At 72.4% G+C, this 46,933-nt stretch carries 36 protein-coding genes and 1 riboswitch; of the genes, 16 read left to right on the top strand and 20 right to left on the bottom strand.

Annotated elements, in window-relative coordinates; all coding sequences use genetic code 11:
* Positions 1–98: 98 nt before the first annotated feature.
* From ACWEBX_RS21755 to ACWEBX_RS21745, 3 genes are all read right to left on the bottom strand, one after another.
* Positions 99–977, bottom strand: a complete 879-nt coding sequence (locus tag ACWEBX_RS21755) for an XRE family transcriptional regulator (RefSeq protein WP_451886477.1) — start codon at positions 975–977, stop codon at positions 99–101.
* Between the two features lie 335 nt (positions 978–1,312).
* A complete protein-coding gene (locus ACWEBX_RS21750) occupies positions 1,313–1,900 on the bottom strand; it encodes a DUF3017 domain-containing protein (protein WP_451886480.1) in 588 nt (195 codons plus the stop codon).
* Positions 1,901–2,000: 100 nt separating this feature from the next.
* A complete protein-coding gene (locus tag ACWEBX_RS21745; protein ID WP_451886476.1) occupies positions 2,001–2,855 on the bottom strand; it encodes a bifunctional methylenetetrahydrofolate dehydrogenase/methenyltetrahydrofolate cyclohydrolase in 855 nt (284 codons plus the stop codon).
* Positions 2,856–3,170: 315 nt separating this feature from the next.
* Here ACWEBX_RS21745 and ACWEBX_RS21740 point away from each other — a divergent pair, with 315 nt between their 5' ends.
* A complete protein-coding gene (locus tag ACWEBX_RS21740) occupies positions 3,171–3,806 on the top strand; it encodes a hypothetical protein (protein WP_451886475.1) in 636 nt (211 codons plus the stop codon).
* A 106-nt stretch (positions 3,807–3,912) separates the two neighbouring features.
* On the opposite strand, the gene purH is transcribed toward ACWEBX_RS21740, so the two are convergent.
* Together purH and purN are read right to left on the bottom strand one after the other, a co-directional pair.
* A complete protein-coding gene (gene purH, locus ACWEBX_RS21735; protein ID WP_451886474.1) occupies positions 3,913–5,502 on the bottom strand; it encodes a bifunctional phosphoribosylaminoimidazolecarboxamide formyltransferase/IMP cyclohydrolase in 1,590 nt (529 codons plus the stop codon).
* On the bottom strand, positions 5,499–6,119 hold the full coding sequence (gene purN / locus ACWEBX_RS21730) for a phosphoribosylglycinamide formyltransferase (protein ID WP_451886473.1): 621 nt from the start codon (positions 6,117–6,119) through the stop codon (positions 5,499–5,501). The genes purH and purN overlap by 4 nt, the downstream gene beginning before the upstream one ends.
* A 471-nt stretch (positions 6,120–6,590) precedes the next feature.
* On the opposite strand from purN, the gene ACWEBX_RS21725 reads away from it, so the two are divergent.
* On the top strand, positions 6,591–7,460 hold the full coding sequence (locus ACWEBX_RS21725) for a hypothetical protein (RefSeq protein WP_451886472.1): 870 nt from the start codon (positions 6,591–6,593) through the stop codon (positions 7,458–7,460).
* Positions 7,461–7,523: 63 nt separating this feature from the next.
* On the opposite strand, the gene ACWEBX_RS21720 is transcribed toward ACWEBX_RS21725, so the two are convergent.
* Positions 7,524–9,434 (bottom strand): cell division protein PerM, encoded by a 1,911-nt coding sequence (locus ACWEBX_RS21720; RefSeq protein WP_451886471.1) that lies wholly within the window; start codon positions 9,432–9,434, stop codon positions 7,524–7,526.
* A gap of 108 nt (positions 9,435–9,542) precedes the next feature.
* Here ACWEBX_RS21720 and ACWEBX_RS21715 point away from each other — a divergent pair, with 108 nt between their 5' ends.
* On the top strand, positions 9,543–10,757 hold the full coding sequence (locus tag ACWEBX_RS21715; RefSeq protein ID WP_451886479.1) for a helix-turn-helix domain-containing protein: 1,215 nt from the start codon (positions 9,543–9,545) through the stop codon (positions 10,755–10,757).
* Positions 10,758–10,890: 133 nt separating this feature from the next.
* On the opposite strand, the gene sucD is transcribed toward ACWEBX_RS21715, so the two are convergent.
* From sucD to ACWEBX_RS21690, 5 genes are all read right to left on the bottom strand, one after another.
* Positions 10,891–11,775, bottom strand: a complete 885-nt coding sequence (sucD, locus tag ACWEBX_RS21710) for a succinate--CoA ligase subunit alpha (protein ID WP_329301294.1) — start codon at positions 11,773–11,775, stop codon at positions 10,891–10,893.
* A gap of 21 nt (positions 11,776–11,796) precedes the next feature.
* The gene (gene sucC / locus ACWEBX_RS21705; RefSeq protein WP_451886470.1) at positions 11,797–12,975 is read right to left on the bottom strand and encodes an ADP-forming succinate--CoA ligase subunit beta; all 1,179 of its coding nucleotides are present in this window, start codon (positions 12,973–12,975) and stop codon (positions 11,797–11,799) included.
* Between the two features lie 407 nt (positions 12,976–13,382).
* Positions 13,383–14,546: a VWA domain-containing protein gene (locus tag ACWEBX_RS21700; RefSeq protein WP_451886469.1), complete on the bottom strand. Its 1,164-nt coding sequence runs from the start codon at positions 14,544–14,546 to the stop codon at positions 13,383–13,385.
* Positions 14,543–17,134 (bottom strand): DUF5682 family protein, encoded by a 2,592-nt coding sequence (locus ACWEBX_RS21695; protein WP_451886478.1) that lies wholly within the window; start codon positions 17,132–17,134, stop codon positions 14,543–14,545. The genes ACWEBX_RS21700 and ACWEBX_RS21695 overlap by 4 nt, the downstream gene beginning before the upstream one ends.
* A gap of 65 nt (positions 17,135–17,199) precedes the next feature.
* The gene (locus ACWEBX_RS21690) at positions 17,200–18,345 is read right to left on the bottom strand and encodes an ATP-binding protein (RefSeq protein ID WP_451886468.1); all 1,146 of its coding nucleotides are present in this window, start codon (positions 18,343–18,345) and stop codon (positions 17,200–17,202) included.
* A 133-nt stretch (positions 18,346–18,478) separates the two neighbouring features.
* On the opposite strand from ACWEBX_RS21690, the gene ACWEBX_RS21685 reads away from it, so the two are divergent.
* On the top strand, positions 18,479–19,834 hold the full coding sequence (locus ACWEBX_RS21685) for an SWIM zinc finger family protein (RefSeq protein ID WP_451886467.1): 1,356 nt from the start codon (positions 18,479–18,481) through the stop codon (positions 19,832–19,834).
* Positions 19,835–19,856: 22 nt separating this feature from the next.
* On the top strand, positions 19,857–21,473 hold the full coding sequence (locus ACWEBX_RS21680; protein ID WP_451886466.1) for a DUF5691 domain-containing protein: 1,617 nt from the start codon (positions 19,857–19,859) through the stop codon (positions 21,471–21,473).
* A 322-nt stretch (positions 21,474–21,795) separates the two neighbouring features.
* Here ACWEBX_RS21680 and ACWEBX_RS21675 read toward each other — a convergent pair whose 3' ends face one another.
* Positions 21,796–22,212, bottom strand: a complete 417-nt coding sequence (locus ACWEBX_RS21675) for a cobalamin B12-binding domain-containing protein (RefSeq protein ID WP_037626795.1) — start codon at positions 22,210–22,212, stop codon at positions 21,796–21,798.
* 806 nt (positions 22,213–23,018) lie between these two features.
* On the opposite strand from ACWEBX_RS21675, the gene ACWEBX_RS21670 reads away from it, so the two are divergent.
* Together ACWEBX_RS21670 and ACWEBX_RS21665 are read left to right on the top strand one after the other, a co-directional pair.
* Positions 23,019–23,888: an esterase/lipase family protein gene (locus ACWEBX_RS21670; protein WP_451886465.1), complete on the top strand. Its 870-nt coding sequence runs from the start codon at positions 23,019–23,021 to the stop codon at positions 23,886–23,888.
* A gap of 234 nt (positions 23,889–24,122) precedes the next feature.
* Positions 24,123–25,907, top strand: coding sequence for a M23 family metallopeptidase (locus ACWEBX_RS21665; protein ID WP_451886464.1), 1,785 nt, complete (start codon positions 24,123–24,125; stop codon positions 25,905–25,907).
* A 119-nt stretch (positions 25,908–26,026) separates the two neighbouring features.
* Here the strand turns inward: ACWEBX_RS21665 and pcrA are convergent, their stop codons facing one another.
* Positions 26,027–28,513, bottom strand: a complete 2,487-nt coding sequence (gene pcrA, locus ACWEBX_RS21660; protein ID WP_451886463.1) for a DNA helicase PcrA — start codon at positions 28,511–28,513, stop codon at positions 26,027–26,029.
* Between the two features lie 346 nt (positions 28,514–28,859).
* Positions 28,860–29,028, top strand: a riboswitch (cyclic di-AMP (ydaO/yuaA leader).
* 8 nt (positions 29,029–29,036) lie between these two features.
* Between pcrA and ACWEBX_RS21655 the strand changes: the two genes are divergently transcribed.
* Together ACWEBX_RS21655 and ACWEBX_RS21650 are read left to right on the top strand one after the other, a co-directional pair.
* Positions 29,037–30,206, top strand: coding sequence for an NlpC/P60 family protein (locus tag ACWEBX_RS21655; protein WP_451886462.1), 1,170 nt, complete (start codon positions 29,037–29,039; stop codon positions 30,204–30,206).
* 134 nt (positions 30,207–30,340) lie between these two features.
* Positions 30,341–31,321 carry a tellurite resistance/C4-dicarboxylate transporter family protein gene (locus ACWEBX_RS21650; RefSeq protein WP_451886461.1) on the top strand — a complete coding sequence of 327 codons (981 nt, stop codon included), beginning with the start codon at positions 30,341–30,343 and terminating at the stop codon, positions 31,319–31,321.
* Between the two features lie 42 nt (positions 31,322–31,363).
* Here the strand turns inward: ACWEBX_RS21650 and ACWEBX_RS21645 are convergent, their stop codons facing one another.
* Complete coding sequence (locus ACWEBX_RS21645) at positions 31,364–31,717, bottom strand: hypothetical protein (RefSeq protein ID WP_451886460.1); 354 nt, start codon at positions 31,715–31,717, stop codon at positions 31,364–31,366.
* Positions 31,718–32,155: 438 nt separating this feature from the next.
* Between ACWEBX_RS21645 and ACWEBX_RS21640 the strand changes: the two genes are divergently transcribed.
* Positions 32,156–33,247: an NlpC/P60 family protein gene (locus tag ACWEBX_RS21640; protein WP_451886459.1), complete on the top strand. Its 1,092-nt coding sequence runs from the start codon at positions 32,156–32,158 to the stop codon at positions 33,245–33,247.
* A 9-nt stretch (positions 33,248–33,256) separates the two neighbouring features.
* Here the strand turns inward: ACWEBX_RS21640 and ACWEBX_RS21635 are convergent, their stop codons facing one another.
* Positions 33,257–34,009: a LuxR C-terminal-related transcriptional regulator gene (locus ACWEBX_RS21635; protein WP_451886458.1), complete on the bottom strand. Its 753-nt coding sequence runs from the start codon at positions 34,007–34,009 to the stop codon at positions 33,257–33,259.
* Positions 34,006–35,295 (bottom strand): ATP-binding protein, encoded by a 1,290-nt coding sequence (locus ACWEBX_RS21630; protein ID WP_451886457.1) that lies wholly within the window; start codon positions 35,293–35,295, stop codon positions 34,006–34,008. The genes ACWEBX_RS21635 and ACWEBX_RS21630 overlap by 4 nt, the downstream gene beginning before the upstream one ends.
* Positions 35,296–35,472: 177 nt before the next feature.
* On the opposite strand from ACWEBX_RS21630, the gene ACWEBX_RS21625 reads away from it, so the two are divergent.
* Together ACWEBX_RS21625 and ACWEBX_RS21620 are read left to right on the top strand one after the other, a co-directional pair.
* Complete coding sequence (locus ACWEBX_RS21625) at positions 35,473–36,855, top strand: PspC domain-containing protein (protein WP_451886456.1); 1,383 nt, start codon at positions 35,473–35,475, stop codon at positions 36,853–36,855.
* Entirely contained in the window at positions 36,842–37,054 is a 213-nt protein-coding gene (locus tag ACWEBX_RS21620) for a hypothetical protein (RefSeq protein ID WP_386988129.1), read from the top strand. The genes ACWEBX_RS21625 and ACWEBX_RS21620 overlap by 14 nt, the downstream gene beginning before the upstream one ends.
* A gap of 55 nt (positions 37,055–37,109) precedes the next feature.
* On the opposite strand, the gene ACWEBX_RS21615 is transcribed toward ACWEBX_RS21620, so the two are convergent.
* A complete protein-coding gene (locus ACWEBX_RS21615; protein ID WP_355766697.1) occupies positions 37,110–37,634 on the bottom strand; it encodes a DoxX family protein in 525 nt (174 codons plus the stop codon).
* Positions 37,635–38,249: 615 nt separating this feature from the next.
* Here ACWEBX_RS21615 and ACWEBX_RS21610 point away from each other — a divergent pair.
* Both ACWEBX_RS21610 and ACWEBX_RS21605 read left to right on the top strand, forming a co-directional pair.
* Positions 38,250–38,807: a DUF485 domain-containing protein gene (locus ACWEBX_RS21610; protein WP_451886455.1), complete on the top strand. Its 558-nt coding sequence runs from the start codon at positions 38,250–38,252 to the stop codon at positions 38,805–38,807.
* Positions 38,804–40,438, top strand: a complete 1,635-nt coding sequence (locus ACWEBX_RS21605) for a sodium/solute symporter (protein WP_451886454.1) — start codon at positions 38,804–38,806, stop codon at positions 40,436–40,438. The genes ACWEBX_RS21610 and ACWEBX_RS21605 overlap by 4 nt, the downstream gene beginning before the upstream one ends.
* 149 nt (positions 40,439–40,587) lie before the next feature.
* Here ACWEBX_RS21605 and ACWEBX_RS21600 read toward each other — a convergent pair whose 3' ends face one another.
* The 3 genes from ACWEBX_RS21600 to ACWEBX_RS21590 all read right to left on the bottom strand — a co-directional run bounded on the left by ACWEBX_RS21600 (position 40,588) and on the right by ACWEBX_RS21590 (position 45,345).
* Positions 40,588–41,475: a cellulose-binding protein gene (locus ACWEBX_RS21600; protein WP_451886453.1), complete on the bottom strand. Its 888-nt coding sequence runs from the start codon at positions 41,473–41,475 to the stop codon at positions 40,588–40,590.
* A 284-nt stretch (positions 41,476–41,759) separates the two neighbouring features.
* Positions 41,760–44,351 carry an SUKH-4 family immunity protein gene (locus ACWEBX_RS21595; protein WP_451886452.1) on the bottom strand — a complete coding sequence of 864 codons (2,592 nt, stop codon included), beginning with the start codon at positions 44,349–44,351 and terminating at the stop codon, positions 41,760–41,762.
* Positions 44,352–44,358: 7 nt separating this feature from the next.
* The gene (locus tag ACWEBX_RS21590) at positions 44,359–45,345 is read right to left on the bottom strand and encodes an SMI1/KNR4 family protein (protein ID WP_451886451.1); all 987 of its coding nucleotides are present in this window, start codon (positions 45,343–45,345) and stop codon (positions 44,359–44,361) included.
* 229 nt (positions 45,346–45,574) lie between these two features.
* Here ACWEBX_RS21590 and ACWEBX_RS21585 point away from each other — a divergent pair, with 229 nt between their 5' ends.
* Both ACWEBX_RS21585 and ACWEBX_RS21580 read left to right on the top strand, forming a co-directional pair.
* Positions 45,575–46,078, top strand: coding sequence for a YwqJ-related putative deaminase (locus ACWEBX_RS21585; protein ID WP_384795242.1), 504 nt, complete (start codon positions 45,575–45,577; stop codon positions 46,076–46,078).
* A gap of 78 nt (positions 46,079–46,156) precedes the next feature.
* Positions 46,157–46,687 carry an SUKH-3 domain-containing protein gene (locus ACWEBX_RS21580; protein ID WP_451886450.1) on the top strand — a complete coding sequence of 177 codons (531 nt, stop codon included), beginning with the start codon at positions 46,157–46,159 and terminating at the stop codon, positions 46,685–46,687.
* Positions 46,688–46,933: the final 246 nt, after the last annotated feature.

The following is a 46,933-nucleotide window of genomic DNA, read 5'->3' as shown; positions in this document are numbered from 1 at the left end:
CGTGCCGGTACATCGATGCCCGTCGCCACCGACGCCCACCCCTCACCCAACGGCGACGGGCTGATGCACCGGCACGGCCCCGACCCACCCACCGGCCGCTAGCCGGTACACCCCGCCTGCCCCGACCTCAGCGTCACGCAAGCCCTCACATCACCGGCGTCCTTCACGGCGACCATCGGCGTGTACGTGTCCACGTCCGTGCCCACCACAGCGGTCTGCTTCGCGGAGGCCGAGGCCCCGGCCCCCGCCGACACCTCGACCCGGTCCCCCACCCCTGCCGACGTGACCCGAGCCCAAGCCGCCCCGCACGTCTCGCTGTACCGCACCTCCACCAGCGCGCCCCCCACCGTCACACTGGTCGCCGTCGTGGCGAACCGCCCGCCGCAGCCCATGCTCTCGGGGTCCTTCCCGGCACAGGAGGCCCCACTGCAGGAGACCCCAGGCGGCAGATCGAGCCGGGGACTCGCGGAGACCACCGGCGTCCTCGGCGTACCGGCCACGTCCTGCTCGCCCCCGCCCCGGGTGAGCTGGACAGCGCCCGCGACAACGACCAGGACGCCCACGACACCGGCGAGAAGCAGCACCGGCCTCCGCTTCCGCCGCGCGGCCCCCTCCCCCGAGCCGACACCGGCACCGGCACCGGCACCGGCACCGGCACCGGCACCAACGGGCCGCGCATCCTCGGGAGGCTCCGGCCCGAACATCTCCGACCGGCTCCAGACCCGCTCGGCCAGCTCCCACATCGTCACCAGATGCACGGGATTGGCCCCGGTCACCTCGGCCAGCGCGACAACCGCTCCCTTGGGCGCGAGCAGCCCGGCGGACAGGTAGCGTTCCCAGGATGCCCTGCCGTACCCCGTACGGTCGGCCACGGCCCCGATGCCCAGCCCGCTCCGGTCGACGAGCAGCCGAAGCTGTCCGACGAACTCGGCGACCCGCGGATCGAGTTCGTCCGGCAAAGCCTTCCAGCGAGGCATTCTTTCCCCCAACTTCCCCCGGTGGGACCAGTGTTCCACCCGTCGACCGCCACCCGCCGACCGGAGTTGAACGAATGCCGTCATACGACCCGCACACCGTGCCGGAATGGTCACTTCCGTGCCACAGGGGGCTGAGAGCTGTTGAACAGCGCGTTCCCGTGCACAAGGGTTGACCCCGGGCGGAACAACCGCCCGAGCGCGGCCCGTCCTTGACTCGGGGGAGAGGACGGGCCGTCGTCATTCCCGGGAACGACAGAGCCCGCCCTCCCCGAGGGAGAGGGCGGGCCACCGGTACGCGGGGGCGGGCCGGCAAGCGCGTGCGGGCCGGCCTCGGTTCAGCGGACCGTGAAGTGCAAGGTGTCGTCGAGGAACGGGATCTCCAGCACCGGGTGGGGCTGGGCCATCAGCGCGAGCACCACGATGGCGACGCCCAGGACGCTGTAGGTGACCATGTCCGTGAAGCGGGAGCGGACGGCGAGCATGCCGACGCTGGGCAGCATCCAGCGCATCACGGCCCCCGCGAGCAGCGCGGCGCCGATCAGGATCGTGCCGACGCGGAACACGTCGAGCGCGGTGAGCAGCAGGCCGAGCGCGACGGCGGACAGCACGGTGAGGATGGGCCACTGACGCGCGGGCGCCGGGGCGTCTCCGGGCGCGGCCCGGCCACCGCCCTCGGGCCGAGCCGTGTCGCGGGTGAACAGCGGGAAGCGCCGCGTGGTGCGCCGCGGCTCGCCCTGGGCATCGGGAGCACTGATGGCGTCCCGAACGGTCACTTCCTCACCGTCGCCCGAAAGCTCACCCTCATCCGCAGCCCCACCCGAGACCTCAGCCCCGGACACAGCCCCAGCCCCGCCCTCAGCCACAGCCCCGGCCTCAACCCGAACCTCGGCCTCCGCCCCGGTCTCGGTCTCGGTCTTCGACACAGCCTCGATCTCGGTCTCCTTCTCAGCCCCGGATCGCACACCGGCAGCGACACCCCGGCCGGCACGCCCCGCGCCGGCCCCGGACTCGTGGGTGTTGCCGTCAGCCGACACTGCGCTCCGCCGCTTCCACCACGTTGACGAGGAGCTGGGCCCGCGTCATCGGGCCGACACCGCCCGGGTTCGGGGAGATCCAGGCGGCGACCTCGGCGACGTCCGGGTGGACGTCTCCGACGATCTTGCCCTCGGCGCTGCGCGAGACACCGACGTCGAGGACGGCGGCGCCCGGCTTCACGTCCTCGGCCCGGACGAGGTGGGCGGAGCCGGCGGCGGCGACGATGATGTCGGCGCGCTTGAGGTGCGCGGAGAGGTCACGGGTGCCGGTGTGGCACTGGGTGACCGTGGCGTTCTCGCTGCGCCGCGTCAGCAGCAGCGGCATCGGACGGCCGATGGTCACACCGCGGCCGACGACCACGACCTCGGCACCCTTGATCTCCACGCCGTAGCGGCGCAGGAGCGTGAGGACGCCGTTGGGGGTGCAGGGCAGCGGGGCGGGCTCGTTGAGGACGAGACGCCCGAGGTTCATCGGGTGCAGGCCGTCCGCGTCCTTGTCCGGGTCCATCAGTTCCAGGATGCGGTTCTCGTCGATGCCCTTGGGGAGCGGCAGCTGGACGATGTAGCCGGTGCAGGCAGGGTCCTCGTTCAGCTCGCGGACCACCGCCTCGATCTCTTCCTGCGTGGCGGTCGCGGGCAGTTCGCGCTGGATGGAGGCGATGCCGACCTGGGCGCAGTCGCGGTGCTTGCCGGCGACGTACTTCTGGCTTCCGGGGTCGTCCCCGACCAGGACCGTCCCGAGGCCGGGCATGACGCCCTTCTCCTTCAGGGCCGCCACGCGGACGGTCAGGTCGGACTTGATCGCGGCTGCGGTGGCCTTGCCATCGAGAATCTGGGCGGTCATGGCCCCCATCCTCCCGGATGACGCGGTCCAGATCCCAATCCGGGGCCGCACCGACCCCCACAACGGCCTTCCCCCGGCCTTGCGGGCCTCCGTGCGACAGCCGCAGAGCGCCTGATTCACCCGTATCCGACCATGATCGCCGATGTTGCACTTGCACAACACATAGGGAAGTTCGCTGGACAAGTAAGAGTCTGCTAAAGAACGATGAGCACACACAGTGTCGCGGGCAGTACCGGGGGGACGGACCGCTCTGTAGAAATTCCTCCGAACCGTGCCGCGCGTAGTCCCCGCAAGAGGCAACGGAGGAAACCCGCCATGAGTTTCGGCGACCCGAACAACCCCTACGGCCCGCCGCCGCAGCAGCCTCCCGCCGCCCCGCCGGGTGCCCCCGGTTACGGCTACCCGCAGGCCCCGCCGAGCGTCCCCCCGCAGGGCTACGGCTACCCGCAGCAGCCCGCGTACCCCGGCTACCCGGGCGGCAACATGATGCCGCAGACCATGCCGGGCCTGATGACGACCGCCCGTGTGCTGCTCTACATCGTGGCGGCCGTCCAGATCCTGATCGGCATCTTCGCCATCTTCGGCGCCGCGACGATCAACGACGCGTCCAACGCGGGCGAGGACACCTTCGGCAACAACGGCCTGTCCGACCTCGGCCACGACTCCGCCGGCATCATCCTCGTGATCGCGCTGCTCTTCCTCGCCCTCGCGGGTCTTTCGATCACGCTGGGGGTCAAGTTCACCAGAGGCGGCCAGGGCATCCGGATCACCACCATGGTGTACGGAATCCTGGGCTCCCTGTTCGGCGTCCTCGTCCTGATCTCCGCGGCGGACGCCAACTCCTCCGCCGCGCTGGTCTGGGCGCTGCTGTGGATCGGCTTCGGCGGCGTGATGGCGGCGGCGATGATCGCGCCGTCCGGCGTCGCGTGGTTCAACCGCCCCCGCTACTGAAGGCCCGGTACGCACCGAGCGCCGAAGGTCCGGTACGCACCGAGGGCCGTGTCCCACCCCTGACCGGGGGGACACGGCCCTCGCGTTTTCCACGGGATCGACGGGATCAGTGGAAGAAGTGCCGCGTCCCGGTGAAGTACATCGTGATGCCCGCCTTCTTCGCGGCCTCCACGACCAGCTCGTCGCGGACGGAGCCGCCGGGCTGGACCACGGCCTTGACGCCCGCGTCGGCGAGGATCTCCAGGCCGTCGGGGAACGGGAAGAACGCGTCCGAGGCGGCGTAGGAGCCGCGGGCACGCTCGGCGCCGGCCCGCTCGACGGCGAGCTTCGCGGAGTCGACACGGTTGACCTGGCCCATGCCGACGCCGACCGAGGCGCCGTCCTTGGCGAGCAGGATCGCGTTGGACTTCACGGCACGGCAGGCACGCCACGCGAAGGCCAGCTCGTCGAGCTCGCCCTCGCTCAGGGCGTCACCGGTCGCCAGCGTCCAGCTCGCCGGGTTGTCGCCGGGGGCCTGGAGCCGGTCGGTGACCTGGAGGAGCGCGCCACCGTCGACGGGCTTGATCTCGACCGGGTCGGCCGGGGCCTTGTGGGCCCGCAGCACACGGATGTTCTTCTTCTTGGCGAGGGCTTCGAGGGCGCCGTCCTCGTACTCGGGCGCGACGATGACCTCGGTGAAGATCTCCGCCACCTGCTCGGCCATCTCCTTGGTGACCGGGCGGTTGACCGCGATCACACCGCCGAACGCGGACAGCGGGTCACAGGCGTGCGCCTTGCGGTGCGCCTCGGCGACGTTCGACGCGACGGCGATCCCGCACGGGTTGGCGTGCTTGATGATCGCGACGCAGGGGTCCTCGTGGTCGTACGCGGCACGGCGCGCGGCGTCCGTGTCCGTGTAGTTGTTGTAGGACATCTCCTTGCCGTGGAGCTGCTCGGCCTCGGCGAGGCCGCCCGTGCCGGAGGTGTAGAGCGCGGCGGGCTGGTGCGGGTTCTCGCCGTAGCGAAGGGTGTGCGCGCGCTCCCAGGTGGCACCCAGGAAGTCGGGGAACTGCGAGTCGTCGGCGGGCGCGTACGAGGAGGCGAACCAGGAGGCGACGGCGACGTCGTACGCGGCCGTGTGCTGGAAGGCCTCGGCGGCGAGCCGCTTGCGGGTGCGCAGGTCGAAGCCACCGCTCCCGACAGCGGTGAGGACGTCGCCGTAACGGCCGGGGCTGGTGACGACGGCGACCGAGGGGTGGTTCTTGGCGGCCGCGCGGACCATCGAGGGCCCGCCGATGTCGATCTGCTCGACGCACTCGTCGGGGGTCGCCCCGGACGCGACGGTCTCCCGGAACGGGTAGAGGTTGACGACGACGAGGTCGAACGGCTCGACACCGAGCTCGGCGAGCTGCTGCCGGTGGCTCTCGAGACGCAGGTCGGCGAGGATCCCGGCGTGGACCTTGGGGTGCAGGGTCTTGACCCGGCCGTCCAGGCACTCGGGGAAGCCGGTCAGCTCCTCCACCTTGGTGACGGGCACACCGGCCGCGGCGATCTTCGCGGCGGTGGACCCGGTGGAGACGAGCTCGACGCCGGCGGCGTGCAGCCCACGGGCCAGCTCCTCAAGGCCGGTCTTGTCGTACACGCTGACGAGCGCGCGCCGGATGACCCGCTTGGTGCCCTCGGTGCTCTCGGCCGTGACTGTGCTGTCGGCGGTCACTGGATAACTACCTTTCGTCCCTCAATGCGATAGCCGTTGCGGGCGAGCCGCCCCACGACATCGACGAGCAGCCTTCGCTCGACTTCCTTGATGCGCTCGTGCAGAGCGCTCTCGTCGTCCTCGTTGCGGACCTCGACCACGCCCTGGGCGATGATCGGTCCGGTGTCGACGCCGTCGTCGACGAAGTGGACGGTGCAGCCGGTGACCCGGGCTCCGTACGCGAGCGCGTCACGGACGCCGTGGGCGCCGGGAAAACTGGGCAGCAGCGCGGGGTGCGTGTTGACGAACCGTCCGCCGAAGCGGGCGAGGAATTCCTTCCCCACGATCTTCATGAACCCGGCGGACACGACGAGATCGGGCTCGTACGCGGCGGTCGCCTCGGCGAGCGCCAGGTCCCAGGCGTCCCGGCTGCCGTGGTCCTTGACCTTGCACACGAAGGTCGGGAGCCCGGCTCGCTCGGCCCGAGCGAGCCCCTCGATGCCGTCCCGGTCGGCACCGACGGCCACGATCTCGGCCCCGTAGGCCGCCGCGCCCGCCTCCGCGACGGCGTCGAGCAGTGCCTGCAGATTCGTACCTGATCCGGAGACCAGCACGACGAGGCGCTTGGTCTTGGCCACGAGGGGGCCCTTTCTCGGGGGAGCGTTTGTACGGTCGTACGAATACTTCACGCCCCGGGATACGGGGAAGTCTACGAAGCGGCCGACCGTCAGCAACGATACCGGCACACCGGGCGGCCCCCACGGGACGGGGGCGAGGCCGGAAGGTAGCGTCTGGGGAGGATCAACCCGGGAACGCCTCCGGCACGGGGAACGCCCCGGGTGCGCGGGACGTTGACCTGGGACGAGAACGGACGTCCGGGGCGCGACCCCGGCACCACCCGCGGCACGGGTTCCGGAGACATCCGGAACGCGCGTCCGGGCGCACGAAACTCGGGGCGCGAGTCCGGAGTGCGAAGCTCGGGGCGTGGGTCCGGGGCGGACCGGCCCGAGGCGTCAGCCCGGGAGGACCGGCCCGGGGCGCATGTCGCGAGCGCGACGATGTGTGGACCCACCACCTGCCAGAACCACCAAGGGGAAGACGCTCACCTGATGCCGGACCGCAGTCTCCGACTCCCTCCGCTCCTGCTGCGCGAGCGGCACTCTTCGTCCACCCCGCCGAAGCCGGGCGAGGACGGCCCCACCGGCGGGCCCGGCTCCGCGGACGGGAACGGCGGCGGCTCTGCGGGCGGAAGCGGCGGCCCCTCGGGCGAGCGCGAACCCGACGCGCCCGGCACTCCCCCGTCCGGCCAGGCCTCCGGCCAGGAGGACAACCCGTTCGCGCCACCGCCGGAGGGGACACCCGACCGGCCCTGGCAGCCGCGCCGGCACGGACAGGGCTCCGGCGGGAACGACGGGGACGGACAGCAGGACTCCGGGCACTCGCCCTGGGGCAGCCAGTGGAGCGACCGGCAGCCCGGCCCTTCCAGCGGCGGCGGCTTCGGCGACCGGCCGGGCGCGCCGCAGGGACAGGGCGGCCCCGAAGGCGGTCCCGGCGGGACGCCGCCCGGCGGCGGCATGCGCTGGGACCCCACGGACCCGGCCCAGCGCCGCGCCCGTTACGCCCTGCTCTCCGGCATGTGGGCGTTCTTCTTCGTCCTCTTCGGCTGGCCGTACGTGGCGCTGCTGCTCGGCGCGCTCGCCCTGTACTGGGGCGTCAGCGCGCTGCGGTCCAGGTCGCGTACGCCGGACCCCGACGCCCCGGCCCCCGATCCGAACGCCCGCCCGCAGATGACCGCCGCGGTGAGCGGCATCGTCACCGCGTCGCTGGCCATCGTGCTGGTCGCCGGGGTCTTCACCGCCCACCTCGTCTACAGCGACTACTACTCCTGCACGAACGACGCCCTGACGACCGCCGCGAAGAAGTCCTGCAACGACCTCCTCCCGAAGGACCTGCGCGGCATCCTGGGCACCCACGACTGACGACGGCGACCCTGCTGCCCGGCGCCGGGCAGCGGGCCGTCCCCGGTCGGCGGGCCGTCCTGGTCAGCGGGGCGAGCCACTGCTCCCCGGGGTGTCCGGGGCGGGGTCCTGGGGCCCGCCGCCGGTTCGGGGCCCCTGCCCCTCCGGGCTGTCGGACAGGTCCCCGTACCCCGGTCCGATCGGGTGTTCCGGACCTCGCCGATTCCCGTCGTCCGCCGATCCCCCGCGGCCTTCGGGACTCTCCGGGTCCTCCGGGTGTTCCGGGCCGCCAGGGTCCTCCGGCTCCGGAGGCCCGCCCGCCTTCTTCAGTGCCTCCCATCGGGTCTCCCTCGACGCCTCCCGGTGCCGGCCGCTCCCCGTGGGCTCCCCCGGCAGCGGGTCGTACGGCTCGAAGGGGTCGTAGGACTCGTACGGGTCGTACGCCTCGTACGGGTCGAAGCTCTCGACGGCCGCCGCCGGCGCCGTGGGGTCGGCCGGCCCGGACATGGACGCCAACCCCTGGTGCGGAACCGGCGTCGGCACCGGCATCGCGGAGGCGCCCCCGCGCGCCGGCAGCCAAGCACGCAGCCGCGGCCGCCACCACGAAGCCCGCCCGGTCTCGCGCGCGTCCCGGCGGACACGCGCGCCCCCGGCGGCCGCCCGCCCCCGGTCCCGCCATTCGGCCGCCACCGCGACGGGAATCCCGACGACCGCCGTCCACACCGCCGTCGCGGGCCCCACCTGCCACCACACCGGCCCGAAATGGGCCAGGGCGCGGACCCCGAGCGGCCCCCCGGCCAGCCCGGCGAGCACACCGAGCGCGACTCCGCACCATCCGGCGGCGATCGAGACGGCGGCCACCGTCCGCCCGAGCGGCCAGGGTTCCTCCCGGCCCGGGGTTCCCCGCGCGGCCCCCGCCTTCACCGCGAACCACGCCACGGTCACCCCGGCGGCCAGCGGCACCAGCGCGCTCGGCCAGGGCGACGGCGCCCCGGACCCCGCCTGCGGCAATGCCGCGAGCAGCGGAAACGCGGGGAGCAGTTCGGCCGGCGCGTGCGCCCCCGGGACGGCCGCGGTCAGCGGACCGGCGACATGACCCGCGCTCAGGACGACTCCGGGACCGAGCCCGTAAGCCGCCCCCCACACGGCCGCGTTCGGCGCCAGGACCAGGCACAGCAGCAGGACGGCGAACCGGCCCGACCACCCCCCGGTGAGCCGCATGAACGATGCGTGGGCCGTGTCCCCGTGCCACACGAGCGACGCCGTCACGAGCAGGGCCCCGCCCGCGACGAGGACCGCGATCCCGGCCGCGGCGGCCCGCGCCGCACCGCCGAGCACCCGGTCGTCGGCGGCGACGAGACGGCGTACGGCCGATACCGGGCGCCCCCCTGTCCGCGGATGCACCCGCGCGGCCCGCCGTCCCCGGAACGGGCCCGGCCCCCACGGCCGCCCGTATGCCGTCCAGACCCCCGTTCCCGCGGCGATCACCGCGAGGAGCGGCAGGCAGATCGCCGCCCAGGCCCAGGCGGGACGCAGCGTCCCGCCCGCGGCGTACGCCGCGACGGCCCAGCCGACGGACAGATAGCCGGCCACGACCCCGGCCCACGCCGTGTGCGGCGACGACTCCGACGTGACGTCGGCCGCCTCGCGTGCGGCCCGGTGCAGCAGCCACACCGGGAGGGCGAGCAGGAGCAGCGGTGTCACCCCCACCGGCATCGGCAGGCCGGAGAGCGTGTCGGTGCGGATCAGCTCCACACCGTGCGCGAGCAGCCAGAGCCCGGCGGCGACGTGCAGCGCCCCGTCCGGCCCGCTGTCCGGGAAGGGCGAGCTGATCCACAGCACGATGACGAGGAGGGCGAACGCGGCGAGCCCGAGCCCCGCGGCGAGGACGCCGCCCAGGAGACTCGCGGCCAGTCCGGGGGAACGGTCGCGCATCCGGGTGAGCAGGTGCGACAACGAGAGCCTGCGGTCGGTGATTTGGGTCACAGCTCTCATGCTCCCAACGACACGCGCTTTCTCGTCGTAACAGGCGAACCATGGATGTGTCGCTCAATATGCAGTTATGTACTTTTTCGTACGAAGGGGCGTTCTGTGGAACCCGACCTGACACAGAGCCCCGCCACCCCGCTGCCGGCGCCCAAGGAGCGCCGCCGTCTGCGCGAGGGCCGGTCGTTGACCCAGACCGACGTGGCCACGCGGCTCGGCGTCAGCCGGTCGACGGTGCGCTCGTGGGAGACCGGCCGTTCGACCCCGCGCGGCCGCATGCGGGAGGCGTACGCGAGGCTGCTCGTGGCCGATCCGCCCGCCGCCCGGCCGGAGGTGACCGTCCCTCAGAAGGTCATCAGCTCCGAACTGGTGGGCGCGGGGACGAGCCGTGAAGCCCGGCCCGGTACGGGAAGGAAGCGTTCGGCCCGAGTCGGGGAGCGGCCGGGTCGCAAGCGGGCGGAGGGGCGGCTCACCGAGGGGCTGCCCACCGAGGAATGGCTCGTCGAGGACGCGCACGCCGGACTCTCGGAGCCTTCACTGACGCCCGCTCAGGCCTTCGACGCGCTCTACGCGTTCTGCGCCCCCTCCCTCGTACGACAGGCCTATCTGCTGACCGGGCGGCGCGAACTGGCCCGCGAGTCCGTGGAACGGGCGTTCCAGCAGGCCTGGTACCGCTGGCCGGAGGTGGCCGTGGACCGGGATCCGGCCGGGTGGGTGCGCGCCACGGCGTACGAGTACGCGCTCTCCCCCTGGCACCGGCTGCGCCCCCGCTACCGTCACCCGGAGGCACCGCCCGCCGCCGCGGCCGACCGCGCCCTGCTCGACGTACTCCTCGAACTGCCACCGGTGTACCGGCGCACCCTGCTGCTGTACGACGGCGTGGGGCTCGGGCTGCCGGAGACCGCGGCCGAGACGGAGGCGAGCACGCCCGCGGCGGCCAACCGGGTGCTGCACGCGCGCGAGGCCGTCGCCGAACGGCTGCCGGAGCTTGCGTCACCGGAGGATCTGCACCGGCGGCTCACCGAACTCGCGAGCGCGGAGCGGCTGCGCGCGGCGAAGCCCCGCACGGTCCGCTGGTACGGCGAGCGCCGGGCTCAGCAGTGGACCCGGGCGGCCATCGCCTTCACGGTCCTGCTGATCGGGGTGACCGCCCTGACGCTGGGCACGGCCCCGGACCACTACGAGGAACCCCTCGCGCCGCCGGAGACCATCCACGGCCTGCCGCCCAAGGCCGCCCCCGGGCCGCTGTCCGCGGCGGAGCTCAGGCTGCGCGCCCGGCTGAGGTCCCAGGAGATGAACGGCCCGGAGCGGCTGATCCCGGAGAACCGCTGACTCGGAACGCCCGTGACGTGTGTGACGTGTGTGATGCGGAACGCCGGCGGGCCGGACGCCGGTGACACGGAACGCCGGTGGGCGCGCACCCTCGAAAGGGTGCGCGCCCACCGGCGTTCGGTCGAGCGTCGGCTCAGCCCGCGAGGATCTCGCGCGCGAGCTTGGCCGTCTCGGTCGGCGTCTTGCCGACCTTGACGCCCGCGGCCTCGAGGGCCTCCTTCTTCGCGGCGGCCGTGCCGGAGGAGCCGGAGACGATGGCGCCGGCGTGGCCCATGGTCTTGCCCTCGGGCGCGGTGAAGCCGGCGACGTAGCCGACGACCGGCTTCGTCACGTTCTTCGCGATGAAGTCCGCCGCACGCTCCTCGGCGTCGCCGCCGATCTCGCCGATCATGACGATCAGGTCGGTGTCGGGGTCGGCCTCGAACGCGGCGAGCGCGTCGATGTGCGTCGTACCGATGACCGGGTCGCCACCGATGCCGACGGCGGAGGAGAAGCCGATGTCACGGAGCTCGTACATCATCTGGTACGTCAGCGTGCCGGACTTCGAGACCAGGCCGATGCGGCCCGGCTTCGTGATGTCGCCCGGGATGATGCCGGCGTTGGACTGGCCCGGGGTGATGAGACCGGGGCAGTTCGGGCCGATGATGCGGGTCTTGTTGCCCTTCGACTTCGCGTACGCCCAGAAGGCGGCGGAGTCGTGGACGGCGATGCCCTCGGTGATGACGACCGCGAGGGGGATCTCCGCGTCGATCGCCTCGACCACGGCGGCCTTGGCGAAGGCCGGCGGCACGAAGAGGACGGACACGTTGGCGCCGGTCTTCTCGATGGCCTCGGCGACCGTGCCGAAGACGGGGATCTCGTTGCCGTCGATGTCGACGGAGGTGCCCGCCTTGCGCGGGTTCACGCCACCGACGATGTTCGTCCCGTCCGCGAGCATGAGCTTGGTGTGCTTCATACCCGTGGCACCGGTCATGCCCTGGACGATGACCTTGGAGTCCTTGTTGAGGAAAATAGCCATGGCTGTTTAGTCCCTCGTCCCTTACTTCGCAGCCGCGAGCTCGGCGGCCTTGTCGGCCGCGCCGTCCATGGTGTCCACGCGCTGGACCAGCGGGTGGTTGGCGTCCGACAGGATCTGACGACCCAGCTCGGCGTTGTTGCCGTCGAGGCGCACGACCAGCGGCTTGGTGACTTCCTCGCCCTTGTCGGCGAGGAGCTGGAGCGCCTGGACGATGCCGTTGGCGACCTCGTCACAGGCGGTGATGCCACCGAAGACGTTGACGAAGACGGACTTGACGTCCGGGTCGCCGAGGATGATCTCCAGGCCGTTCGCCATGACCGCGGCGGAGGCGCCGCCGCCGATGTCGAGGAAGTTGGCGGGCTTGACGCCACCGTGGTTCTCACCGGCGTACGCGACGACGTCGAGGGTGCTCATGACGAGACCCGCGCCGTTGCCGATGATGCCGACCTCACCGTCGAGCTTGACGTAGTTGAGGTTCTTGGCCTTGGCGGCGGCCTCGAGGGGGTTGGCCGACTCCTTGTCCTCGAGCGCGGCGTGGTCCGGCTGGCGGAACTCGGCGTTCTCGTCCAGGGACACCTTGCCGTCGAGGGCGATGACCTTGCCGGAGGCGACCTTGGCGAGCGGGTTCACCTCGACGAGGAGGGCGTCCTCCTTGATGAAGGTGTCCCACAGCGTCACCAGGATGTCGGCCACCTGGTCGGCGACCTCGGCCGGGAACTTCGCCTGGGCGACGATCTCGCGGGCCTTCTCGATCGACACGCCTTCGTTGGCGTCGACCGGCACCTTCGCGAGGGCGTCGGGGTTCTCCTCCGCGACGACCTCGATCTCCACGCCGCCCTGGACGGACGCCATGGCGAGGAAGGTGCGGTTGGTGCGGTCGAGGAGGTACGAGACGTAGTACTCCTCGACGATCTCGGGCGCGGTCTCGGCGATCATCACCTTGTGGACCGTGTGGCCCTTGATGTCCATGCCGAGGATGTCCGTCGCGCGGGCGACGGCCTCGTCCGGGGTGGCGGCGAGCTTGACGCCGCCGGCCTTGCCGCGGCCACCGACCTTCACCTGGGCCTTGACGACGGACTTGCCGCCAAGACGCTCGGTCGCCTCGCGGGCTGCCTCAGGCGTGTCAATGACTTCACCGGCCAGCACCGGTACACCGTGCTTGGCGAAGAGGTCCCTCGCCTGGTACTCGAACAGGTCCACGCGCGTCCGTCCCTATCAGTGATCTCGCGGTTCGTTGGATGCGTGGGCGTGCCGCGAAGGGCAACGTGACGTCCGCTGTCACAAGGGTGGCGCACACGGTGTCCGAGCGCGCGGCATGTCCGTCTCGCAGGTTATCGCCGTGGGGCACGGGACCCTAAATCGCAGCTCACACCACAGCGGTGATACCTGTCACAGAACGGGCCCCGGACCGGCCCTCACCTGGCCGGGGATCACCCCGTGAGGCCCCTGTGAGCAGCCGCTGAGGGCCCTGCGCGGCCCCCGGCGCTCCTGCGGCGGGCCGGTCGGCGGGGGCCCGGGAGCCCGGTCGGGTGGATCCGTCGGCCTTCCGCCGTCCGGGTCTCCCGAACCGTCTGAAACCGGTCATCCGTGATCAGGACGGAACACTCTCACCTCGTGTCCGGGATCGGCAGCGGCCGCTTCTCGATCGCCGCCGCCATCACCTCGGGGAACAGATCGGGTGTGCAGGCGAACGCCGGCGCGTCGAGCGCCGCGAGCGCCGCCGCGTGTTCACGGTCGTACGCGGGCGCCCCCTCGTCGGACAGCGCGAGCAGCGTCACGAACTGCACCCCCGACGATTTCATCGCCGCCACCCGCTTCAGCATCTCGTTGCGGATCCCCCCTTCGTAGAGGTCGCTGATGAGGACGACGACCGTGTCGGCCGGTCTGGTGATCTGCGACTGGCAGTAGGCGAGTGCCCGGTTGATGTCCGTGCCGCCGCCGAGCTGGGTGCCGAAGAGGACGTCGACCGGGTCGTCGAGCTGGTCGGTGAGGTCGACGACGGCCGTGTCGAAGACGACGAGCCGGGTGGCGATGGACCGCATCGACGCCAGCACGGCGCCGAACACGGACGCGTAGACGACCGACGCCGCCATCGACCCCGACTGGTCGATGCAGAGGATGACCTCCTTCTTCACGGACTGCGAGGCACGCCCGTAGCCGATCAGCCGCTCGGGCACGACCGTGCGGTACTCGGGCAGGTAGTGCTTCAGGTTGGCCGCGATCGTGCGGTTCCAGTCGATGTCGTGGTGGCGGGGTCTGCTGATCCGGGCACTGCGGTCGAGGGCGCCGGTGAGCGTGGCCCGGGTGCGGGTGGCGAGCCGCTTCTCCAGGTCCTCCACGACCTTGCGCACGACGGCCCGCGCGGTCTCCTTCGTCGTCTCCGGCATGGCTCTGTTGAGGGAGAGGAGGGTGCCCACGAGGTGCACGTCGGCCTCCACCGCTTCCAGCATCTCGGGCTCCAGGAGCAGGGCGGAGAGCCCGAGCCGGTCGATGGCGTCCCGTTGCATCACCTGGACGACGGAGGAGGGGAAGTAGGTCCGGATGTCGCCGAGCCAGCGCGCGACCGACGGCGCCGAAGCCCCGAGCCCCGCCGAGCGGTCCCGCCCCGGCCGTCCCCCGCTCCCCTTCCCGTAGAGCGCGCCCAGCGCCCCGTCCATGGCGGCGTCCCGGCCGGAGAGCACGCATCCGGTGCCGTCCGCCTCGTCGCCGCCGAGCACCAGGCGCCACCGCCGCAGCCGCTCGTCCCCGGCACTCAAGACCGCCTCGCTCATGGAGCCATCCTCACAAGATCGTTCTCGATGTCGGTGCCGGTGTCTTTGTCTTTGTCGGTGCCGGTTCCCGTGCCGGTACCGGTGTCCGCGTCGGGATCGGCGAGCCCCAGCAGCAGGCTCAGCAGCGGCAGAACGGCGTCGGCGCGCCCGGTGTCGAGGTCGGGGGCGAACCCGGGTATGCCGGAGCCGGAACCGGTGGCCGCCGCGTGTGCCCGAGGCGCCGGGCCGCGCCGGACGAGGTCGCCCAGGGTCCTGCGCACCCCTGTCTCGTACGCCGAGAACGTCCGGCGCAGCAGCGGCAGCACATCGGTGAACGCGTCGGCGGGCACCCCGGTCAGCCAGGTGTCCACCAGCCCGAGCAGCCGCTCGTCGTGCACGAGGAGCATGCCGCCGGATCCGCCGCCGACGAATCCCTCGATCCACGCGGCCCCGTCCGCGGGCTCCGTGCCCGGCGACAGCACGAGACCCATGAGCCGGGCGGCCTCCTCCTGCGCCAGCTCCCCTTCGTCCAGGAGCAGGCGGACCGCCCGGCCTCTGACCACCCCGGGCACGGTGTCCCGCGCGGCGAGCACCCGCAGTACGGAGTGCCAGCGCCCGCGGATCTCCCAGGGCCCGTCGGTCCCCGAGGTCGCCTCCCCCAGCAGTGCCACCGCCCCGTGCACGGCGTCGAGGTGGCGGCGCATCTCCTCGGCGGCGTCGCTGTCGAGTGAGGCGCAGGCCGGCGGGAGGCCGACGAAGACGCGTTCGGCGAGGCCGGCCGCGACACCGGAGAGGGCGTGGGTGTCCGTGCCGCGTACGTCGCCGTAGCGCAGGGAGCGGACGAGTGCGGGCAGGGCCTGCGCGAGGTGGCCCACGTCCGTGTCGAGGGCGGCGCGGTCGGCGAGCACCCGCATCACCACGGGCAGCGCGTCCGTGAGCTCGGCGAGGAGGCAGCGCTCGGCGAGGGCCGTGACATCGGCCAGTGACGGCGCGCCGACGGCGTCCGCCTCGGCCTTGGCCGTCGCCGCGGACACGACGGTCGTGCCCCACACACCGGCCTCCGCGACCCGCACCGACAGCTCCGGCTCCCAGCGAAGGCGCCAGGTCTCCCGGAACGTGCCCGTGCTGCCGCGGGACGCCGCGGGCTCGCCCCACGCGACGCCCAGGAGCCGCAGCCGGTGCAGCAGGGTGCTGCGCCCCGCGTCGGTCTCCTTGCGCAGGTCGAGCTCCATCTCCCGCTCCAGCGCCTCGGGCTTGAGCCGCAGCCGCCGCTGCGACTGCGTGAGGTCTCGCTGCAACGGCACCGCCGGGGCGGAATCCGGCACCTCACCGAGCACCTCCCCGACCACGAGCCGGTCGCGCACCAGGTCCAGGGGGACGTCCGAGCCCTCGCACATCACGGCGCGGAGGGCGTCGGTGGTCTCGGTCAGTCCCGGCAGCGGGCGGCCGCGCATCGCGGCGAGGGTGCCGGCCAGCCGCACGGCCTCGATGACGTGGGCCGACGACACGCCCCGGTCCTCGTCGCGCAGCAGCCTGGCCACCTTGGTCATCCAGCGCTCGACCGGGCGGTCGGGGGCGCTGAACAGATGCCCGTACCAGCCCGGCGAGTCGATACCCGCTCCGTACCCGCTGGCGCGGGACAGCCGGCGGTGCGTCCAGGGCACCCAGGTGAGCTGGACCTTGGCCTTGGGCAGCCCTTTGAGGAGTCCCCGGTCGGCGCCGACCGTGGCCCGCCGCCGCAGGGCGGGGACGTGCCAGGCCCCGCACACGACGGCCACGCCGTCCCCGAACTCCCGCTGCGCCGCCCGAAGCTGGAGCCGCATGTACGCCTCGCGCACGAGGTCCCGGTCGTGTCCGCCGACCCCGTACGCCTCGCGCAGCGACCCCATGGCCTCCTCCAGCACGGCGAACGGAGCGAACGGGTCGTCCGCCGCACCGGTCCGGTGCTCGACCACGTCCTCCCACCAGCGCTCCGGGTCGTCGTAGCCGGCGGTCTCGGCGAGCACCGCGAGGGGGTCGATCCGCACGGCGGACGCGTCGACGGACCGGTCGGAACCACCGGCCGTGTCGGGCCGTCCGGGATCACCCGGGGAATCGGGGGCTCGCGCCGTGCCGGGATCGTCCGGGGCACCGGGAGCTCCGGCCGCGCCGGGACGCACCGCGGTGACACGGTCCGCCTCCGGCGCCCGGTCGCCTCCGGGGCCGGGGGCGCTGGGGTTCCCGGCCGGGGGCGGGGGGTCGGAAGGCGCGCTCACCGGCCCGTCCCGGTCGGGGTCCGTCCCGTTCTCGTCGTCTCTCCCCCAGGCCAGGGTGTGGGAGGCCGGGAGGTCGATGAAGCGGGCCTCCACCCCGTTTTCCAGAGCCCACCGGATCGCCACCCACTCCGGTGAGAACTCGGCCAGCGGCCAGAAGGCCGAACGACCGGGCTCGTCGACGACGTGGGCGAGCAGCGCCACCGGGGGCCGCATGTCCTTCTCGGCGGCCAGCGGGACGAGTGCGTCCGCCTCGGGCGGCCCCTCGATCAGCACGACCCGGGGTGCCGCCGCCTCCAGTGCCGACCGCACGGCCCGCGCCGACCCGGGTCCGTGGTGCCGCACACCGAGCAGCAACGGCCCCGGCCCCCGGACGACCGCCCGGCCCTCCGGAACGGGCGGCCCGGCTTCCCGTTCGGCACTCACGCGCTCACCTCGCGGCACGCGCGGTAGAAGTCCTTCCAGCCGTCCCGCTCGCGGACGACCGCTTCCAGATACTCCTGCCAGATGACGCGGTCGGCGGCCGGGTCGCGCACGACGGCGCCGAGGATGCCGGCGGCGACGTCGCTCGCCCGCAGCACGCCGTCGCCGAAGTGGGCCGCCAGAGCGAGGCCGTTGGTGACGACGGAGATCGCCTCGGCCGTGGACAGCGTGCCGCTGGGCGACTTCAGCTTCGTCCGGCCGTCGGCCGTGATCCCGTCGCGCAGCTCCCGGAAGACGGTGACGACACGGCGGATCTCGTCGACGCCGTCCGGCACGGCGGGCAGGTCGAGGGAGCGGCCGATCTGGTCGACCCGGCGCGAGACGATGTCGACCTCGGCGTCGGCGCTCTCCGGCAACGGCAGCACGACCGTGTTGAAACGACGACGCAGGGCGCTGGAGAGTTCGTTGACCCCGCGGTCGCGGTCGTTGGCCGTGGCGATCAGGTTGAACCCGCGGACGGCCTGCACCTCCTGGCCCAATTCCGGTATCGGCAGGGTCTTTTCGGAGAGGATCGTGATCAGGCTGTCCTGCACGTCGGCGGGCACACGCGTCAGTTCCTCGACGCGGGCGGTCATGCCCTCGGCCATGGCGCGCATGACGGGGCTCGGCACGAGCGCGTCCCGGCTGGGCCCGTGCGCGAGCAACCGCGCGTAGTTCCAGCCGTACCGGATGGCCTCCTCCGGTGTGCCGGCCGTGCCCTGCACGAGCAGGGTCGAATCTCCGCTGACCGCGGCCGCCAGGTGCTCGGACACCCACGTCTTCGCGGTGCCGGGCACACCGAGCAGGAGCAGGGCCCGGTCGGTGGCGAGCGTCGTGACGGCGACCTCGACGATGCGGCGCGGCCCCACGTATTTGGGAGTGATCACGGTGCCGTCCGGCAGGGTGCCGCCCAGCAGATAGGTGGCCACGGCCCAGGGCGACAGCAGCCAGCGTTCGGGGCGCGGCCGGTCGTCCTGCGCCGCGAGCGCGGCGAGTTCGGCGGCGAAGGCGTGCTCGGCGTGCGGTCGCAGCGCCTCGCTCGGCCGGCTCGCCCCCCTCTCTCCCGCAGGTGCGTCAACGGACGTCGGTTCAACGGACACGGACATGCCTCGGTCCCCCTCCAGCTCGGCCGGTTCGGATCTGGTTCCACCGTGCACCACGCCACTGACAATGCGCCCTGACCTGCACAAATGCGCTCGCGAGGATCGATTGTCAGTGGTGGGTCCTACCTTCGATCGCATGACACAGCAGGCGGTGCGCTGGACGGCGGATCAGGTGCTGGCACTGGCACCTGACGCCGCGTCACGCAAGGCGGGGAGCAAACTCGGCGCGGCCGGACCGTGGTCCGAGGCGGGCAGTACGGAGGAGGGGACGGTATGGGGACTGTGCAGGGGAAGTGGCAGCAAGCCGTATCAGACGGTCCTGGACATCGCGGACTCGGCGGGTCCCGCTTACAAGTGCAGTTGTCCGAGCCGGAAGTTCCCGTGCAAGCACGCGCTGGGACTGCTGCTGCTCTGGGCGGGCGCGGACGGAGCGGTGCCGTCCGCCCAGGCGCCGGACTGGGCCGCCCAGTGGCTGGAGGGCAGACGCAGGCGCGCGGAGAGCAGGAGCTCGCCGGGCGGGGGATCTGGAGCCGCTTCGCCGGGTGATCCCGAGGCGGCCCGGCGCAGGGCCGAACGCAGGGCCGAGCGGATCACCGCGGGGGCGGCCGAGCTGGAGCAGCGACTGGCGGACCTGCTGCGCGGCGGCCTCGCCTCCGCCGAGCGTGCGGGGTACGGGATGTGGGAGGAGACGGCGGCCCGGATGGTCGACGCGCAGGCACCCGGTCTGGCGGCGCGTGTGCGGGAGTTGGGGGCGATCCCGTCGTCGGGGCCGGGCTGGCCCGTGCGACTCCTCGAGGAGTGCGCGCTGCTGCATCTGCTCGACCAGGGCTGGCTGCGGCGCGAGCGGCTGCCGGACGACCTGGCCGCGACGGTCCGTTCCCGCGTCGGGCTGCCCGGCTCCGCGGACGGCCCTCCGGTGCGTGACCGCTGGCTCGTTCTCGCGCAGTACGACACGGCGGACGCCCGGCTCACGACACGCCGGATCTGGCTGTACGGCGCCGAGTCCGGCCGCACGGCCCTGCTTCTGTCCTACGGCGCGGCGGGCCGGGCACCCGAACTGGCGCTTCCGGTGGGGCTGGCTTTCGAGGCGGAGCTGTCCGCGTACCCGGGCGCCGGCCAACCGCGGGCGGCGCTGGGCGAGCGGTTCACCGCCCCGGCACCCGCGGCGATACGGCCGAAGGGGCTGACGACACCCCAGGCCGCCGCCCGTTACGGAGAAGCGCTGCGCGCCGACCCGTGGCTGGACTCCTGCCCCGTCACCCTGGAGCGGGTGATCCCGACCCCGGACGGCGACGCGTGGCAACTCGCCGACGCCGATGGCGAGTCGGCCCTCCCGCTCAGCCCTTCCTCGCGGTCTCGCCCCGAACTGTGGCGCCTGGTCGCCCTGTCCGGCGGCGCCCCGGTCACGGTCTTCGGCGAGTGCGGCCACCGCGGTTTCACCCCGCTGACGGCTTGGCCGCAGGGCGAGGGCGAGGCGGTACCCCTGTGCTGACCTTCGTACGGAAAGGACGCTCATGACCACCACACCGGCTTCGGCGGGCACGCCCGTCGGCGGTTCCTGGGAGGAGCTCGTCACCGTGGCGCTGCTCGGTACGGAGCGGCGCGCGCTTTCGGGACAACAGCCCGGTCGGCAGGCTCCGGTGGCGCTGCTGGACGCGGCGGCCGTGGAGACCGTGCGGCGGCGGGCCGGGGTGCGGCCGGCGCGGGCGGCGGCCCGTCCGGAGCCCGCCGCACCGGACCCGCGGACCCCGCTGCCGCCCGCCGCGGCCCGGAGGCTCTCGACCCTGCTGGCGGACCGCCCCGGCACGGGAGGCGGCGGCCGCAGAGGCGCGGCGCCCGACCTCGTCGAGCTGCTGCCCCAGTGGCTGGCCCTGGCCGGCGCACGCGGTTTCGCCGCACCTCCGCAGGCCCTTCCGGCGCTGCTCGACGCGGCCCGGGGGCGCACGGACCTGCGGCCCGCCGCCCTCGCCTTCGCCGGGCCGCGGGCATTGTGGCTGGCCGGGCTGAACCCCGAGTGGCGGTTCGCCCTGCGCACCTCGTCGGGCGGCGCCACCACGCTGCCGGAGGCGGCCGACGACATACAACAGCTGTGGCAGGAGGGGCTGTTCGCGGAGCGGGTCGCGCTGCTGGCGGCGGTACGGGCCAAGGACCCGGCCGCCGGACGCGCCCTGCTCGTCGCGACCTGGGCGACGGAGCGGGCCGAGGACCGGCTGATGTTCCTCGACTCCCTCCGGTCCGGCCTGTGCGCCGAGGACGAGGCGTTCCTCGAGGGGGCGCTGGCCGACCGCAGCCGCAATGTGCGGGCGACGGCGGCCGAGCTGCTCTCCGCCCTGCCCGGGTCCGCGCTCGCCGCGAGGATGGCGGACAGGGCCGCCTCGTGCGTGGCCGTCGACCATACGCGGGAGACCCCGGAGATCACGGTCGAGGCGCCGCACGAGTGCGACGCGGCGATGGAGCAGGACGGCGTGGTGGCCAAACCCCCGGCCCGCCGTGGTGAACGGTCCTGGTGGCTGGGTCAGCTCGTCGAGGCGGCACCCCTCTCGACCTGGGTCGACCGGCTCGGCGGCCGTTCGCCGGAAGAGGTGGTGGCCCTGCCCGTGGCGGACGGCTGGCAGGGGGAACTGCACGCCGCGTGGTGCCGGGCGGCGGTGCGGCAGCGCGATCCCGCGTGGTCGAGGGCGCTCCTCGGGCCGCCCTCCGCTCCGGAGGCCGGGGGGCCGGGGGCGGTGTCACTGGCCGAGCGGGCCAAGCTGCTCGCCACGCTGAGCGCCGGGGAGCGGGCCGACTGGGTGGCCGGGTTCATCGGTACGCACGGACTGTCCGAGGCGTTCCAGCTCCTCGGGGTGTGCGCGGTGTCCTGGGCGGGGGGCCTGGGGCGGGCGGTGGTGGACGCGCTCGACATCGCCCGGGACGCGGGAAGCTTCCCGTGGAGCTTCAGCGGGGTGATGGGGCTGGCCGAGCGCTGCCTCGACCCGGCGGAGGCAGGGCGGCTCGAAGGTCTCACCTCGGTCCCCGACGAGTCGGAGAACGCGGCGCCGGGGTCCGGGGACTACTGGGCCGAGGCCTTCCAACGGCTCGTGACGACCCTGCGGCTGAGAGCAACCATGTCCGCCGAGCTCACGCCACCCTGACCGTGGCTCGCGGGGAACACGGCGACGCCGAGATTCTCCGGCGCCGAACCGCTCCGGCGCCGGAGATGCCGAAGGTCACGGTGTCCGCGCGGGACAGCGCGGACACCGGGGGTCACCGCGGGACGCGGAAGGCGGGCGCAGGCGTCCATGTGGGCCGACGCGGGCGCGAGCACCCGACGTCACACGGGCGCGACGCTGGCACCAAGCCGTCACGTGGGCAGGCGCAGGCGCCCGGCGGTCACGTGGACCGGCGCAGGCACCAAGCCGTCACGTCGGCCGACTCAGGCGCCCGGCGGTCACACGGCTTGGCGCAGGCGCCCGGTCACGCGCCGGCCGGCTGCCTGACGTTCGCCCGGACCCAGTCCACGATGGACACGGTCGTCGCGCCCGGAGTGAAGATCTCCGCGACGCCCTTCTCCTTGAGGGGGGCGATGTCCGCCTCGGGGATGATGCCGCCGCCGAAGACCTTGATGTCCTCGGCCTCGCGCTCCTTGAGGAGGGCGATGACGGCCGCGAAGAGCGTGTTGTGGGCGCCGGACAGGATGGACAGGCCGATCGCGTCGGCGTCCTCCTGGATCGCGGTGTCGACGATCTGCTCGGGGGTCTGATGAAGCCCGGTGTAGATGACCTCCATACCGGCGTCGCGCAGCGCCCGCGCGATCACCTTGGCCCCACGATCGTGGCCGTCGAGCCCCGGCTTGGCCACCACCACGCGAATCGGACCGGCTGCCACACCCATCACTGCCTCCATGAACGGACTACTTCAACCTGCACCGACGAGGACTGCCGACACATGCCGCGACGACCGCCACCGGACCACGACCGACAACTGGTCGAAGATTCACCGACTAATTCACCGATTGATTCACCGATTGACCAGTATTGACTACCCGTTGTCACCAACAGGCGTCCGTCGATCGTGCCGACTACTGACCATCGACACATATCGCTCAGTTTTCCGCTCGCCACACCGGATCACTCCGGATCACCGATCGCGCCAAGCGGCACAGGCGTCCCGGGCCCTTTCGGCCCGGGAAGTGAACGAACGTTATCGCCAGCATCCCGCAACCGGCAGTTTCGCGGTGGAGACCGAGGGGGAAATCACACACTGGGACAAGTTCGCCGCGCACGGTTCCGTACCGCGGCACTGGCGCCGCAGGGATCTGCGGCGTACGGGCCTCGGCCGGAGCGGGCGCAAGAAGAGCCGCGACCAGGTGGCCGCACATCGCGTCGTCAGCGGGACGGCGTGGTGCTGGGGCACATCGGCGACGGCACGACAGCGGGGAGCGAGGCCGGGCAGCAGGACCGCGGGAACACGAGGGCGACTCCACGCCACGACACGAAGCCGGCGCATCCAGCCCGGCGCACCGTCGGGGAGCCGGGGTCGGCGTCGTATACCGCGCCCTTCGCCGAGCACTCCGCAGCGTCACCGGTCTCACACCCCGGGGACGTGTCGTAGGCCGCCGCCGTCGCCGACCTCACGGCTTTCCACTAGGGCACACGGGGGACGGAGTGGTCCTCCCGCGTGCCGACTGGAGGTCGGCCATGAAGGTGACCGAGGCTGCGTCGCCCTTTCTCCCCCTGTGCCAGCGCCTGTTTCCGACGAAGCTGGCCGGGCTCTCGATGGCCCTGCTGAAGGCCACGGCACTGGAGCTCGCGATCCTCGCCGGGCACCTCCTCCTCTATCCCTCCGGCATCACACAGGAACGCCGCACCGGACACCCGCTCCCCCCGCCCGACGTGGCCGCCACGCTGCCCACCGAGGCCAAGCCCCCGGTCGTCCTGCTCCACGGCTTCATCGACAACCGCTCCGTCTTCGTCCTGCTGCGCCGCAATCTCGCCCAGCACGGCAGGCAGCACATCGAGTCCCTGAACTACTCGCCGCTGACGTGCGACATCCGTACTGCGGCGGAACTGCTGGGCCGGCACATCGAGGAGATCTGCGAGCGCACGGGCCATGACCGCGTGGACATCGTCGGACACAGCCTCGGCGGGCTGATCGCGCGCTACTACGTGCAGTGTCTCGGCGGCGACTCCCACGTCCGCACCCTCGTCACGCTCGGCACCCCGCACTCGGGCACCCGGGTCGCGCCGCTGATGAACGCGCACCCGATCGTCCGGCAGATGCGTCCCGGTTCTCCCGTGATCGAGGAACTGACCGGCCCCGCCCCGGGCTGCCGTACGCAGTTCGTCAGCTTCTGGAGCGATCTCGACCATCTGATGGACCCGCTGGAGACGGCCTGTGTCGAGCATCCCGACCTGCTCGCCCAGAACGTCCGCGTGAGCGGTGTCGGCCATCTCGCGCTGCCCGTGCATCCGGCCGTCGCGACCGGCATCCGGCAGGCACTCGACATCGAGGTGCCCGGATCCCTCGCCGTGGCCCGCATGGGCAGGGGCGGACTCACGGTGGCGTGACGGTGGCGTGACGGGCGGCCTCACGGTGGCGTGGGGCGGCCCGGAAGCGGTCCGGGGCGGCACGGAAGGGATTCGGGGCGGCACGGAAGGGATTCGAGGGGGCACGAAGCGGTCCGAGGGCGGCCGTCGGGAGGGCTGACGGCCGCCCGACGGCCTTCCCGTGGACGGAAACCCTCGAACGTTTATCGAACGCCAGGCCAAGGCCTTGCCCGCCCTCCCCCGAAACACGGCCGAATGCCCGTTTCCTGCGAAGGGGAAACCTGCCGAAGATTGTCGCGCCCGCATACCGACGGGTACAGTCGCCGCACTGCTCTGCCAGCCCCTGTTGTCGAGGCGAAAGAGAAGTTGGTGAACGACCGTCACCCGTCGGGGATCGCGACTCCCCCGGCCCCGGCTTCCGACGCCGCCTCGGCGTCCTACGCGCCCTACGGCGCGCAAGAAGCCCAGTACGGCGGCGACTTCACCGCGTACGGCGACCACTCCGCCATGACCTTCGACTCGGGCGCGGCCACCATGGGCGCCTACGCCGGCTCGGACTTCGCCGGCGACCCGCTCTTCGGCACCATGCCCGGCGGGGCCGGCACCGGCTCGTACGACGCCACGCAGTGGAACGCGGGAGTCCAGCAGCCGATGGGCTACGACCCGTACGCGGCGCAGCACACCGCCTACGGCACCGGCGCCCACGACGCGACGGCCTGGACGAACGACTACCAGCAGCTCACCGACATCCCCGCGCAGTATCCCGGCCCCGACGCCTCGGGCCAGTGGGACGCGAACGCCTGGGTCCAGCCCGAGCAGCCGCTCGACGGCACCCAGCAGTGGACCGTGCCGACGCAGGAGACGGGCGCGTACGACGCCACGCAGTGGAACAGCGCCGGCGGCCAGGGCACGTACCAGGCCTACGAGCACCCCCAGACCGAGACGTACGAGCACTCGGGGACGGAGCCGTACGACCAGCCGGGGCCGGAGTCCGCGTCGTACGACCATGATCTGACCCGGCTCGACATGACGTACGAGGGGACGTCCGACGCGGCGGACGCGGTGCCCTTCGACCAGCAGGCGACCGCGACCTTCGACCAGGCGGTCCACGGCGGACTCGACACGGTCGGCAACGAGGCCGAGTTCGACGCGGCCGAGGACTTCGCGGACACGCACGGCCCCGACGAGGGCTACGACGACCACGACCCGTACGACGAGGGTCGCGAGCGGCCGCTGCTGGAGGACCAGGAGGAGATCACCCCGGTCCGGCTTCCCTCGCCCCGGAGCGGTTCCCGTGCCCGGCGCCGCAGCCCCGCGAAACGTTCCGCTCTGCTGACCGTCGCGGTGCCCTCGGCCTGTGTCATGGGGGTCGCGGGGATCGCCGCCGCCTCCGTGGGCGGTGTCGGCGGCCTCGGCGGGAACGACTCGAAGGACACCACGGCCAGCGCTTCCGACGCGACCTCGGTGAAGCCGTCGGCCGCCAACGTCAAGCTGGACACCCAGCTCCAGAGTCTGTCCGCGGGCGCGGACGACTTCGCCGACCGGGCGAGCCGCACGCAGGAACGTATCGACCTCAAGGCGCAGCAGGCGACGGAGAAGAAGAAGGCGGCGGAGGCGGCGGCCCGCAAGGAGCGGCTGCGTCCGAAGTTCGCCCTTCCCGTGGCGCAGCAGGGCCTCAGCGCCTACTTCGGCCAGGCCGGCGTCAACTGGATGTCCGTGCACACGGGCATCGACTTCCCCGTCTCCTACGGGACGCCGGTGATGGCAGCGACCGACGGGACCGTCCGGACGCAGTGGAACAGCGCGTACGGCAACATGATGATCGTGACCGCGATGGACGGCACGGAGACGTGGTACTGCCACCTCTCCACGTACCAGGTCGCCTCCGGTACCACCGTCAAGGCCGGTGACCAGATCGCCTTCTCCGGGAACTCCGGCAACTCGACCGGCCCGCACCTGCACTTCGAGGTCCGCCCGGCCGGCGGTTCGGCGATCGACCCGCTGCCGTGGCTGCGCAGCCACGGCCTGGACCCCACGTAAGAAGCCGGATCCCGGTCAGGAGCCCGGCCGCCGCGTGACCCCGGGCGAGAACCCGGCGCCCGCGGCCCCCGGCCGTCCGCCTCCGGACGGCCAAGGGCCCCTGCGAACGGTCTCGCGGACTACAGCTTCTCCACCGGCGCGTACCGCAGCAGCAGCCGCTTCGGCTTGGGCTCTCCGAAGTCGACCGTCGCCTCCGCGTTCGCGCCCGTCCCCTTCACCCCGACGACGGTGCCGAGGCCGAACTGGTCGTGCGTGACCCGGTCCCCGACGGCCAGCGAGACCACCGGCTTCTCGGTGGCACCACGGCGGGTGGCGAACCCGGAGGCACCCGAGGCCGCGGACCGCGAACGCGAGGACGAGAGGGAGGCGGCGACACCGGAGACCGGACCGGCGGACATGGGCGCCGTCGCCCCTGTGCGCTTCCAGTCCAGATGGGTCGCCGGGATCTCCTCCAGGAAGCGGGAGGGCGGGTTGTACGAGGGCTGTCCCCACGCGCTGCGCATCGAGGACCGGGTGAGGTAGAGCCGCTCGCGCGCGCGGGTGATGCCGACGTACGCCAGGCGCCGCTCCTCCTCCAGCTCCTTGACCTGTCCGAGCGCGCGCATGTGCGGGAAGACGCCGTCCTCCATGCCGGTCAGGAAGACCACGGGGAACTCGAGGCCCTTGGCGGTGTGCAGGGTCATCAGGGTGATGACGCCGTTGCCGTCCTCCTCGTCCGGGATCTGGTCGGAGTCGGCGACGAGCGCGACCCGCTCCAGGAACGCGGAGAGTCCGGGCGGGGTCTCGCCCTCGCCGGTCTCCTGCTCGAACTCCAGGGCGACGGCGGCGAGTTCCTGGAGGTTCTCGATCCGGGTCTCGTCCTGTGGGTCGGTCGAGGCCTGCAACTCGGCGAGATAGCCGGTGCGTTCGAAGACGGCCTGCAGGATGGTGGCCGGGCCCGCGCCGGACTCGACGATCGTACGGAGGTCTTCCATGAGCGTGTTGAACCGCTTGACCGCGTTGGTGGAGCGCGCGGCCATGCCGTAGGCCTCGTCGACGCGGCGCAGCGCCTGCGGGAAGCTGATCTTCTCGCGTTGTGCCAGGGCGTCGATCATCGCCTCGGCGCGGTCGCCGATGCCTCGCTTGGGCACGTTCAGGATGCGGCGCATGGGGACCGAGTCCTCGGGGTTGGCCAGCACCCTCAGATACGCCAGGACGTCCCGGACTTCCTTGCGCTCGTAGAAGCGGACACCGCCGACGACCTTGTACGGCAGGCCGACGCGGATGAAGACCTCTTCGAAGACACGGGACTGGGCGTTCGTACGGTAGAAGACCGCGACGTCGCCGGCCCTCGCCTCGCCCGCGTCGGTGAGACGGTCTATCTCGTCGGCGACGAACTGGGCCTCGTCGTGCTCGGTGTCCGCGACGTAGCCCGTGATGTTCGAGCCGGCGCCCGCGTTGGTCCACAGGTTCTTGGGGCGGCGGGACTCGTTGCGCTCGATGACCGCGTTGGCGGCCGTCAGGATCGTCTGCGTGGAGCGGTAGTTCTGCTCCAGCAGGATCGTCGTCGCGTTCGGGTAGTCCTCCTCGAACTGGAGGATGTTGCGGATGGTCGCGCCGCGGAAGGCGTAGATCGACTGGTCCGCGTCACCCACGACGCACAGTTCGGCCGGGGGCAGGTCGAACTCGTTGGGCGGTACGTCCACGGGGTGCTCGGAGGTGCCCACGAGCTCCCGGACCAGCGAGTACTGCGCGTGGTTGGTGTCCTGGTACTCGTCGACCAGGACGTGCCGGAAGCGGCGGCGGTAGTGCTCGGCGACGTCCGGGAAGGCGCGCAGCAGGTTGACCGTGGTCATGATCAGGTCGTCGAAGTCGAGCGCGTTGGCCTCGCGCAGCCTCGACTGGTACATCGCGTACGCCTGGGCGAGGGTCTTCTCGAAGCCGTCGGCGGCCTGGGCGGCGAAGTCCTCCTCGTCGATCAGCTCGTTCTTCAGGTTCGAGATCTTGGCGCTGAACGACTTCGGCGGGAACCGCTTGGGGTCGAGGTCGAGATCACGGCAGACGAGCGCCATCAGACGCTTGGAGTCGGCGGCGTCGTAGATCGAGAACGACGAGGTGAAGCCGAGCGTCTTGCTCTCGCGGCGCAGGATGCGGACGCAGGCGCTGTGGAAGGTCATGACCCACATCGCGTTGGCGCGCGGGCCCACGAGCGCCTCGACGCGCTCCTTCATCTCACCCGCGGCCTTGTTGGTGAAGGTGATCGCGAGGATCTGGCCGGGGTGGACCTCGCGCTCGCCGAGCAGATGCGCGATGCGGTGGGTGAGCACGCGGGTCTTGCCCGAGCCGGCGCCGGCCACGATGAGCAGCGGGGAGCCGGAGTGGACCACGGCCGCGCGCTGGTTCTCGTTCAGTCCGTCCAGCAGGGCGGCGGGGTCCACGGCGGGCCGGGGCGCGCCGTCGCGGTAGTACGCGTCCCGGCTCGGCGGCAGGTCGAACTTCCCGCCGAACAGATCGTCCGGAACCGGCTCCGGTACGTGATCGTCCTCGGGCGGCGGAGGGTGCTCGTCCTCGTGGCCCGCGGAGGGCTTGAGGTTCGCCAGGAAGCTGTCGTCAAAGAGGCTGCTCATCGCTCTCCGAGTCTAGGCCGCCCCACCGACAGCCCGCCGCCACCCCGAGAACTCGGCCCGAAGTCGTGACGAGACGCCCGGCGGACACCAGGCGTGACCGCTTGCGGACACCAGAAGTGACCCCTGCCCCTGCCGACACCCCAAACCGCTACGGAGCGCGACAGCGTGGGCACTTTACGCGAGAGGCCGACCGGCCCGTGGGCGAGCCGTGCGCTCCCGGCGGCACATGCGGCAATGGTCACGAAAATGTATCGGGCGTATCGGGCATCAACCTTCACACGGGCCACACCGGTTGGCTAGCGTGCTCGAAGACCGCTCGACCACATCCGGCGAACACCGCCGGGCCGGGCGGCCTCCGCCGAGTCCGGTGCGCCGAGAGGCCCCGGAGCCGGGGACCCACCGACTTTGGGGTGAATCGGTCCAACCGCCTTGTGGGGCACGGACCGTAGGGCAGCCTTCCGGAACCTCCCGCCCGAACCCGACAGCTAACTCGGCAGGCGGATGACGGAAGGAGTCGCCTCTCTTGGCGTCACACCGCAAGGCGCGTCCCACCGGTGCGCGCATCGCAGGCATACGGACCCCCGCCCTCGCCACAGCGGCCCTCACCTCCGTGGCCCTGCTCTCCCAGACCGCCAACGCGTCCCCCTCGGCCGAGCCCAGGCCCAGCATCGAAGAGGTCTCGAAGAAGGTCGACGACCTCTACCACCAGGCCGAGACCGCCACCGACAAGTACAACGCGAACCGGGAGAAGACCGCCAAGCAGCGCAAGCGCGTCGACACCCTGCTCGACGACGTCGCGCAGCGCACCGAGAAGCTCAACACAGCGCGCGAGGAACTGGGATCGTTCGCCGCGGCGCAGTACCGCACCGGGGCCGCCGCACCCGACACCGCGACCCTGCTGCTCGCGGACAACCCCCAGGACTACTTCGACCAGACCCAGTTGATGAGCCGCCTGACGACCCGCCAGAAGGCGTCCGTCGACGACTACATTGCGGAGCAGGCCGCCACCGCCGAGAAGCGGACGGAGGCCACCGAGAGCCTGGAGTCGCTGACCGCCTCGCAGAAAGAGCTCAAGACGTCCAAGGCCGAGGTGCAGCACAAGCTCTCCGAGGCCCGCGACCTGCTCTCGAAGCTGAACGCCGAGGAAAAGGCGCGTCTGGCGGCGATCGAGAAGAAGAAGCGGGAACAGGCCGCGGCCGAGGCGGCGGAGCTGGCACGGCAGCAGGCCGCCGCCGAGAAGGCCGCGCAGGCGCAGTCGTCGTCGGACAGCTCGGGCGACTCGGCCGCCGGTTCGACGACCGGGTCGTCGACGGGATCGACGGCCACGGGCTCCTCGTCGAAGGCGGCCGAGGCGCTCGCGTTCGCCCGCGCGCAGGTCGGCAAGCCGTACGTCTGGGGCGCCACCGGCCCGGACTCCTACGACTGCTCGGGCCTGACCCAGGCCGCCTGGAAGGCCGCCGGCGTCAGCCTCCCGCGCGTCACCTACGACCAGGTGAACGCCGGCACGACGGTCTCCCTCGCCGACGCCCGGCCCGGCGACCTGGTCTTCTTCTACGACGACATCAGCCACGTCGGCATCTACATCGGCGACGGCATGATGATCCACGCGCCGAAGCCGGGAGCGTACGTCCGTGAGGAGTCGATCTACTACGACGGCACCTCGGCGATCCACAGCGTGGTGCGCCCGGCGTAGCCCGGGACCTGGAAGCCCCGCGCGCGGGGCACGCGTGCGGGGCTCTCCCGATCCCCGCAGGCGTGCCCCGCGTTTTCGTCGCCGCCCGCGCGTGGCCCGCCCGCAACCGCTCCGCGGGTCCCTAGCATCGATGCATGCCAGACACACCGGACATGACGGACACCATTCCGCTCCGCTCCTGGTGGGCGGGGTGGGCGCCCGCCGCCGGGGCCGCCGTCATGGCCACGGGCATCCTCTCGATCGGGCTCAACCTGACCGGCTACGAGGTCCTGTCCCGGATCGCGCTGTTCCTCGCGTCGCTCGCCTGGGTCGGGCTCGCCTCGGACTTCCTCGCCCGGCTGGTGGGCGACCGGGCGCAGTGGGCGCGACGGGCCGGCACTCCCGCCGGGCTCGACGCGGTCGCGGCGACCACGGTGCTCGGCACCCGGTTCTCCACACTGGGGTGGCAGACGCTCGCCGAAATCCTGCTCGCGCTGTCGGCCGTGCTCTGGCCGGTCCTTCTGCTGATGGTCCTGCGGCACTGGCGGCGCCGCATGACGGGAGAGGTGTTCCTTGTCTGCGTGGCCACGCAGGGGCTCTCGGTCCTCGGGTCGACGATCGCCGGCGAGGTGGGCTCGGACTGGCTCGCGCATGCCGCGATGACGCTGTTCTGGGTGGGGATCGCGCTCTACGTTCTCTTGCTCGCGAACTTCGACCCGCGGGAGGTGAGGACGGGCGCCGGGGACCACTGGATCGCCGCCGGCGCGCTGGCCATCTCGGCGCTGGCCGGAGCGGGACTCATCGTGGCGCACGACGTGAATCCGTATCTGTGGAACAACGACGACCAGGGCGTCCTGCGCGCCACGACCGGCGCGCTGCTCGTACTGGACCTCGCCTGCTACGTCCTGCTGATCGTCGCGGAGGTGGTGTGGCCGCGCCCGCGGTACGACGTACGGCGCTGGTCGTCCGTCTTCCCGATGGGGATGTCGGCGGTGGCGACCCTCGCGGTCTCCGCCGCCCTCGACGTCTTCTGGCTCAAGGGGACCGGACAGGTGCTGCTGTGGATCGCGGTGGCGGCGTGGCTCCTGGCGGTCGCGGGCACGGCTCTCGCCTTCGGATCCGAAGTGCGGGGGTGACGCGGCTGTCAGGTCCGCGCGTCACGGGAGGGAGGCCGCCGGTCAGGTCCAGAGGACGGCGATGAAGATGTTCGTGACGGTCAGCAGTCCGACCAGGCCGAAGAGGCGCTTCTCCACCGTCTCGTCGTCCCGCTTCACATAGACGAGCCCGAGGATCACGATCAGCAGGGCCAGCTTCACACCGATCTTGACGGTGTTGACCGTGCCGCCGTCGGCCTGGTTGAGCCCGACCAGGGCGACTCCGGTCACCAGCATGGTCAGCGCGCCGTGCAGCATCGCCGGGACGAAGCGGGCGGTGCCCTTGCCCATCGCCTTCATCTGCGTGAGGAAGCCGCCGAGGAGCGCGGCGATGCCGATGATGTGCAGGCCGACGAAGAGATGGATGAGTACGCCCATGGGGCCGGAGCCTAATCGCACCCTCTGACGCCTCCGTCGGCCGGGCCCCTCCCGACCGGGCGGCCCCTTCCTCCACTCTCTCTCCACCGAACCGTCGCGCGTCACCCATAGCACCAGCACCGCGTGAACTGTCCGTGATTCGCCGGTTCGGTCATGACCCTGCGTGAAGTCGATGCCGTACAGACAGGATCTTGGCCACATTTAGTCGCTCGTCGATCCAATCGCGATAGTTCCGTACATAGCGTTACCAACGGCGCACTCTCAGGTTTAGCGTCCTCCACCAGGTGACCGGCTCCCCACCACCGTCCGGGCCAGGGACGGCAGTCGGACACCACCGCCGAGAAGGTCCGGCGGCGGCCCGCTCCCCCTGTGTGCGCCGCCGCCGGACACCGCTTGACCGCACCTCAAGGGCGGTCGCACGGAAGGATGTGGGCCCTCGTGGCAGCGCACCGCAAGGCCAGGCAGCGTTCGGTCGGCGGAAACACGGCCCGCACAGCAGTCACCATCGCCCTCGCGGGCGCGGCGACGGCCACCGGCTTCGACGGGGTCGGTCACGCCGACCCCCAGCTCTCCCCGGCACAGGTGAAGGCCAGGGTCGACAAGCTGTACGAGGAGGCGGAGGCCGCCACCGAGAAGTACAACGGCGCCAAGGAGAAGGCCGGCCAGGCGGAGGCGAAGCTGGGCAAGCTCCGCGACGAGGCGGCCCGCCGGGAGGACCGGCTCAACTCGGCCAGGGACGCGCTGGGTTCGATGGCGGCGGCGCAGTACCGCAGCGGTGGGCTCGACCCCGTGGTGCAGCTCGCGCTCTCCGACCACCCCGATCGGTATCTGGACGGGGCCGCCCTCGCCGAGCGGGTCGGCACCCGGCAGTCGGCGGAGATCGCCGGGGTACGCAAACAGCTCCGCGAGCTCCAGCAGTTGCGCGGGGCGGCGAACATCGAACTGGCCAGGCTCAAGTCGCGGCAGGCCGACCTGAAGCAGCACAAGAAGACGGTCAACGAGAAGCTCACCGCGGCACGCCGGCTGCTCGACCGCCTCACCCCGGAGCAGCGCACGCAGTACGCGGAGCGAGGCGGCGCCAACGACCGGCAGCACGTCTCGCGCGACACGACGCGCGACCCCGCGCCGGTCGCGTCGTCCGACGCGTCCGGCGCCGCCGGAGCGGGCACCGCGGCGCCCAACTCCCGCGCGGCGGCCGCCGTCGCCTACGCCTACGCGAAGCTCGGCAGCCCCTACGTCTGGGGCGCCACCGGGCCCAACGCCTTCGACTGTTCCGGGCTCGCCCAAGCCGCGTACCGCTCGGCGGGCGTCTCCCTGCCCCGCACGACCTATTCCCAGATCAACGCCGGCCGACGGGTCACCCTCTCCGAACTCCAGCCCGGCGACCTGGTGTTCTTCTACGCGGGCATCACCCACGTGGGCATCTACATCGGCAACGGCCAGATGATCCACGCCCCGAATCCGTCGGCGCCCGTGCGGGTGGCCCCGATCAGCGAGATGCCCTTCGCCGGGGCCACCCGGGTCGCCTGAACCTCAGGGTCAGACCAGTCGTCGCGCCGTCGCCCAGCGGGTCAGCTCGTGGCGGTTCGAGAGCTGGAGCTTGCGCAGGACCGCCGAGACGTGCGACTCGACCGTCTTGACGGAGATGAAGAGCTGCTTGGCGATCTCCTTGTACGCGTACCCCCGGGCGATGAGGCGCAGGACCTCGCGCTCGCGCTGGGTGAGGCGGTCCATGTCCTCGTCGACGGGCGGGGCGTCGGTGGAGGCGAAGGCGTCGAGGACGAATCCGGCGAGGCGCGGGGAGAAGACCGCGTCGCCGTCCTGGACGCGGAAGACGGAGTCCACGAGATCCGTGCCGGTGATCGTCTTGGTCACGTACCCCCGGGCGCCGCCGCGGATCACGCCGATCACGTCCTCCGCCGCGTCCGAGACGGAAAGCGCGAGGAACCGGACCGGCTGCTCGGCGTCGGCCATCAACGGGGCGCAGCGGCGCAGTACTTCGACACCGCCGCCGCCGGGAAGGTGGACGTCGAGGAGGACGACCTCGGGGCGGGTGGCCGTGATGACCGTGACCGCCTGGTCGACGTCCGCGGCCTCGCCGACCACCTCGACGCCGGTCCGCGCGGTCTCCCCGATCTCGGCCTGGACCCCCGTACGGAACATGCGGTGGTCGTCGACGAGCACCACGCGCACCCGGCGCCCGCCCTCGGCGTCGGCGCCCGCGGATGCGGTGGCACCGGAGGCCTCCGCGGCCGAACCGCCGGACTCCACAGGCTCGTTCGTGTCGCTCATGACGTTTTCTCCGCCCTCTCCATCTCCAGCTCGACCTCCGTGCCGCCGTCCGGCACCGCGCGCAGTCGCGCCGTGCCGCCGTTGCGCTCCATGCGGCCGATGATCGATTCTCTGACGCCCATGCGGTCGGCGGGTATCGCGTCGAGGTCGAAGCCGGGGCCGCGGTCGCGGACGGACACGAAGACCGTCCTACCCTCGACTTCGGCGTAGACCTGCACGGCGCCGCCCTCGCCACCGTACTTGGCCGCGTTCACCATCGCTTCCCTCGCCGCCTGCATCTGCGCGGTCAGCCGGTCGTCGAGCGGGCAGTCGCCCACGACGACGACCTCGATGGGGACGCCGTGCTTGTCCTCGACCTCGGCGGCATGGCCGCGGACCGCCTCGGCGAGCGTGGCGGGCTCCTCGTCCTCGTCCTTGCCGCTGCCGTCCGGTTTGTAGAGCCAGGCCCGCAGATCGCGCTCCTGGGCACGGGCCAGGCGGCGCACCTCGTTCGCGTTCTCCGCGTTGCGCTGGATCAGGGTGAGGGTGTGCAGCACGGAGTCGTGGACGTGGGCGGCGACCTCCGCCCGCTCCTGCGCGCGGATGCGCATCAGGCGCTCCTCGGAGAGGTCCTGGGTCATCCGGATCAGATAGGGGCCGGCGAGCAGCGCGACACCGACGAGGACCGCGAGCGCCGCCTGGAGCACCGAGCCGAGGTGGGCCGCGGAGCCCTGGAGGACGAAGATCCCGGAGACACCGGCGGTGACGAGCAGCACGCCCGCCGCGGACCGCAGCAGCGTGAGCGTACGGCGGCGGCGGCCGACCTCCGCCCAGCGGGCCCGCCGCGCGTTGTCCGCCTGGCGCCAGACCAGGGCGACGCCCGCGCCGACGAGGACCGTCGGCCACAGATACGCCTTCGTGCCGCCGCCGAGGTTCACGTTGCCGACGAAGACCATGGCCACGACGACCATGAGGAGCAGGGCGACGATCTGGCCCTTGTCCGGCTTGCGGGCCACCAGTCTGCGCCGGCCGTCGGGCGAGGTCTCGGTGGTGAACGCCGGGGTACGGCCGGAGCCGACGCCGCCGACGCCGAGCGGCACGAAGAACCAGAACGCGGCGTACAGCAGCGCGCCCAGCCCGTCCGCCATGAACAGTCCGACGAACACCAGCCGCACCCAGACCACGGGCAGCCCGAGATGCCCGGCGAGCCCCCGCGCCACTCCTCCGAGCCAGCGTCCGTCGCTGCTTCGGTAGAGCTTGCGCGGGGGCCGCGGGTCGTCGGTGGGCAGGACTGCGGCTTCCGGCATGCCATCGATGTTCACACGCCCGGCGGACCGGAGCATCAGGGTCGGCCCCGGATACTCCCCTGATCTTCGAGAACCGGCCTTCGAACGGTCCCCGCCCTCCCCTTCCGGGCGGATATCAGGGTTCGGCCAGGGTCATCCCGACTGCCGCCGCGCCGTCCCGCCCGTCACCATGGACGCATGACAGATCAGCAGCACGCGGCGGCGGAGCCGGAGCCCGGCGCCGCTCCGGGTGACGAGCCGCGTGCTCACGGGGAAGCGGCCGCGGCACGGCCGGCGGACGCCGCCGACGAGGCCTCCTCCGAGGTGCCGCGCAGGTTCCGGCGCGACCGCCGGCAGAAGATGCTCGGCGGGGTGTGCGCGGGGCTCGGCCGGCAGTGCGACATGGACCCGGTGATCTTCCGTATCGTGCTCGCGGTGCTCGCAGCGACCGGCGGCATCGGCCTCATCTTCTACGGCTTCGCGTGGCTCTTCGTCCCGTACGACGACGAAGAGGAGAACGAGGTCCGCAAGCTGCTCACCGGCCGTGTCGACGGTCCCGCGCTGACCGCGGTGCTCTTCGCGCTGGTCGGCTGCGGAGTGTTCCTGTCCATGCTCAAGAACGGCGGCGTACTGACGTTCGCCGTCGTCCTGTCCCTGCTGCTGGCGGGCGCGGGCTACTGGTCGCAGAACCGGGGCGCCGCCGACCCGGACCCGCTGGCCGCGCAGGCCGCCGCCGACGCCCCGCCGGAGGCGAAGGCCCCGCCCGCCCCCGACTCCTATCCCTCGTGGTGGCGCGACCCGATCGTGAAGGACGGTTCGCACGTCGGCGGCACCGGCTACATGTGGGGTCCCGTGGAGACCCGGGACCGCGATGTCGCGGCCGCGCTCAACATCGCCCGCGGCACCTCACGCCCCTCCCCGGGGACGGACCGGGAGCGCGGACAGCGCGGCCCCCGCCCGATAGGCGGCCGCGTCTTCCTGCTCGCACTCCTCGCGGGCGGCCTCACCACCGGCCTGAACTGGCACGGCCAGGCGCTCGGCACCAGCCTCCAGGCCGGACTGGCCGCCGCGCTCATCGTGTTCGGCCTGGGCATGGCCGTGAGCTCGTTCCGCGGCCGCACGGGCGCGGGAACGGTCTTCCTCGCGGTGATCACGGCCGGTCTCCTCGCGGCCTCCGCGGCCCTGCCGAAGGACATCGGCACGCACTGGGTGCGGACGTACTGGACCCCGGCGACCGCGGCCGACGTACGGCCGGGCTACGACCTGGGCACGGGGGTGGGCACCCTCGACCTCAGCGGTGTCGACCTCGCCAAGGGGCAGACCGTGAAGACGAACGCCGAGGTGGGCGCGGGCCGGCTGAAGGTGATCGTCCCCAAGGACGCGACCGTGCGGCTGACCGTCGAGGTGGGCGTCGGGGACATCCAGCTTCCGGGCGACGACAAGAAGGACGTGGACGTGGAACCGGGCAAGCACAAGCAGGTGATCCTGCCGCCGGCGACGGGCGCCAAGAACGGCGGCATCTTCGACCTCGACCTCCAGGTCGGCGTCGGCCAGGCGGAGGTGGCCCGTGCCTCGTCATGAGTTCCAGCCCGGAAAGCTCGTGGCGGGCCTGTTCCTCACCGCCGGGGGCATCGCCTACGCCGGCGACGCGGGCGGATGGTGGGACACCGAGTGGTTCGCCATCATCCCCGTCGTCGTGGTCGGCCTCTGCCTGGCGGGCGCCGTGGCCTCCGTGAACCACGCCGTCCGCAGACGCCGCGGGGCCCGGAGCCGCACCTGAACTCCCGCCCCGCCGACGCGGCTTCGCGCCGGCCCGCCGATCAGCCCTGTCGGGCTCAGTAGCCGGTCCGTTGCTGACGGCGGCGCTTGATCACGGCGTCCACCGACCAATAGGACGCGCCGGCCAGCACCAGGGGCGTCCAGCAGAACAGGTACGGGAGGTCGTTGCCGTAGTAGTACGGGTCCGAGGCCCAGCTCACCGTCAGCCACAGGCTGAGCGAGATGAGGGCACCGCCGAGCGCGGCGAGACGGGCGAACAGGCCGATCAGGATGCCGATCCCGACGGCGAGCTCACCGAACGCGATGGCGTAGCCGAAGCCGACGGGGTTCTTCAGGGACAGGTCGACGAGGGCCGGTATCGCGGAGGAATCACGCACCGTGCGCATCATGTCGCCGATCGAGCCCGAGCCGGAGGCCTTCATGAAGGCGCTGTCCGTGAGTTTGTCGAGGCCGGCGTAGATGAAGGTGACGCCCAGGAAGATCCGAAGTGGCAACAGGGCGTAGTGGGTCGCGGTCTCCCGCCAGTCCCGTCGTTCACCCAGATACTGGGTGTGAGTATCCGTCCGCGTACCGTGAGTCATCGTTCTCCGCCACCTCTCACCCGCGTGCCGTTGACCACTCAACAGACCATACGTACGAATCGGTTCCCCGACTCAGCCGACGGAACCTTTTCCGGTCCTGTTCTCTCGGGACACCCCCATCGAACCCGAGGCTCCGTCCCAGCCCCCGCTCCTCAATCGCCGGAGGGGCTGAAACTTCCCGCGCCGGGGCTGAACTCTGGATAGACCACGACGCACCCGCAGCCGGGAATGGACGCGAGGGGCCGTGCCGGTACATCGATGCCCGTCGCCACCGACGCCCACCCCTCACCCAACGGCGACGGGCTGATGCACCGGCACGGCCCCGACCCACCACCGAACCGAACCCGGCCCCGCCGCCTCCGCCTACGCCTCCGCCTCCGCCTCCGCCAGGAACCCTCTTCCCCACGCGAAAACCGGAGAACCTTCAGGGCTGCTCCAGGAGAACTCCACAGGTAAACGCGGGTAACACCCCAGGTCACCGAAGTAAGCGCGTACCGACCGCCCAGTTCGGCGAAAGGGTCGCGCCGCCCCGCTACCTACGAGTAGCGTGCGCGCTGCTCACCCCCCGCTCCCTGCGGTCCCGCCCCGGACCCGAGCCACGCAAGGAGAACCGGGATGCCCGACACGTTCTCGTCCCCCGAGCACCCAAGGCCACGCCGGCACCAACCGCACGAACGCCCCTACTCGCCGCCCCCGTCCCCGCGAGCCCCCCTGTACCAGCCGTACGAGCCCTACGCGGACGACCCCCTGCACCCCGGTTATCCGCCGCCCGAGCCTGCCCCCGACCCTTCCCGGCTGACCTACCCCTGGCAGCCCCGGCCCCGGCCTCCCGAGCCCGAGCGACGGCGGATGCCACGCCAGAAGCCCCTCGGACAGCACAGCGACATCAGACTCCTGCGCGGCGCCTACCGCCGCCAGCGCCGCGTCGCGACCCTCACCGCACTCGGTTACTTCACCCTCTTCCTCATCCTGTCCGCCTTCGCGCCGTCTCTCATGACGAGCACGGTCTCCGGCGGACTGTCGACCGGCCTGCTGCTCGGCCTGCTCCAGGTCCCCGTCACCTGCCTGGCCATCGCCCTGTACGAGCACTCCGCGCGCCGCCGCCTAGACCCCATCGCGGACCGGATCCGCAGACAGAGCGAACTGGACGCGAAACGGGAGGCGGCGCGATGACGGGATTCACCACATCCGCCCAGACCATGTCACTCGTGGCGTTCACGGCCGTCGCCACGGTCACCCTGCTGCTGTGCGTGATGACCGGCCCCGACCGGGACGACCTGGACGAGTTCTACACCGGCTACGGATCGCTCTCCCCGATGCGCAACGGCCTCGCCATCGCCGGGGACTACATCTCCGCCGCGAGCGTGCTCGGCACGAGCGGCGTCATCGCGCTGGCCGGCTACGACGGCGTGGTCCTCGCCCTGAGCACGGCCCTGTCCCTGATGCTGCTGATGTTCCTGCTGGCCGAACCGCTGCGCAACGCGGGCCGGTTCACCATGGGCGACGCCCTCGCGCGCCGCATGCCCGGCCGCGCCGTCCGCAACACGGCCTGCGCGGTGACCATCGTGGCGCTGCTGCCCCTCATGCTGGTCCAACTCGCGGGCGCGGGCGACCTGCTGGCGTACATCCTCGGCTTCTCCGCCGACTCCCTGAAGACCGGCTGCGTCATCGGCCTCGGCGCGCTGATGATCAGCTACGCGGCGATCGGCGGCATGAAGGGCACCGCCCTCATCCAGATCCTGAAGATCGTGATGCTGCTCGGCTCGGGCGCCGTGATCGCCGTCCTCGTCCTGCAGCGCTTCGACTGGAATCCCGGCACCCTGCTGGCCGCCGCCGCCGGCAACAGCGGTGTGGGCGACGCCTACCTCCGCTCCGGTCTCCAGTTCGCGGGCGGCGCCAGCCCTCGCCTGGACATGATCACCTCGGAGCTGACGGTCGTCCTCGGCGGCGCCTGCCTCCCCCACATCACCATGCGCATGTACACCGCGGACAGCGCCCGCCAGGTACGCAGGTCACTGTCCTGGGCGGTGCCGTGCGTGGCCCTGTTCGTCCTCATCGTCAGCGTCGTCGGTTTCGGCGCCACGGCCCTGATCGGCCGCGACGCGATCGCGACGGCCGACCCGCAGGGGAACACCGCCTACCTGCTGGGCTCCCAGGCCGCCTTCGGCACCTCCGTCTCCACCGCCGAGACGCTGCTGTTCACCACGGTGACGACAGCGATCTTCCTCACGCTGCTCGCGTCCGTCGCCGGGATGATCCTGGCCTGCGCCAACTCCCTCGCCCACGACGTGTTCGCGCACAGCCGGCTCTTCCGCGGCCGCCGCCGCGACGACGAACTCTCCCCGCGCCGCGAGATGCTCCTCGCCCGCATCTCCGCGCTGGCGGTGGGGGCACCGGCCATCCTGCTCGCCACCCTCGTCCAGCATCACAGCCTTCAGCCCCTGGTCACCCTGTCCTTCTGCCTCGGCGCCTCCGCGATCGCGCCCGCGCTGGTGTACGGGCTCTTCTGGCGCCGCTACACCCGCGCCGGCCTCCTCGCCACCCTCATCGGCGGCACCCTCACCGTCCTCGTCCTCATGCCCGGCACCAACCTCGTCTCCGGCTCCCCCACCGCCGCGTTCCCGGACGCCGACTTCAACTGGTTCCCGTTCACCACGACCGGCATCGTGTCGATCCCGCTGGGGTTCGCCTATGGCTGGCTCGGGACGGTGGCCTCGGGCCGCCGCAAGGCGGGAGAACAGCGGAAGCAGTACGAGGCGGTGGAGGGGTGGATCCTGGCGGGGGCGATACGGAGGGGAAGGTAGAACCGGAAACCGGGCGAGACGGGTGGGTGCGTGTGTGGGAAGGACGCCGCGAAGCGGCGAAGAGGCACCGCGGAGCGGTGGAAGCAGGTGGCCGCGGAGCGGCAGAAGTCTGAGGCCCCCCGCGGAGCGGGGGGCCGGCCCGCTGCCACCTACTCCGCCGGGGCCCGCCCGGTGAGAGACGTAAGACTGCTCTGCACATGCTCCATCTGCGCCCGCAGGTGATCCCACCGCTCCCCGTGCTCCCGCAACACACGATCCGTCTCCCGGGCGATCCGCTCCTCGCTGACCCGCGCCTCGGCGACCAGCTCCGCGCCGCGCGCCCCCGCGTCCTCCTGCCGGTGCCGGTCCCACTCCTTCGCCTCCGCGAGGGCCCGCTCGGCCCGGGCGAGCGACTCCCCGGCGCGCGCCTCACGGTCGCGCAGCCCGGCCTCGGCCGCGGCCTCGCGCTCGCCGGCGGCCCGCTCGAACTCCGCCCACCGCGCGGCGTGCTCCGCCTCCTGCCCGGCGGCCAGGACCTCCGCCCGCCGCCGCACCTCGCGCAGCGCCGTGAGCACCTCACCCCGGTTCTCCTTGATCTCCCGCCGCGCGGAGACCCGTACCTCGTCGGCCTCGTCACGGGCTTCGGCCAGCCGCCCGAGGGCCCACTCCTCCGCCTCGTCGCGCAGCTCGTCGGCGTACGCCCGCACCGCCTCCCGTACGTCGCACCCCACCGCCTCGGCCACCTCGGCCTCCGCCCGAGCCTCCCGCCGGGCCTCCTCCCGCAGGGTCTCGGCCTCCTCCATGCCGAGCTCGAAGATCCGGCGCGCCCGCTCGCCGAGTTCCTCGTACGTCTGCGGGGCGAGCCGTGTCACGGCCTCCCGCAGCCGTTCCGCCTCGGCCTCCATGTCCTTGGCCAGCACGGTGAGCCGGGCGGCCCGCTCCCAGGCGGCGTCCCGGTCCCGGGAGAGTGCCGCGGCGTACACGTCGACCTGTTCGGGACGGTAGCCACGCCCCCGTACGGCCATGAAGCCGTGCGACGACACCCGTGTGCTGCTCATCCTTGGACCCCTCTCCGCCCGACCCACACGAAAAGACGATTTCGCGCACATCTTGATGGATCACGCGGAAGTGTTCATAACGCGACACTCCGCCCGCTCATTCGGCCGAAACCGGGTCACAGGCATGTCATTCGAGGTCAGCGAGGGAGATACGGACAAACGGACGAGGCGCCCGACCCGTGAACCGGGCCGAGCGCCTCATGCGTACCGCTGTGTCCTGTCCCTCCCGCAGTGCCGCGGGAAGCCGCCGCCAGGGCCTGTCGGACGGGAATGGTCGGACAGCCCTAGAGCAGCCCGTCCCACATCTCCTCCAGCAGGACCGACCACCAGCTCTCCGGCGAGGCCAGGGCCGCCGGGTCGAGCGAGGCGAGCTGGGCCTGGAAGTCGACCGTCCAGCGGCCCGCCTGCTCCTGGTTGAGACCGAACCGCAGCCGCCACATCCGGCCGAGCAGCGCCAGACAGCGCGCGAACTCGGGCAGACCGGAGTTCACGAACTGCGGCGGCACCGGAGCACCCCCGGGACCGGCCTCCACCGGCACCGCGACGATGTTCGCCGTGCCGTACTGGACACAGATCGCCTTGCCGAAGTCGCTGCCCATGACGAGGTACGAGCCCGCGTCGTGGGACGCCGCCACCCCTCGCTCCTGCGCCAGTTCGGCGAGCGTGGGCACCGGACGGCCCGGCTGGGCCTGCGCCCAGAAGAACGGGCCCATGTCGACCGGCAGCCCCGCCACGACCAGGGTGTGCGCCACGATCGGCGGCACCCCCTGCCGCGACACGGCCGCGTGGTCGAACCGGAAGACCCCCGGCCCGAACGCCGTCGCCAGCTCCTGCGCGATCGCCTCCGGCGGGACCGGCGGCACGGGCTGCACGGGCGGAATCGGCGCCCGCACCGGCGCCGGACGGGCCGGACCGTCCGCGACCTGGTGCAACTCGCTGTGATGCGCGAGGAGTTGATGCATCCCCTGCTGCCGGCTCGCGTGATCCGTGCCGTACGGCGCGATGCTCGTGATCCGCGCCTGCGGGAAGGTCTCCCTGATCATCCGCGCGCAGTACGCGCCCGGCAGCTCACAGGACTCCAACTCCGTGTGCAGCTCCAGCACTTGCTGCGGCGGTACGTTCATCGCGCGCAGCTCGTGCAGGATCTGCCACTCCGGGTGCGGCATGCCCGGCGCGGACCGCCGGATGAGCTGCTGCTCGGACCCGTCATGCGCCCGGTAGCGCAGCACGGCCTGGTAGCCGGGTCCGACGGTCGGCTGCCCCGTCTGCGGATAGCCGTACGCCGGCTGCTGTCCCGGCATCGGCTGACCGGGCACGGGCCGGCCGGGCAGCGGCTGCGGGACGCCCTGCGGCATGCCGGGCGCCTGCGGAGGCTGCGGCGCACCGGGGCCACCGGCCGGAGGGGCGAACATCGTCGCCGCGTGGTGCACCTCACCGGAGGGCGTGCCCACCGGGGCGCCGGGGGCACCCGGAGGCTGCGGCGCGCCCGGGCCGCCCACCGCGGGCCCGGCCAGCATCGTCGCGGCGTGGTGGACACCGCCCGGAGGAGGCGTGGCGCCGGGCGGCGTGGGCGCGCCGGGCACTCCCTCGGGCCCGTCCGGCCCGAGCTGCGAGACGAGCTGTGTCGGCACGTAGCCGCCCGCGGGCGCGCCCGGTCCGGGCGGCGGAGGCGTACTGCCCGGCCGCGCTCCCGGCACACCCGGCGCGCTCGGCGGATGCGGAGTGCCCGCGGAGGCGCCGCGCGCCGCTCGGGGCGGCTGCGCCTTGCTGGTCGCGGCGTCGGCGATGTCACCCGCGTTCGGCGGCAGCGGCCGCGACGGCACGGCGGGCGGCGGCGTACCGGGGGCACCCGGAGCCGACGGAGTGCCGGGCGGCGGAGTGCCCGGCCCCGCGCCGGGGCCCTGCGGATAACCGTAGGCCGAGGCGCCCGGCACACCGTGCCCCGACGAACCACCCGACGGCGCGGGCGAGTTCGGGCCCGCGGCGACGGGCGCCACGGTCGTGTGCGGGAGCCGGCTGCCCCCGGAGATCAGGGCGGTCTGATCGTGCGCTGCCACCGGCGGCGGAGTGCGTGAGTCGTCGGCATCCGTCAGCGGCGGAGCGAACACGGTCGCCGGCAGCGGTACGGAACGGTCGTCCCCGGGATCGGCGTTCGTGTCCGTCCCCGCCCACGGGGTCGCGTCGGCGGGAACGGCCGGCCTCATGTCCTGCCGGTCCGGGACCTCGTCGTCGGTCGCGGCGTCCGGCCACGGCGTGGCACCGCCGGGAACCGGAGCGGGGGAGGCGGAGCCCGGCGAGGGCACACCCGGCGTGGTCGCCGGGGAAGCGGCGTGCACGCCCGGCGCGGCCGCGGCTCCGTGCTCCCCGGAGTCCCCCGGCGCACCGGAAGGCGAACTCGCGCCCGCGGCGGCCCCGTTCGCGGAGCCGCCCGCCGAAGCGGCGGCGGGACGGGACCCGGCCCCGTCGGAGCCGGACGATCCCGACCCGGCACGCCGGTCCGGGATCCCCATCCTGTCCGCGGCCTCCTGCAGCCACTCCGGAGGACTCAGCAGGAACGACGTCTGGTTCAGATCGACCCGGGCCGCCGGCGCCGGCGCCGGTTCGGGGGCCCCGGCCGGCACCCCGTACTCCTCCTCGTACCGGCGGATGACCTCACCCACCGGCAGCGCGGGCCACAACGTGGCCTCCCCGCTGTCCCGCGCGATGACGAGCCGCTGCGCGCCCCCGTCGGAACGCGGCCCCTCGGCGCGGTCCTCCGCCCATACGACGAAACCGAGTTCGAACTCGCGCACCCGCACCTCACGGTGCTGGTACCCGGGCACATCCCCGTTGATCCACTCTTCCGCGCGCTCCTGCGCCTGCGCGAAGGTCACCATCGCAACCTCACTCCCCCACCGAAGAGACGGGCACGGCGTGAGCGAAGCCGCCGTCCACCATCAGATTCGCCACCGTCTCCAGCTCCGGCGGATTGCCCGCGAGCCGCGACAGGAACTGGTCGAAGTCGTCACCGCACGGCAGCAGCAGCCGCTGCACCCGCTCGGCCGCCGGCCACTCGTCCTGGTCACGGGCGTCGTCGAACGCGCAGAACCAGACCGAACCGATCCGGTCGCCCTTCACCTTCACGGCCAGCAGACCGCCCTGCACGAACCCGACACCCAGGTAGTCCTTGGTCAGATGGTCGCGCAGACACTTGTTGATGTACACCAGGTCGTTGACCGCGGCCTCGTCGCGCACGGTGAACAGCGGCTGGTCCACCAGCAGTCCGAGCTCCGCGTCGAGCGCGGCGCCGACCGGAGCGCACCCGCCCGCGGCCTTCAGGAACGACCGGTAGGCGCCGGGCAGCCGGTAACCGAGGTCCTCCTCGACCGCCTGCACCTGCTGCTCGGTCACCGCGACCGACGACTTCGGCAGCCCGAAGTGCGCGGGCCGCGTCTCCTGCAACGGCCGCGTCCCCCGCTTGGCATGGTCGACGGCCGCGGTCGCGACACCGCCGTGGTGCCGCAGCAGGGCCTTCACCTCGACCGGCACCAACTCGAGCCGCCGGGTGCCCGCCACGTGGTGCCACGTCCAGCCGTGCGGAGTCGCCACCGAAGGAATCGTGTCCCACAGCTCGTGCCCGGACGCGGCGAGCGCGGCGTTCGCGGAGACGTAGTCCGTCAGCCTCAACTCGTCGACGCCGAAGCCCTCCGGGGGCTCGGCGATCTCCGCCGCGGCACGCGCGTAGAGCGAGAAGTCGGGATAACCGCGCTCGTCGATCCGCACACCTCTGGGGTGGCGCGCTGCCCGGACCGGATCCGGGAAGTTCACGACTTGCCCGGCGTAGGCCGCGTTCGGCGGCGCGGCTTGTTGCCCGAGCCGACCTGTCGTCATGGCGGTTGCCCCCTGCGGCGTCTTCAGTAGCTGGATGGAGCGCGGATGTCGACAGCCTATTCGGTTGTACGACACCGGTCACCGGGCCTCCGGTTCCGTGACCAGCCGTCACCCCGCCGTGACCGTATGCCGAAGGCCTGGCGTGTCGCGGCGCCCCAGCTACCGCTCCCGCCATGGCATTTGGCAGTCTGTCTCCGCACCGGGGGATGCACGGGAGGGAAAGACGATCATGAACGCGACGCATACAGGCACGTCCGGGGATCCCCGGGTCGGCTGGAGCAGCGCCGAAGCGCTGCACGCTCCCGCCCTGCTGTACCGCCGCGACGGCATACTCCCCACCGTCGCCGCCGCGCTCTCCGTCCGCGGCGCCACCCTCACCGGCACGGCCGCCCGCGGCGACCAGCCACCCGCCCTTCACCCGCTGGTCCAGGACTTCCTCGACACCCTCACGAACGCGCAGCGCGACCGCTTCACCGGCCGCTGCGCCGAGGCCATCCTGATCTCCCGGCAGATCGTCTCCGCCGACGCCGAACGCAGCAGGCGCGCCGGCCGCAAGCCGATGACCAACGGCGAGGCCCGCAAGGCCCTCAAGGGAGCCAAGCTCACCGCGCGCCGCATCCGCGAGGACGGCGACCCGCTGCACGGCAGCTTCGCCCCGCCCTGCCGCTCCTGCACGGCGCTCAGCGGCCACTTCGGCGTACGCATCGTCGACCCGGCCGCACCGGACGCCTGAGCTCCCTCTCCCCCGCATACGTACGTATGACGGCGTCCCGCGACGCCGATGTCCCATCCCTCGACGAACGAAGGGCAGATGCACTCCGAACGCTCCTCCTCCAGCCTCTTCTCCCCACCCGGACAGGGGGGACCCTCATCGCGCTTCCCCGAACCGGTGGACGCCGCACTGCGCTCGGCGGGATGGCAGCCGGGACGCTGGGACATAAAGCAGGCCGAGTACTGGGCCGACGAGCTGCGCGGACACGCGTCGCCGGCCGGACACCGGCACTCCGTGTTCCCGGCGGCGGTCGAGGCCTGGGCGGAGTTCGGGGGGCTGCGCGTCGGCGCCATGGGGCCCGGGCGCCAGGTCGCCCCCGCCCTGCTGCATCTCGATCCCCTGCACGGGCTGCACATGGCCCGCACCCTCGGCGATCTCGGGCGCGCGCTCGACACCGAGGTCTGCCCCCTGGGCGAGGAACCCGACTCCCACGCGCTGCTCGCCATCGACGCCGAGGGCCGTGTCTACACCCTCGACCACACCGGCGACTGGTACCTGGGCCCCCACATCGACGCGGCCCTGACCACCCTGCTCACGGGCACAGCCCCACCCCGCCTGACCACAACCTGACCCCGGGCAGCCTTTCGCCCCCTCCGCCCGTACCCTTCCCACTCCTGGGGCTCCGCCGCGTACCCGCAGCCGCGATCCGGCCGGAGGGGCGGAATGCCACGCCCACATCCAAGCCACCACAGACCCGCAGCCGGGATCCGGCGAAAGGGGCCGTGCCGGTACATCGATGCCCGTCGCCACCGACGCCCACCCCTCACCCAACGGCGACGGGCTGATGCACCGGCACGGCCCCGACCCACCCACCGG

Source organism: Streptomyces sp. NPDC005070 (assembly GCF_053600395.1).
This window is presented reverse-complemented; position numbering and strand designations above follow the sequence as displayed.

What these genes read in the sequence shown, in the direction of transcription:
- ACWEBX_RS21755 (WP_451886477.1), bottom strand. Translation starts at nt 977, where the DNA reads ATGCCTCGCTGGAAGGCTTTGCCGGACGAACTCGATCCGCGGGTCGCC.
- ACWEBX_RS21745 (WP_451886476.1), bottom strand. Translation starts at nt 2,855, where the DNA reads ATGACCGCCCAGATTCTCGATGGCAAGGCCACCGCAGCCGCGATCAAG.
- ACWEBX_RS21740 (WP_451886475.1), top strand. Translation starts at nt 3,171, where the DNA reads ATGAGTTTCGGCGACCCGAACAACCCCTACGGCCCGCCGCCGCAGCAG.
- ACWEBX_RS21725 (WP_451886472.1), top strand. Translation starts at nt 6,591, where the DNA reads ATGCCGGACCGCAGTCTCCGACTCCCTCCGCTCCTGCTGCGCGAGCGG.
- ACWEBX_RS21720 (WP_451886471.1), bottom strand. Translation starts at nt 9,434, where the DNA reads ATGAGAGCTGTGACCCAAATCACCGACCGCAGGCTCTCGTTGTCGCAC.
- sucD (WP_329301294.1), bottom strand. Translation starts at nt 11,775, where the DNA reads ATGGCTATTTTCCTCAACAAGGACTCCAAGGTCATCGTCCAGGGCATG.
- ACWEBX_RS21700 (WP_451886469.1), bottom strand. Translation starts at nt 14,546, where the DNA reads ATGAGCGAGGCGGTCTTGAGTGCCGGGGACGAGCGGCTGCGGCGGTGG.
- ACWEBX_RS21690 (WP_451886468.1), bottom strand. Translation starts at nt 18,345, where the DNA reads ATGTCCGTGTCCGTTGAACCGACGTCCGTTGACGCACCTGCGGGAGAG.
- ACWEBX_RS21685 (WP_451886467.1), top strand. Translation starts at nt 18,479, where the DNA reads ATGACACAGCAGGCGGTGCGCTGGACGGCGGATCAGGTGCTGGCACTG.
- ACWEBX_RS21680 (WP_451886466.1), top strand. Translation starts at nt 19,857, where the DNA reads ATGACCACCACACCGGCTTCGGCGGGCACGCCCGTCGGCGGTTCCTGG.
- ACWEBX_RS21675 (WP_037626795.1), bottom strand. Translation starts at nt 22,212, where the DNA reads ATGGGTGTGGCAGCCGGTCCGATTCGCGTGGTGGTGGCCAAGCCGGGG.
- ACWEBX_RS21670 (WP_451886465.1), top strand. Translation starts at nt 23,019, where the DNA reads ATGAAGGTGACCGAGGCTGCGTCGCCCTTTCTCCCCCTGTGCCAGCGC.
- ACWEBX_RS21665 (WP_451886464.1), top strand. Translation starts at nt 24,123, where the DNA reads ATGCCCGTTTCCTGCGAAGGGGAAACCTGCCGAAGATTGTCGCGCCCG.
- pcrA (WP_451886463.1), bottom strand. Translation starts at nt 28,513, where the DNA reads ATGAGCAGCCTCTTTGACGACAGCTTCCTGGCGAACCTCAAGCCCTCC.
- ACWEBX_RS21650 (WP_451886461.1), top strand. Translation starts at nt 30,341, where the DNA reads ATGCCAGACACACCGGACATGACGGACACCATTCCGCTCCGCTCCTGG.
- ACWEBX_RS21645 (WP_451886460.1), bottom strand. Translation starts at nt 31,717, where the DNA reads ATGGGCGTACTCATCCATCTCTTCGTCGGCCTGCACATCATCGGCATC.
- ACWEBX_RS21635 (WP_451886458.1), bottom strand. Translation starts at nt 34,009, where the DNA reads ATGAGCGACACGAACGAGCCTGTGGAGTCCGGCGGTTCGGCCGCGGAG.
- ACWEBX_RS21630 (WP_451886457.1), bottom strand. Translation starts at nt 35,295, where the DNA reads ATGCCGGAAGCCGCAGTCCTGCCCACCGACGACCCGCGGCCCCCGCGC.
- ACWEBX_RS21625 (WP_451886456.1), top strand. Translation starts at nt 35,473, where the DNA reads ATGACAGATCAGCAGCACGCGGCGGCGGAGCCGGAGCCCGGCGCCGCT.
- ACWEBX_RS21615 (WP_355766697.1), bottom strand. Translation starts at nt 37,634, where the DNA reads ATGACTCACGGTACGCGGACGGATACTCACACCCAGTATCTGGGTGAA.
- ACWEBX_RS21610 (WP_451886455.1), top strand. Translation starts at nt 38,250, where the DNA reads ATGCCCGACACGTTCTCGTCCCCCGAGCACCCAAGGCCACGCCGGCAC.
- ACWEBX_RS21605 (WP_451886454.1), top strand. Translation starts at nt 38,804, where the DNA reads ATGACGGGATTCACCACATCCGCCCAGACCATGTCACTCGTGGCGTTC.
- ACWEBX_RS21600 (WP_451886453.1), bottom strand. Translation starts at nt 41,475, where the DNA reads ATGAGCAGCACACGGGTGTCGTCGCACGGCTTCATGGCCGTACGGGGG.
- ACWEBX_RS21595 (WP_451886452.1), bottom strand. Translation starts at nt 44,351, where the DNA reads ATGGTGACCTTCGCGCAGGCGCAGGAGCGCGCGGAAGAGTGGATCAAC.
- ACWEBX_RS21590 (WP_451886451.1), bottom strand. Translation starts at nt 45,345, where the DNA reads ATGACGACAGGTCGGCTCGGGCAACAAGCCGCGCCGCCGAACGCGGCC.
- ACWEBX_RS21585 (WP_384795242.1), top strand. Translation starts at nt 45,575, where the DNA reads ATGAACGCGACGCATACAGGCACGTCCGGGGATCCCCGGGTCGGCTGG.
- ACWEBX_RS21580 (WP_451886450.1), top strand. Translation starts at nt 46,157, where the DNA reads ATGCACTCCGAACGCTCCTCCTCCAGCCTCTTCTCCCCACCCGGACAG.